Origin of the sequence: Myxococcus hansupus (assembly GCF_000280925.3) — a bacterium.
GTDB lineage: Bacteria > Myxococcota > Myxococcia > Myxococcales > Myxococcaceae > Myxococcus > Myxococcus hansupus.
The window spans coordinates 7,582,789-7,639,834 of sequence record NZ_CP012109.1; the positions used below are offsets into that span (position 1 = coordinate 7,582,789).

Consider the following 57,046-nt stretch of genomic DNA (forward strand, 5'->3'; position numbering starts at 1 on the left):
TGATGTCGTTGGTGGTGGCCACGTCGAACGGCGTCTCCGCCGGCGCCTTGCCGCGCGCCTTCAGCCACGTGTCCGGGAGCTTGTAGGGGACCTTGCCGGTGTGCCGCTCGTACGCGCCGCCAAAGGTGGTGAGCGCGGCCACGGGGCGGCCGTTCTCCTCCCAGCCCTTCACCTGTCCGACGTTGAGGCGGAGCGTGAACGTGGCGTCCGGGTAGCCCGAGGTGCCGTACACCGCGAGGTGCGCCTTGGCGATGCGCTCGCCGTTGCGCTTGAGCACCGCCTCCACGGTGTCCTCGTAGCGCTTGCGCGCCGCGCGGGCCTCCGCGTCCACCTTGCGCGCGAAGAGAATCATCGGGTCCTTGGAGGCCTCCACCGCCGCCTTGCCGCCCTTGAGCAGCGCGGCGCGCACCTTCACGTCGCGCAGCTTCGTGCCCCGCGTCAGCGTCTTCGCCAAGTCCTCGGGGGCCTCGCGACCAAGCACCGCCTGGACGAACGGGTCATCGGCGCCCAGCGTCTCGCGCACGCGGGTGAGGCCGAAGGTGAGCAGCTTCTGGTCCAGCTCGAGCGTCAGCGGCGCGTCGCGCAGCAACTGCTGCTCCAGCGTGGGGAGCTGCGCCTGGGTGTACTCGCGCAGCCGCTCCGCGTTGGGGCGGTCCTTCTCGTCGGCCACGCGCACCAGGTGCCGCGCCATGCGGAAGAGCTCGGAGGGATAGGCATCCCCCGCTTCCTTCATCCGGTACTCCGGCAGCATCCGGCGGTACGCATCGAGCGCCTGCGCAATCTCATCCCACGCGCCCTCGGTGGCGGCCTTCGCCTGCGCGTTGCCCTCCACCTTCTTGCGCAGCGCCGCTTCGTCCTCGCGCTTGCCCGCCAGCAGCGCCGGGTCCGCCAGCGCCTGGAGCCGGCCGCGCAGCGCCTTCAGCCCGTTCTCCACGCCCCGCTGCAGGGAGCGCGTGGTGCGGAAGCGCTCCGCCGAGCCGCCCGCGTACTCGCGCAGCATGCCGCGCATCTCCGCGAGTTGGAGCAGCGTGTACGGCAGGTTGACGTCGCGCTGGAACTCCAGCTCCGCGACGGTGGCCTTGCGCTCGGTGCCGCCGGGGTGGCCGGAGACGAAGACGAGGTCACCCTCCTTCGCGCCCTGCTTCGCCCACGGCAGGAAGTGCGGGCTCTTCGCGGGCGCGTTGTCCTTCCACACGCGCAGGAAGGCCGCGTCGAAGCCGAAGCGCGGGAAGTTGAAGTTGTCCGGGTCGCCACCGAAGGCGGCCATGGAGAACTCGGGCGCGAAGACGAGCCGGACGTCCTGGAAGCGGCGGTACTTGTAGAGGTGGTACTTGCCGCCGTGGAACAGCGTCACCACGTCGCAGCGCACGTCATCGGACGTGGCGCACGCGGCCTCCACCGTGGCCGTCTCCTTCTTCAACGCGGTGTTGAAGGCCGCGCCGGTGAGGCCCTTCGTCGCCGCGTTCATCCGCTCGGTGACGTCGGACATCTCCACGAGCTGGTTCGCCTCCACCTTGGGACAGCGCAGCTCCTGCGCGGCGCTCTTCGCGTAGAAGCCGTTGGCCAGCAGGTCCTTCTTGGGCGAGGACAAGTCCTCGATGCAGCCGCGGATGCAGTGGTGATTGGTCATCACCAGCCCCTCCGGCGACACGAAGCTGGCGGAGCACCCGCCCGCGAGCCGCACGGAGCCGAGCCGCACGTGGTCCAACCACGCCTGCGTGGGCGTGAAGCCGTGGGCCTGGTTCACCGTGTCGGAGGGAAATGCGTCGTAGGTCCACATTCCCTCGTCCGCGGAGGCGGGGAGGGACAGGAGCAGGCCGAGGGCAAGCAGTCTGCGATCCACGTGCGGGCGTCCTTCTGTCGTGACTGTGAGTGAGATTCGCCGGTTCTCCGCTTGACGGCCGGCATGCGTCAACCTCCGAGCGGAGGACGCATTCCCCACCGGTATCATGCGTCGCGTCAGATATGGTGGAGGCAATGTCCGGCAAGCATCGCGTCTACCTCGTCCCCGGGTTTTTCGGCTTCATCAACCTGGGCGAGCTCATCTACTTCGGCCACGCCCTGGACTACCTGAAGGAGGAGCTGGCCCGCCGTGAAGTGGAATCCGAGGTCATCATCGTCCTCTCCCACCCCACGGCCTCCATCCGCACGCGCACCGCGGACCTGTTGAAAGCCGTGCAGGAGACGGCGTCCGGGGACGACGGGCCCATCCACCTCATCGGCCACTCCACGGGCGGCCTGGACTCACGGCTGTTCGTCAGCCCCGGCGCGCAGGTGGCCGAGGGCGTGGACCTGGAGTCCTTCGCGAAGCGCGTGCGCACCGTGACGACGGTGTCCACGCCCCACGCGGGCACGCCCCTGGCCACGTTCTTCATGGGCCTGTTCGGCCAGCGCATCCTCAAGCTGCTGTCGCTCTTCACCGTATACGTGCTGCGCTTCGGGCGGCTGCCGCTGCGCGTGGTGTTCCGCTTCGGACATCTGCTGGCGCGCGCGGATGACAACCTCGGGTGGAAGCCCACGCTGCTGGACCAGCTCTATGACCAGCTCCTGGGAGACTTCTCCTCGGAGCGCCGCGACGCGGTGTCCAAGTTCCTGAGCGACGTGGGCAACGACACCTCGCTGATTCCGCAGCTCACGCCCGAAGGCATCGACCTGTTCAACGCGAGCACGTTGGACCGACCCGGCGTGCGGTATGGCTCGGTGGTGACGCAGGCGCGCCCGCCGTCGCTGCGCACGCGCATGGCGGCGGGGTTGGATCCGTACGCGCAGCTCACGCACACCATCTACGCGCTGACGTACGGGCAGACGCAGCGGATGCCGCTCACGGCGCTGCCGCTGCACACGCCCGCGCAAACCGCCGCGCTGGTGCAGGCCTATGGCGCGATGCCGGGGCCCACCGCGTGTGACGGCATCGTCCCCACGCGCTCGCAGGTCCACGGCCGGGTGCTGACGGCGGTGCGCGCGGACCACCTGGACGCGATTGGCCACTTCGACCAGCCCGCGCACCAGCCGCCGCACGTGGACTGGCTCATCTCCGGCTCCGGCTTCCGCAGGCCCCAGTTCGAGGCCACGTGGAAGACCATCGTCGACTTCCTGCTCGAGGACGAACCGCCCCGCGTCAAGGCGCCGTGACGACCTCGAAGACCTCCGCGTCCGGCAGCGTCAGCACCTCGGCGCCGGCCTCCGCCAGCTTCTCGCGGGGCACGTCGAGGTAGCGCTGGGCGAAGCGCGGCGAGGGGCGGAGCGCCAGGGCTTCGCCCGTGTCGCGGTTGCGGAAGCGCGTGACGACGTCCTCCGGTCCGAGCACCTCCACCAGCGAGAGGTTGAGCTTCCCCACGCTGGCGCCGGTGGCCGCGGCGGCGCCATCCGCGATGCAGGCGTACTGCACCTTCTGCGGCGTGTGGTGGAAGACCTCCAGCGCGAAGCTGCCCACGGGCAGGTCGAGCTGCTTCAGCGCGTACACGCCCATCCGGTAGCCCATGACGGCCCAGGGGCCCGCGCCGCCGTGCACCGCGGCCACGCGCGCCAGCGGGTCGATCTTCGCGGGAGGCGGATGATGCGCGGAGGAACCGGCGCAGCCGGTGCTCAACATCAGGACGAGTGGGAACAGTCGTCGCACGGCCATGGGCGGCTCCCGGCGTCTGTCAGTAGACGCCAATCAGGCGAATCTGCACGCGGGGATTACCAAGGTACTCCTCCAGCCGCCATCGGCTGCGCATGCCATCGTCGCGGATGCCCAACCCACCGCTGGCGTCCGGCGGCGCCGCCGTGCTGGCGAGCGCATCCCTGAGCTGGGACACGGCCCAGGTGTCGAACTTCGGATCCCCGGAGCCCTCGAGCACCTTGAGGTCGAGCAGCTTCCCGTCGCGCGCCTGCCAGACCTCCACGATGGCCGCGAGCGCGAGCACCGGCTCGGTGATGTCCACCATGTACATGTTCGCCGCGCGTCCGGCTTCGACGGCCGCCTGCAAGCGATTGCGCTGCTCCAGCCGCTGGTCCCGAGGCCCCGAGACCACGGGGCTGCCTGTCTTTCCGAACCGGGCAATGGCCTCCACCTGCTCGCGCTTCAGGCGATCGCTCAGGACCGTCAGGTCCGGGGGCGGAGGGTTCACGAGGTTCTTCGCGAAGCCTTCACGCAGCCTCGCGAAGTACGGGTGCGTGGCGCCTGTCGAGGCACGTGCGCTCGCGGCGGCGGTCTGGGCCCAGTCGTCCACGCGCTCGCCGACGACCTCCGCCTCTTGTGCCGCCAGGGCCTTCGCGTTGGGGCCCTCACCAGGGAGGAGCGTCCGCCCCGTCGACGGTGGACCCGCGCGCAGCGGGCCTCCGCCCAGCAGGTCCTTGGGCTCCAGATTGAGCCTGGGCGCCGACGTCGGCAGGTCGCGAGGGACATCCCGCGCCAGTGCGGGCGGCGGCTCGCCGGTGCGCGGTCCTGTGGTGTCGGATGCAGGCGGCTCGTCGGTGCTTGGCTTCGTGGCGTCGGACGCGAGTGACTCGTCGGCACCTGGCCTCGTGGCGTCAGGCGTGGGCGGCTCGCCGGCCTTGGGCCTGGTGACGACAGGGGCGAGTGGCTCACGCGGCGCGGACGCATCAGGCACACGAGGAACCGGCGCGCGAGGACGCTCCGCGAGCCTCGGCGAGTCCTCCTGCTTCGAGGGCGAGCGCTCCTCGGGAGGCGGTGGCTCGGTCGGTGCCAGGGGCGGCGTGGCGTCTTGATAGACGACGTCCATTTCAACGGTACGGGGGCGCGCGCTCCGGCGCCTGGGGTCATTCGTCGGGCCGCCCGACAGCGCCGCGAAGAGCGCGACGTGCAGGAGCCCCGACACCAGGAGCATGAGAATCAGTTGAGCGCGGCGCGACACGGAAACCAGCTTGCCTCGACGCGGCATCACAGTGAAGCAGCGCGGGGACGGAATCTCGGGCGGCGGTCCGTGCCTGCCCGGAGGACGCGGCAATCCGTCTTCCGCGAAGGACGGGCAAGCCGTGGGTTGGCGTCCAGCCCATGCGGCATCGATGAGGGCCCGTCAGTTCCTCCACATGCGCTTCGACGGCGCATGCCCACCTCCCCTGGACCGAAAGACGCCTCGGGTGACTTCGAGCACCCCGCCTACCATCCAAGCCAGCGGACGATGGCCCTCCCGATGTCATCGGGCAGGTCTTCGCTCGCGTGATGACCGGCGACACCCAGCTTCACCACTTCGAGATTCACGGACCGGCCGCGTACCCACTCAATGAGGGCGGGAGCGCCGAGCGGCGTCGGGCTCTCGAAGGTCAACAGCAGCTTGGGCACCTCGGGGGATGCGCCCAACCATGCGACATAGCGCTCCATGACAGCCAAGACATCGGACGGCTGATGCTCGATAGGAATCTCCCGAGGCCACGCCAGCATCGGACGCCGTGATGATGCATCTGGATAGGGCGCGGCATACACGGCGAGCTCGGCCTCGGAGAGGCCACGTTTGACGCCAGCACTCAGCGAACGTGTCAGGAATTGATTCTGCTCCAGCACCAACGCCTCTCCTACGCCCGGAGTCCGCAGGTTCTTGAACAGGGCCGCACCTTGCGGCGGGTAGTCACTCCACAGGAGCGACCGGAAGAACGTCTCGTAGACGACGAGCCCGCGCACCCGGCCGGGATGACGCGCGGCCCAGTCCATGGCCAGGGCGCCGCCCCAGTCGTAGCCCACCAACACGACGTCACGCAGGTCGAGCGCGTCGAACCACGCGTCGAGGTACCGGGAATGGTCCACGAAGCGATAAGCGATGTCCGGCTTGCCGGAGTCCCCCATTCCAATCAAGTCCGGCGCGAGCACGCGGGCGTGTCCAGCCAGATGGGGAATGACCTCGCGCCAGACATAGGACGAGGTCGGGTTTCCATGAAGCAGGACGACGACGGGACCGCGCCCCGACTCGCGATACGCCATCTGGGAATCGAGAACAGGGACGTCCCGCATGACGGTCTCCGGCGGCATGGGTGAGGGATGCGCCCCGCCCCGCACACAGGCAGCAAGCGAGACCCAGAGAAACAGAACCAGCTTTCGCATGGCCTCACCATGGGGCCATCGACCATTTTCCAGCAGTGATGATTCGTGACGGATATCCTCACGGTTCGTGAGCCTTTCCGCCATCGACCTCAACCTGCTCCTGGTGCTCGACACCGTCCTCACCGAGCGCAGCGTGGCGCGTGCCGCACGCCGGCTTCATGTCACGCCGTCCGCCATCAGCAACGCGCTGGCGAGGCTGAGAACCGCCCTCGGCGACCCGCTGTTCGCTCGCAACGGACGCGGCATCGTGCCCACCCCGCGCGCCGCCGAGCTGGCCCCCGTCCTGGCCCGTGCCCTGCGTGACCTGGACCACGCCGTCCATGGGGAAGCCTTCAACCCCGCCACCACCACACGACAGTTTTCGCTGGCCATCGCGGATGCGGGGCAGATGGTGCGGCTGCCGAGCATCGCCACGCGCCTGGCCGCCGAAATGCCCAACGCCAGCCTGCGGGTGGTGGGCATCGACACCCTGCTCGCGGGGGGTGGGCTGGCCGGCGGTGAGGTCGACGTCGCCATCGCCGTCGGAGAGCAGTCCTCCGGCATGCACCTGGAGCCGCTGTACCGGGAGCGCACCGTCCTGGTGGCACGACAAGCGCACCCCCTGGTGGGCGATCGCGTCTCCGCGAAGGTGCTGGCCACCGTGCGTCACGTCGAGGTGCATGTGGCGCCCGGCAAGGGCTACCGCGGCCTCCCCGACGCCTATGCCCGTCTGGGGATTCCACGCGACATCGCGCTGGTCGTGCCGAGCTTCAGCGCCGCCGCCGCGGTCGTCTCCGAGACGGATTGGGTCGCAACCCTGCCCGCCTCACTGGTCGCCCGGCTCGGCCCCCGCCTGGGCATCCGCTCCGTGCAGGGCCCTGTCGCGCCCCTCTCCCTCACCCTCAACCTGTGGTGGCACGAGCGCACCCAGACGAATCCCGCCATGGTCGCTTTCCGCGACCTCATCCGGCGCGCCACGGCCCCCGCGCGGACTCGCTCGCCCTCGAGGCCCCGGAAGCGTTGAGCCACGCCCTCACGCCTTCTTCAACACCGCCAGGAAGCGCGCGTCCGCGATGTGCGTGCCCTCGAAGTCCTCCAGCCGCACCGGGATCCACTCGCGGGCCTTGTCCCCCTTCTGCTGGAGCGCGGCGTCCAGGGTGGTGAACACGTCGGCGGGCGGCTCGCAGATGGCGCGCACGCCGCCCTTGGCCTTCGCGTGGAAGGACACCTGCAGCTCGTTCACCAGCGCCAGGTAGCGGCCGGGAGGGAAGCGGCGGAAGAGCCACAGGCCCATCGTCAGCTCCATCACCGTCACCTGCACGCCCAGGTACACGCTCTTCACGTGGTTGCGCGTGCGCCGCTTCAGCGGCACCGATGCCTGCGCACGAGCATCCGAGGCGTCCTCCACCCGGATGCCCATCACCGCCGACAGCGGGATGATGTTCTTCACCGCCACCGTCAGCAGCGCGTTCGCCGCGCTGGGTGACACCTGGCGAAGCCGTTCCACGAGGTCGAGAGCAAGCATGGCCGCATCGTACCGCGCCAACGCCCGCTTGCCTGCCCTCCAGGCATCAAACGTGGACTGGCAATCCCGAGAGGAATCCCCACCTTCGTTTGACCTTCTGGAGGAGCGACGCACCATGAACTTTTCGAGCCATGTGAATCTCCCCGCCGACGCGCGTGAGGAGCTCATCGATTCCCTCAACACCCTGCTGGCGGACGCCATCGACCTGCACTGGCAAGTCAAGCAAGCGCACTGGAACATCCGCGGCCGGCACTTCTACAGCCGCCACGAACTGTTCGACGACCTGGCCAAGCACGCGCGCAAGCAGGCCGACGAGTTCGCCGAGCGCGCGGGCACGCTGGGCGGCTACGCCGAGGGCACCATCCGCCTGGCGGCCAAGAACAGCGAGCTGCCCGAATACGACCTCAAGGCCGTGGACGGCGACGACCACCTCAAGGCCCTGGTGGACCGCTTCGCCCGCTACGGCGCCAGCATCCGCAACGGCATCCACCGCTCCGACGAGCTGAACGACCCAGTCACCTCCGACCTCCTCACCCAGACGCTGGGCGTGGTCGAGCTGGACCTCTGGTTCCTCGAGAGCCACCTGAACGGCCAGCCCCGGGCGGGCGCCCGCGCGGGCGGCGACGTCCGGGCCGAGGGCCGCTCCCCCAACGCCTGAACGGAGCGTTGACCACCGGAAGGCCCCCGCGCGCCTGCTCAAGAGCAAGCGCGCGGGCGGGCTCCAGCATATAGAAGGCGTCCTCTGAGCCTGGAGGGCGCCTTTTGACTTCACAGCAGACGCGAATGGACGGGAAGGTGTGCCTCATCACCGGGGCCACCGGTGGAATTGGTCTGGAATCGGCCAAGGCGCTCGCGCGCATGGGCGCCACGGTGGTGCTGGTGGGCCGGGACCCCGGCCGCACCGAGGCCGCCGTCGCCACCGTGAAGGAGGCCGCGCCCGGCGCCCAGGTGGACTGGCTCCGCGCGGACCTCACGTCCCTGAAGTCCGTGCGGGCGCTGGCACAGACGTTCCGTGAGCGGTACTCGCGGCTGGACGTGCTGCTGAACAACGCCGGGCTCATCATCGACCAGCGGCAGGTGACCGAGGACGGGCTGGAGGCCACCCTGGCCACCAACCACTTCGCGCCCTTCCTCCTCACGAACCTGCTGCTGGACGTGATGAAGGCCACCGGCCCCGCGCGCATCATCACCGTGTCGTCGGATGCCCACGTCGCCGGCAAGCTCGACTTCAACGACCTGCAGAGTGAGAAGGGCTACTTCGGCTTCCGCGTGTACGGCGCGTCGAAGCTGGCCAACATCCTGTTCACCCGCGCGCTGGCGAAGCGGCTGCAAGGCACGCAGGTGACGGCCAATTGCCTGCACCCGGGCGTGGTGCGCACGGGCTTTGGCCACAACACGCAAGGGTTCTTCCGCCACATCGTCAAACTGGGCGCGGCCTTCATGCTTTCGGCGGAGAAGGGAGCGCGGACGTCCATCTACCTGGCGTCCTCGCCCGAAGTGGAGTCAGTGTCCGGGCAGTACTTCTACAAATGCCGTCCGAGGAAGCCGTCGTCCGCAGCGCGGAACGACGCGGACGCGGAGCGGCTCTGGCAAGTGAGCGAGCAGCTCACGGGAGTGAAGGCATGATCGACCTCTACACGTTCGCGACGCCCAACGGGCAGAAGGTATCCATCGCGCTGGAGGAGCTGGGCCTCCAGTACAAGACACACGTGGTGGACATCACGAAGGGCGAGCAGTTCAAGCCCGAGTTCCTGGCCATCAACCCCAACAACAAGATTCCGGCCATCGTCGACCACGCGACGCAGGACCACCGTCCGCTCACCGTGTTCGAGTCCGGCGCCATCCTCATCTATCTGGCGGAGAAGACGGGCCAGCTCCTGCCGTCCAACCAGCGGGGCCGCGCCGAGGTCATGGAGTGGCTGATGTTCCAGATGGGCGGCGTGGGCCCCATGTTCGGACAGCTCAACCACTTCGCCCGCTTCGCGCCCAAGAAGGTTCCGTACGGCATCGAGCGCTACCACGCCGAGTCCCAGCGACTGGTGGGCGTGCTCAATGGGAAGCTCGGCTCCGGGGACTACGTGGCGGGCCGCTACTCCATCGCGGACATCGCCCTGTACCCGTGGGTGGCGGGCACCCGCTCCTACTTCCCCGAGCTCTTCCAGGGCCACAGCAACGTCGTGCAGTGGCTCCACCGCGTGGGCAGCCGACCCGCCGTGGAGCGCGGCATGAAGGTTCCGCAGCTCAACAAGTAACCCCTCGCCGTTTCCCGGGGGCGCGGTGGCTGGATGGTCGCCGCGCCCTCGCGTGTTCTTCCCTGCCATGGCCACGCTCGAACAGCTCCGCTTCGACAACACCTACGCCCACCTGCCCGCCGGGTTCGGCGCACGCGTCCAGCCCAGTCCCTTCCCGGACGCGAAGCTGGTGAGCGTCAATCCCTCCGCCCTGAAGCTCCTGGACCTGACGCCCGAGGAGGCACTGCGGCCGGAGTTCGTCGCCGCCCTCGGCGGCGCCCAGCCGCTGCCGGGGATGGAGCCCTTCGCCATGGTGTACGCGGGGCATCAGTTCGGCGTGTACGTGCCACGGCTCGGCGATGGCCGCGCCATCCTGCTGGGCGAGGTGCGCAACGCGGCGGGCGCGAAGTGGGACCTGCACCTCAAGGGCGGCGGCCCCACGCCCTTCTCGCGCGGCGGTGACGGGCGCGCGGTGCTGCGCTCCACCATCCGGGAATACCTCTGCGGCGAGGCCATGCACGGCCTGGGCATCCCCACCACGCGGGGCCTGGGCATCCTCGGCAGCCACGCGCCCGTGTACCGCGAGGCGGTGGAGACGGGCGCGATGCTGGTGCGCATGGCGCCGTCGCACGTGCGCTTCGGCACCTTCGAGTTCTTCCATTACACCGAGCAGACCGAGCACGTGGCCACGCTGGCGGACCACGTCATCACCGAGCACTTCCCGCACCTGGCGGGCCAGGAAGGCCGCTTCGCGCGCTTCTACGCGGAGGTGGTGGAGCGCACCGCGCGGCTCATCGCCCAATGGCAGGCGGTGGGCTTCGCGCACGGGGTGATGAACACGGACAACATGTCCATCCTGGGCCTCACGCTGGACTACGGCCCGTTTGGTTTCATGGATGACTTCGAGCCGGGCTTCATCTGCAACCACTCCGACGACCGGGGCCGCTACGCGTTCGACCAGCAGCCGCGCATCGGCCTGTGGAACCTCGCGTGCCTGGGCGAGGCGCTGCTCACCCTCCTCTCCGAGGACGAAGCCCGCGCGACGCTGGGCACCTACCAACCCACCTTCAACGCGCACTTCATGGACGTGATGCGCGCGAAGCTCGGCTTGCGCGAAGCCCAGGACGAGGACCGCGCGCTGGTGAGTGACCTGTTCGCGTGCATGGCCGAGGCCCGCGTGGACTACACGCGCTTCTTCCGCGCGCTGGGCGGGCTCGCCTCGGCGGACGGCGACGGCCCGAGTCCCGTGCGTGACATGTTCACCGCCCCCGAGGGCTTCGACGCGTGGGCCGCGCGCTACCGGGCGCGGCTGGCCGCCGAGGGCAGCGTGGACGCGGAGCGGCGCGCGCGGATGGACCGGGTGAATCCCAAGTACGTGCTGCGCAACTGGGTGGCCCAGGAGGCCATCTCCCGCGCGGAGGCCGGGGACTTCTCCGTCGTGGACCGGCTGCTCGGCGTGCTGGCGGACCCGTTCGCCGAGCACCCCGACGCGGAGGCCTACGCCGCGGCGCCTCCCGTCTGGGGCCGGCACCTCGCGGTGAGCTGCAGCTCCTGACCGTCTCCGCGCCCAAGGGTTGAGGAGGCGAAGCTTTCGCCCGGCGACGGTTGCCGGATGCGAGGGCCGACGCAACCTTTGCTGTCTATGGTGACGGACCTCACCCGGCTGCCCCTGCGAGGGAAACAAGGCGCCTTTCACGTCATCGTCGAGTCTCCCCGTGGGTCCACGGTGAAGCTCAAGTACGACACGGCGATGAAGGCCTTCACCCTCTCCCGGCCGCTGACGCGGGGCCTGCGTTATCCCTTCGACTGGGGCTTCATCCCCTCCACGCAAGGCCCGGATGGGGACCCGCTGGACGCCATGGTGTACTGGGACGACGAGACGTGGCCGGGCGTCGTTCTGCCCTGCCGTGCGCTCGGCGTGCTCCAGGTGGAGCAGAAGGAGAAGGGCGGCGGCCGCGAGCGCAATGACCGCATCCTCGCCGTGCCCATCACGCCGTCCCGCGCGGGACACCTGACGGACATCCATCAGCTTCCCCAGCGCGAGCGGGAGGAACTGGAGCACTTCTTCCTCACCGCCGTGCACTTCGAGGACAAGGACGCACGCATCCTCGGCTGGGAGGGGCCCGAGGCTGTCGAACGCATGCTCCGACAACACGCACGCACGGAGGAATGAATGGCTCAACCCACGCCCATCCGGGGGCTCGGCCCCGACAGCCGTTTGGGAGACGCCGCGCGCCGCATCCTCGCGGGTCGACTCGCGGACGTTCGCAAGCCAGAGGCCGGCTTCCAGGAAGCCGTGGATGACGAGTCCGTCCACGACATGCGCGTGGCCACGCGGCGCCTGCGCGCGGCCCTGAAAATCTTCGGCTCCCTGGGCGGCATGAAGAAGCTGGAGCGCGACGTGAAGCGCATCCAGGACGCGCTCGGCGACGTGCGGGACGTGCACGTCCAATCCGCGTGGCTGGAGGGCATCGCCAAGAAGGCGAGCAAGAAGCCCCAGGTGCGCGCCGGCATCCAGTCGCTGCGCAAGAAGCGGCTGTCCGAGCTGGAGGACCACGAGGGCCGCCTCCACGTGGAGCTGGAGCGCTGGGTGGACAAGACGGTGCCCCGGCTGCTGCGCAAGCTGGACGGGCTCGAGGACCCGCACCGCTTCGCGGGCCGCCGCGTCCGGGACAGCCTGCGCCAACGCTTGAAGCGGGTGCAGAAGCGCATCGACACCTATATCGACGCGGCGGACGCGGCCTCGGCCCACGAGCTGCGCAAGGAGCTGAAGCGGCTCCGCTACGAGTTGGAAATCTTCCAGCCCGCCTTCCGCCGCACGCTGGACGCGCTGCTGGAGGTGCTCATCCCGCTCCAGGACGGCTTGGGGGAGCTGCATGACGCGGACGTGCGGCTGGAGCTCTTCGAACGGCTGGCCGCCGAGTCCGCGCCTCGCGAGCGCAAGTCCGCTCGCGCGCTGCTACCCATCGTCCGGGACGAGCGCACGAAACGCGCGGCGGAGATTGCCCGCGAAGTGCAGCGCTGGCGCACCGAGGAGATTCCCAAACGGCTGCGGCGCATGCTGACGTAACAGCCGCGTCGCGCTTGCACTCGGCGTCTCACAACGGGTGTCGGCTTTTCCCGACGCATCTCGAATCGCATTGCCATGCGCGCGCGGATTGGGTTGTAAGGGCAAAGACTCTCTTTGCCCCCACCTCCGCGCATGACTTCGACACGTACGACACCGCCCCTTGCCCTGATGTTGAGCCTGCTCGCCGCACCTGGGGCCGCACTCGCCTGGACGCCTCCTTCCGTTCCGTGCGCGGCGGCGACGGCGCCGGACCACGAGCAGGACAGTGACTGCGACGGCCTGCCGGACCACATGGAGGACTTGAACCAGAACGGCCGGGTGGACATTGGCGAGACGGACCCGCACAAGCGGGACACCGATGGCGACGGCGCCAGCGACCTGACGGAGTACCTGGCGGGCACGGACGCCAACCGCGACGCGTTCCTCTCCTTCCCGGAGCCCATGGTCTTCGACCTGGTCCGCGGCCTGGACTCGGAGAAGGGCGAGCTGGAGTTCAACACCCTGTTCCGGCTCCGTCCTCGCAGCGAGGGCATGCTGCTCCAATACGCGCCGGAGATTGAGTACGCGTTTGGCGACGGCATGGCGGCGGAGCTCGAGCTGCCCATGGAGAACGAGCGCGTGGCGGCGCTGAAGACGGCCGTGCAGTTCACCTTCCACGTCGACCCCCACCGCCGCTGGGCCCACGGCATCCAGGTGCTGGCCGAGACGAAGCTGCACGAGAAGGAGACCGACGTCGCGCTGCTGCACATCGGCAAGGTGCGCCTGGGCGAGCGCGTGAGCCTGGTCTCCATCTCCGGCGTGCAGGGCGTCCATGTCCGGGAGACGGGCGACCTGCATGCCGCGGCGCTGGTCAACCTGAGCGCCTTCTACGCGGTGGCGCAGCAGGTCATCGTCGGCGTGGAGACGAACATGCGGCTCGACGATGCGATGGCGTTCGACTGGATGGTGATGCCCCAGGCGCACGTGCAGCTCAACCACCACGCGCGGGTGCAGGTGGGCCTGGGCGCCGTGAAGGGCGGCCCCAGCAACGTGGAGCCCATGATGTCCACGCGCTTCATCATCGAGATGTAGCGAAACGACCCGTCCGGCGCCCCGCCTCCGTATGCACCAGGAAGGCCGCGGGCGCTCCCGCGGCCTCCTGATGTGGGAGGTCGCATGCGTCGTCGCTTCGAGTGCAGCATCCTGACCGGGGCCCTGGCCCTCCTGCCCCTGGGTTGTGGAGAGACGCCCCAGGAGCCCCCGCCCCCGCTCCCGCGCGCCCCGGACGCGGAGCTCCTCGAAAGCATCGCCGCCGCGGCCGAGCGCGTTCGGTCGGACACCTGCTTCCGCGAACGGGAGGATGTCTCGACCTGTGCGTGGGTGGCGTCCACCCACGAGCCGGCGCTGGACTTCGCGATGACGGACAGCACCGGTGAGGCCATCCTCATCGCGGATGACTTCCGGTTCGTGTCGCCGCTGATGCTGCGCTACCGCAACCGGCTCCGGGGCGTCCTGCGGACCACGGACGATGGCACCGTGGCCACCACGCAGCTCACCTGGCACGTGCCCCTCCGCTTCCACGAGGTGATGACGTCGTTTTCGGGCCCGGACTTCATCCCCGCCGAGTGGCTGCGCGCCTTGCGCATCCCCGTTGACGAGACCTACGGCGCGCGCCTCGGGAGCGGCGCCACCCACGGCAACTTTGTCTTCGCCCTGTTGGTGGAGGCCAATCCCCAGCAGCCCATCGTGCTCTGGGACGACCACGGCTTCCGGGACGTCCCGCTCGACGCCTTCTGCGACACCACCGGCACACCGGAAGCGCTGGAGCCCCTGCGCGAACATGCCCGGCGCAAGGCCGACTCCCTGCGCGCGTACCTGGACATGTACAACGTGCGCTTCATCAACTACAGCCGGGGGACCACCGTCCACACCCTGCGCGAGCTGTGGGAGCATCGCTGCCAGGCCCCTGCCCCAGCGAACGCGGTCCTGCTGGCGAAGCTGAAGACCGAGGAGCCCGTCCTGGAGGTGCTCTTTGGCTCGCCCGGTGTCTTCGCGGCGCACGCGGCCGGAGATGTGAACAGTCCGGAGGAGTCGCCCTTCGACTTTCCCTCGGAGCGCTTCCCCAACCGACTGCGCATCGGGTTCTTCGCGACCCTGGAGTCCGGCCTGGACGCGATGGGACGAGGCCCTCTCGAAGGACTTCGAGGGTGGCCCGGTCCTCAGGCGGTGGACGTCTACCTCAACAGCGGCGTCGCGCCCGTCCGGCCCTTCGCCTACAGCCCGACGCCGCTGCTCCATGCCAGCGACTTCGGCATGGACGTGATTCCCATCACCCACACGTCGACCTCGTGGATTGCGCCGCTCGGTCTGTCCCGCTTCATCCACCTGCGAGAGAGCCTCCACGGTGGACAGCCACTGACGAACGAGCGCGTCGCGTCCCTCATCGACGCCATGGTGCCCCGCGCGTGCGCGGGGCAGCCCGAGGGCCGCTGCCAGTACCAGGACCCACTGCTGCATGGCCAGACAGAGGCCATGCGCCTGGGCTACCGGCCCGTCGAATACGTGGTGCCCTGAGCCGTCACCTCCGGCGCCTCGGGCCGCGCCGCGTCCACGTCACGAGGCCGGGAGCCCCGCCCGAAACGAAGATACAGCGAGGGGACGAGCAACACGTTCAGCACGGCGGAGGAGAACAGGCCTCCAAGGATGACCACGGCCATGGGGTGCTCGATTTCCTGCCCCGGCTTGAGCCCTCCGGCGACGAGCGGCAACAGCGCCAGCGCCGTGGTCAGTGTCGTCATCGCCATGGGCTGGAGCCGCTCCAGCGTCCCCTGGAGCACCAGCTCCCTTCCGAACGGCACGCCTTCCACTTCCTCCAGGTGACGGTAGTGGCTGACCAGCAGGATGCCGTTGCGCGCGGCCACGCCCAGCACGGTGACGAAGCCCACCAGCGAGCCCAATGACACCACTCCGCCCGTCATCAGGACCCCCACCAGCCCGCCCACGAGCGCGAAGGGCAGCGTCCCCAACGTGAAGGCCACCAGCCGGGGCGACTGGAAGTCCAGATACAGCACCATGGCGATGCCCAACACCGCGAGCAAGGAGAGCACGAACAGCCGGGTGCGCGCCGCCTGCCGCTCGGCGTACTCCCCCAGGACCTCCGCGTAGTGCCCCGCGGGCCAGTCCATTCCAGACACCACGGCCTGGATGTCGCTGACCACCGCGCCCAGCGCACGGCCGCTCGGGTCGCAGGTGATGTCGAGCCGCCGGGAAGCGCCCTCGTGCTGGACGATGTTGGGCACGGAGGCCATCTCCACGCTCGCCACGTCACCCAACCGGACCGGAGCCCCCGAGGCGGACATCAGGCGCAGGTCCTTCACCGCGGCGACGTCCTGGCGGAGGGCGTCGTCGCCCCAGACGACGACGTCGATGGTGCGCTCGTCGATGTAGACTTCCCCCACCTTGGTGCCCTGCAACAGCGTGGCCACCGCGCGCTGCACGTCGCCGGGGGTCAGCCCCAAGCGCCGGCCCGCCTCCGGGCTCAACCGCACCTGAAGCTGCGGCACCAGCACCTGGGGCTCCACCTTGAGGTTCACCACGCCGGGAATCGTCCGGAGCTTCGCCTCCAGCTCCCCCGCCTTGGACCGGAGCGCGTCCAGGTCAGGGCCGTAGGCGCGCACCACGATGGAGCCGCTCGCGCCACTCAAGACCTCCTTGATGCGCTCCTGAAGGTACGTCTGCACATCGCGATAGAGGCCGGGGTAGCCCTCCACCACCTCGTTGATGTGCCGCACCGTGGCGGCGTAGTCATCCACGCCGTCCAGGCTGATCCACAGCTCCGCGAAGTTCGGCCCCACCACCTCGTCCGCCACCTCCGCGCGGCCAATGTGCGCGCCGAAGTGCTTCACGCCCGGAATGGCCCTCAGCTCCTCACTGGCTCGCAGCGCCGTGCGCAGGACCGCGTCTCCCGACGTGCCAGGCTTGGCCACCCAATGCATGAGGAAGTCCGACTCCTGGAAGTGGGGCAGGAAGCCCTCTCCCAGGAGCGCGGCCAACGCGAAGCCCGCCACGAGCACGGCGACGACGCTCCGCAGCGCCATCTTCGGGCGGTCCAGCACCCAGGCCACCCACGGCCCGACGCGGTCGCGCATCCAGCCTCCCAGCCGGGGCGCATGCGTCTCCTTGCGCGTCAGGAACAGCATGCAGAGCACGGGCGTCAAGGTGAGCGCCACCACCATGGACGCGCCCACCGAGAGCACGTACGCCACCGCGAGCGGCCGGAAGAAGGCGCCGCTCACGCCCTCCAGGAAGAACACGGGGAGGAAGACGAGGATGACAATCACCGTGGCGTAGACGACGGCGCTGCGCACCTCCATCGAGGCATCCAGCACCACCTGGAACATGGAGCGTGGACTGCCCAGCGCGCGGTTCTCCTCCAGGCGCCGCTGCACGTTCTCCACGTCGATGATGGCGTCGTCCACCACCTCGCCCAGCGCGAGCACCAGGCCCGCGAGCACCATGGTGTCGATGGTGGCCCCCACCATGCGCAGCGCGACGATGGCGCCCACCAGGGACAGCGGAATGGCGACGATGCTGATGGCCGCCGTGCGCCAGTTCTGGAGGAAGGCGAACAACACGACGATGACCATCACGCAGCCCAGCACCACCGCGTGCTGGAGGTTGCCCAGCGCGGTCTCGATGAAGGTGGCGGGCCGGAAGATGCCGGGGACGATGGTGACGCCCTCCAGCGCGGGCCGGAGCTGTTCGAGCATCGACTCCACCTGCTCGGTGACTTCCAGCGTGTTGCCCCAGGGCTGCTTCTCCACGATGAGCAGGATGCCCGCCGTGTCGTCGACGATGCCTTCGCCAATGGGCGGCGGGTGCCCCTCCTCCACCGTGGCCACGTCCGCGAGCCGGATGGACGCGCCGTTGCGGAAGGCCACTGGGACTTCCTTCAACGCCTCCAGGGACGCCGCGCTCAACAAGCTGACAGCCAGCCGTTGATTGGGCGTGTCCACGAAGCCACCCGTCGTGGGCACGCTCGCGTCTCGCGCCACGCGGAGCACGTCATCCAACGAGACGTTGGCGGCGCGCAGCCGCTCGGGGTCCACCTTCACCTGATACTGACGGTCCCGCTGTCCCCAAATGGCGACGTTCGCCACGCCGGGGATGCCCATCAACCGGGGACGAATCGTCCACCGCGCCATGTCCGACAGCGCCATCCGGTCGAGCGTGTCGGACCGCAGGCCCACCTTGAGCACGCGGCTGGTTGCGGACACCGGTGAGAGCATCACGGGCGGCCGGGCCGCCACGGGCAACGTGGGTGCGATGCGGGCCAGCCGCTCCTGCACCAACTGCCGGGCCCGGAAGAGGTCCGAGCCCCGCTCGAAGATGAGCACGACGGAGGACAACCCCAGCACCGACTTGGAGCGGAGCGTCTGGAGGGCGGGCACCCCCGCGAGCGCGTTCTCCAGGGGCGTGGTGACGAGCTGCTCCACCTCCAGGCTGGAGAGGCCGGGCACCTCCGTCTGGATTTCCACCAGCGGCGGCGCGAACTCCGGGAAGACGTCCACCGGCATCTGGCGGAGGCTCGTGTAGCCCAGGATGAGCAGCAGCACCGAGGCGGCGATGGGGACCAGCCTGAAGTTCAGGCAGGCGGCGATGAGATTGCGCATATCGAGGTCCGTGCTCCGTCAGTGGCCTGCGCCGAATTCCGTGCCAAACAACTCCGCGGCCCCCGCCACCACGACTTGCGTCCCCACGGCGGGGCCCCGCGCGAGCAGCAACTCCGTGCCCTCCTGGCGCAGCACATCGACGCGGCTGCGGACGTAGACGTGCTCCTGCTTGCGCACGTAGAGCCATGCACCGCCCAGTGCGTCGTAGACGACGGAGGACGCGGGCACGGAGAGGACCTCCGCCGGGTCCCCCAACGTCAGCGACACCCCCACGCGCTGGCCCGGCGCGAAGCGCGCGTTCGCGGGCAGCTCGTAGAAGACATCCACCGTGGCCGCCAGCGGGTCCGCCGTGGGCGGTCCGGAGACCGGCAGGGCGTCCACGCCTTCGTCGCGTCCCGTCAGGAGCGCGTGCACACGCACCTGCGCGTCGGCCTTCAAGCGCAGCGCCTCGTCGACGAAGAGCGGCACCCGCACCCAGTTGGCGCTGATGCCCACCACCTCGAACAGCGGCGCCCCCGCGGCAATGGACTGTCCGGGCGCCACCGCCACCTGCCGCAGCACCCCGTCGCGCGGCGCGCGCACCAACATGCTGACGTCGGCCTCCAGGGGCGAACGGCCCACCATGTCCAACCGGGACTGCGCGGCCTGAAGCTCGGCCTGCGCGACGGCGTGGTCCGCGCGCGATTCCTCGACGGAGCGCTCCGTGCCCGCCCCATCCTTCAGCAGCCGCTCGGTGCGGGCGAGCCGTGCCGAAGCCGCCACCTCGCGAGCGCGTGCGGCGTCCACCGCCCGCTGCGCCTGGGCGCGCAAGTCCCGGTCCACCATCGCCAGCGGCACCAGCCGCAGCAGCAGGTCCCCTCGCTTCACGGCGGCGCCGGGCCGCAAGGCGCCTTCATTGCCTGCGGCGGCGACCACGCCCGCCACGGGCGCCGTCACCAGCAAGGCATTGCCAGACGGCACCACCACCTCGCCGCCCAGGATGTGCCGGCGCGCGGCGCTCCGCCTGGCCACGGGCCGCACCTGCAAGTCCAAGCGCTTCTCCGCATCCGGGTGCAGCGTCACCGTCGCCAGGGACGATTCGGCCACGTGCCCGCTCACCTTCGCGGCGGGAGGCGGCGCGGGAGGTTTCTCGGCCTGACATGCCAGGGCGAGGGTGAAGACGCTGGAGAAGAAGATGCGGCGTGGGAGGTTACTCATGGGCGACTCCTTGTTTGCCCAAGCTGCGGTCGAGCTGAGCGAGTGCACGACGCAGGTCCGCCTCGATATCGAGGGCGCGGAGCCGCGCGTCCGCCAGACGCCGAAGGGCATCCAGCACTTGGAGGTAGGGCAAATCCCCCGCGTCGAAGGCCTTCTGCGCGCCCTCGCTCGCGGCGGTGAATGCCGGAAGAATGTCTGACTGAAAGGCTTCGAGGGAGCCGGCGGCCTGGAGCACCTGCGCCCGGGCCATCAACACCTCGTTCGACACCTGCTGACGCAGCAACACATAGCGGGCGGAGGCGCGCAGCAGCTCCGCCTCCGAACGGCCAATGCCTCCCGGGTTCCAGTTGAAGATGGGGACGTCGAGCTGCACGCCGGGAACCCAGAGCGCCTGAGGGGCCCCGCTCGCGGACGTCGACGGCTTGGTGTCCAGCCGCGCGAAGAGCTGGAGGATGCGCGACTTCTCCCAGCCCAGCCGCCCTCCCGCCACCTCGATACCCAGCTCCGCCGCGCGGACATCGGGCCGCGCTGCCTGGGCCAAGGAAATGAGGTCGTCGACCGGGCGCAGGGGACGCTCGTCCCACGGCTCCACGCGCGGCTGTGCCTCCGCGAACAACGGACTCTGGACCACGCCCATCAGCAGCCGCAGCCGCTCGCGGGCCAGCACCACATCCGTCCTCGCGCGGCGGGCGCTGTCCACCGCCGTCTGCGCCTCGGCACGCAGCGCGGCGACTTCCATCTGACTGGCATCACCCGCCGCGAAGCGGGCTTCGACCAGCTCGGCCGTGCGGCCCCACAACGTGGACAGCTCATCACGGGCCTCGCGCCGCTCTTCCGAGAGCACCCATTCGGTGTGAGCGATGCGGACATCGCGCGCGAGGTCCAAGCCGTTCTGCACCAACCCGCGAGCGACCTGCTCCACCTGGAGCTTCGCCGCGGCGACGCGCGACGGGCGCTGCCACAGCGCGAAGAGCGGCGCCAGCAACGAGGTCTCCAGCGTCCGAGGCCCCACCGGCAGCAGCAGCGAGAAGGTGGGATTGGGGAGCGCCCCCGCTTCGGCGAGGTCCGCGCGAGACACGCCCAACTGCGCCATGTCCGACTGGAGCGCGGCGCTGTTCCAGAGCGCGATGGACACCGCCGTCCGTTCATCCAGCAACTGCGTCTCCGGCGTGCCAGGAGGCAGCGAGGCGACCTCAGCCCCCTCCGGTCCCAAGGGCGCGGCGAGCGAAGCGAGTTCTTTCGAGACCCACGCCCGGTCGTACGGGGAGCTGGCACAGCCCGACATCGCCATCAGGCAAGCGAGCGCGGCCACGGGCGGCCTCGCGTTTCGAATCCCTTTCCAGGAAGCCATGCGCCAAACCTGCCAGCCACAGGTGAACGGCGGCTGAACGGGCGGCTGCACCGCGCCAAGAGCCCAAGGCGCCAGTGGTATAGCTCTGGCTCCCCAACGGTTTCCCCGCCATGCACGTCCTTGTCGTCGACGACCATCAAGAACTCCGAGCCCTCGTTACCCAGGCGCTCGAACGCGACGGCCACCTCGTCCGCCAGGCCGCGGACGTGGAGCAGGCCCGGCAGGCCGTCATCGAGGAGCCGGACGTCATCGTGCTCGACGTGGGCCTCCCCGACGGCTCCGGCCTGTCGCTCTGCCGTGAGCTGCGACGGGACGGCATCCACATCCCCATCCTCATCCTCACCGCGCACAACCGCGTGAATGAACGGGTGGAAGGACTGGATGCGGGCGCGGATGACTTCCTGGGCAAGCCCTTCGCCATCGCGGAGCTGCGGGCCCGCGTGCGCGCGCTGGGACGCAGGCGGGAGAAGACGAGCACCGTCCGGGTCGACCTGGGAGACGTGGTGCTCGACTTCGGCAAACGCGAGGCGCTGCGTTCGGGGCAGGCCGTGCCCGTCACGCCGCGCGAGTGGGCCATCCTGGAGACGCTGGCTTCGCGCGGCGAGCGCGTGGTGAGCCGGGACACCTTGCTGGAGTCCATCTGGGGCGAGGCCACCACGGGGGCCGCCAGCAGCCTGGAGGTCCTCATCGGGCGCATCCGGCGGAAGCTCGGCGACGACGTCGTCATCACCCTGCGCGGCGAGGGATACCGGCTTGGAAGCAACTAATCCCTCACGTCCCCGCGACACGCTGGTGCGGAGGCTCTCCCGCGCCATGCTGGGGCTGGCGCTCGTCAGCAGCGCGCTCACGGCCGGTGCCACCGGGCTGCTCGCCTACCAGATGCTGCTCACCGCCGAGGACCGGCGACTGACCGACTTCGCGGTGGACCTGGTCGAGGAAGTCGCGGGACTGGAAGACGCCCGGGCCCGCGAGGAGGCCATCGCCGAGCAGGAGGAGCTGCGGGCGTTTGGCGTCCGCATCAGCTTGTTCGATGGAGACACGCTCCTGGGCGGCGAGCCGAGCATTCCTCCCGTGTCCGGCTGTGAATGGGGCCGTGCTCCGGGCGAGGAGCACGTGCGGCGCTGTGGCGTCGCGGCCCATGGGCGGCTCGCCGTGGCGGAAGAGGTGCTCGAAAGCATCCCGCGCATCCGGACCTGGCTGCCCCTGGCCGTGCTGCTCACCTCCGTGGGCGCCGCGCTCATGAGCCTCGTGCTGAGCCGCCGCGTGGCGCGGTGGGCCGCGCGTCCGCTCACCGAGCTGGGTGAATCCCTGGCCCGAATTCAACCCGGGGCGGACATCCCCGAGCCGCTGCACGCCGAGGCCCGCTACGAAGAGGTGAACACCGTCCGCGCCGCGCTGGTGGATCTGCTCGGGCGCCTCCGCGCCGCGCTGGAGCAATCACGCCGCTTCTCGGCCAACGCCGCCCATGAGCTGCGCACGCCCCTGGCCACCCTCCGGGCCGAGTTGGAGCTCGAGTCCGAGAACCCCCAGCCTCCCGCGACGGCCGCCGCGCTCGCGCGGATGCACCGGACGGTGACGTCTCTGGGCACCCTCGTGGACCGGCTGCTGGTGCTCGCGGAAGGGACGGAGGGCACGTTGGCGCCCGTGGAGACCCTGAGCCTCGCGGACATCGTCGAGGATGTCGTGCGGGCCTTGCCGGAGGATGCACGCGGACGCGTCGACACCGACCTGCAGGCACCCGGACTCATGCAGGGTGACAGCCAGTTGCTGCGACAGCTCGTCGACAACGGGGTGGAGAACGCCCTCAAGTTCTCCGGGAGTGGCCGCGTCACCGTCCTCCTGCGGGAGACGGAAGGAACGACGCTCCTGGACATCCTGGACGAGGGACCGGGCATCGCACGCGAGGACTCGGAGCGCGTCTTCGAGCCGTTCTACCGCACGCCCTCGGCACGCGCCGGAAAGCCCGGGAATGGCATCGGATTGTCCCTGGTCGCCCTGGTGGCACGGGCCCACGGCGCGCACGCGGGATTTCTGCCCACGTCGAAGGGCGCGCACCTGCGGCTGACCTTCCCCGCGACACGGCCGGACGCGCTCGCCAAGGACTGAGGCGCCTGGGGACAACGGCCACCCTGCCCGGCGAGAGGGGCCGAGCAAGGTGGCCGCTTGCGACAAGACGGCTAGTGCTGCGGCACCTGCGGGCAACCCGGGCCCGTGCAGATGGGGCAGTCGGTGCACCAGCCGAACTCGTGGAACTCACAGATGCCGTTGCCACACGTCAGGTACTTGCAGTCGTCCAAGCAGGTCTGCAGCGTCTCGTTGCCGTTGCAGATGCCGTCGCCGCAGTACGCACCCGGCGGGGCGCAGTCAAACGAGCAGGTCACGTGGTTCTCGCCACCGTTGCAGAAGCCGTCGCCACAGTAAGGCAGCGGGGCGCAGTCTTCCGCGCAGGTGTGGATGGATTCACCGTTGGCGCTGTCGCAGAAGCCATCACCGCAGATGAAGGCACACGGGTTGCAATTCCAAGGACCCACGCCACCACAGGGACATTCGACCATCGCCGCTTCGTCTTGCGCCAGCGGCTCGGACTCCGTCTCCACGGGGCCACATGCGGCGAACAGACCGAGCGACAAAGCCGCCATCACAGCCATCAGTTGCGTCTTCACGGGGGACTCCTGGTTGGAGGAACTCCCAGTGATATCACAGCCTGTTTAAGCGGCTAAAACACACCACCCCGCACACCACGCCCAGGTCTGAGCCCGGGCGTGGTGGTTCTCCCTGTGACGGCATGACGTCAAGGGGCAGGAGCCGTCACTACGGCTCAATCACGATCAGGCAATCTGCCTTGCAGTTACTGATCCTCTCCGGGCCATTGCAGACACCATCGCCACAGTAGGTTCCGCAGTCCTGCCAGCAGTCCATGGTCGACTCCCAACCATTGCAGACGCCGTCACCGCACCAGGTCGCCGTGCCGCAGTCCTGGGGACAGCTCTGGGAAGTCTCCCCGCCGTTGCAGGCACCGTCGCCGCACCAGGTCGCCGGACTGCAGTCCTGGGGACAAGTCTGCGATGATTCATTGGGATCGCATACGCCGTTACCACACAGGAGGTAGGCGCAGTCATCTGGACAGTTGGCGGGCGTCTCGAACCTGCTGCAGATGTTGTCGCCACAATACAGGACGGGGGGACAATCCCAGGGACAGCTTTCGTTGGTCTCGCCCCAGGCGGGATTACAGATTCCATCACCGCACCAGCTCATCAGCGCGGCTTCGTCCTGCGCCAACGCCTCGGACTCCATCTCCACGGGGCCACAGGCGGCGAACAGCCCGAGCGACAAACCAGCCATCAACACCATCAGACGTGTCTTCACGGGGACTCCTGGTTAGTGGGACCGCCCGTGATAGCACAACCCGTTCTACCCGTGAAAAGCCCCCCCACTCCGCACACCACGCCCAGGCAGGAGCCCAGGCGTGGCGGGCCTGCGTCTTACGGCCAGGGCTGCGGGTTCGGGTCGATGACGGGGCAGCGCGGCCCGGTGCAGCAGTCGGCGGGGCACGACAGCTCCTCGCCGGGAGCGCAGAGGCCGTCACCGCAGACGTTCAGAATCATGCAGTCCGCCCGGCACGACCGGGGCGTCTCCAGGCCGTTGCACACGCCGTCGCCGCAGAAGGAGCCGCAATCCTCCCAGCAGGAGGCCGTCGTCTCGCCGCCATTGCAGACGCCGTCGCCGCAGAAGGTCGCCGGGCCGCAGTCCTGCGGGCAGGTCTGGGCGGACTCGTTGGCGCCGCAGATGCCGTCGCCGCACCACGAGAGGATGCTGCAGTCCTCAGGGCAGGTCTGGGCCGTCTCGCCGGGGTTGCAGACGCCGTCGCCACAGAAGGTGAGGAAGCCGCAATCCTGCGGGCAGCTCCGGACCGTCTCGCGCCCGTTGCAGATGCCGTCGCCGCAGAACGACAGCACGTTGCAGTCCCACGGACAGTTGTCGCCGTTCTCCCCGTTGCGGGTGTCACAGAAACCGTCGCCACAGAGGAAACGGCCCACCTCGGCCTCGCTCTGACCCAGCGGCTCCGACTCCATGTCCACCGGACCGCAGGCGGCGAGCAGACCCAACGACAAACCCGACAACAGGACAACGAGACGAGACTTCACGTGTACCTCCAAGGGAAGGAGGCGCATGTCATCTCATCCGGATTTAACGGACAACTCCTGTGCTCGAAAAATCCAGTATCAGTCACGACTTTGTTACCAAACCGCGCACCCCGTTGAACAAGGAACCCGGGTCATCAACACACCACTGTAGCGTTTCTTGTTACAAGCCATTGCCGCCCGGACAGCCCACCACGCCCAGGCGGAAGCCCAGGCGTGGCGGACCTGAAGGTCACGGCACGGGCGGCAGCGCCGGGTCGACGACAGGGCAGAACGGCCCGGTGCAGCAGTCCACGAGGCAGGTGTACTGCTCGTCGGGGTGGCAGATGCCATCGCCACAGATGGAGATGAACGGCGAACAATCCTGCGCGCAGTTGCGGCGGTTCTCGAAGCCGTTGCAGACCCCGTCACCACAGTAGGAGCCGCAGTCCTCGTGGCACGTCGCGGTCGACTCGGAGAGGCTGCAGACACCGTCGCCACAGAAGGCGCCCGGGTCGCAATCCGAGGGGCAGCTCATCGGCGTCTCCGAGCCAGTGCAGAGCCCATCACCGCAGACAGGGGCCGGGCCACAGTCCTGCGGGCACGTGTAGGACGTCTCCGCGCCATTGCAGATGCCATCACCACAGATGGGCGCCGGGCCACAGTCCTGCGGGCACGTGTAGGACGTCTCCCCATCGTTGCAGAGACCATCACCGCACCACCCGGCAACGAGGCCGCAATCCTGAGGACAGTTCTGGAGCGTTTCGCCAGGGCCGCAGATGCCGTCACCACAGATGCCGATGAGGCCGCAATCCTGGGGGCAGCTTCGCGGCGTCTCGCGCCCGTTGCAGATGCCATCGCCACAGACCGGCAGGAAACCACAGTCCCAGGGACAGGTGTCGCTGTTCTCCCCATTCCAGACGTCACAGTAGCCGTCGCCGCAGAGGAGACTGTTCAGCTCGGCCTCGCTCTGGCCCAGCGACTCCGCCTCCGGCTCCACGGGACCGCAGGCGGCCAGCAGCCCCAACGACAAACCCGACAGCAGAACAACGAGACGAGACGTCACGCGTACCTCCTGGGAAAGGGGGCACGCATGTCATCCCATCCAAAATGGACAAACAATCCCCGGGTCCGAAAAACCCGTGACGCATCGGGCTACATGTAATTGAACGGCATGGTGACGGCGAGCGTGTGGATGAGCTGCTCCGTCTCCGCATAGGGTCGGCGGGTGAAGACATTCAGGTAGCCCACCTCCACGGAGGAGTGCTCCCCGTACTTCCACCCCGCCCCCACGAACACGCGGTTCATGTCGAAGCCCGCGCTGGGGCCACGCTCCACCGAGTTGAGGTGGTAGAAGACCTCATCCCAGACAATCAATGACAGACGACCCTCGGCCGCCACGGAGTGGGCCCCGCGGAGCATGACACGCGCGCGGTGGGAGATTTCCGTCGTCCCAGGCAGGAAGCGCTGCTCCAGGCGCGCCCGCACCGTCCCGCGCAGGGAGCCCAGCTTGGGGGAGTAGAGGTATTGCTGGAAGAGGCGGCTCTCCCCCTGACGCTGGGCCGGGTCTCCGTCCCAAACCCAGAGCGGAATCCAGCCCTGCCCCAGCCACAGGGACATGTTGTGGGACATCCGCACGCCCGCCGCCGACCGGAAGATGGCGCGCGCGTCGTCCTTGCCGAAGCGCGGCTGCGCCTCCAGGTAATAGAGGAACGTGTCGCCAATGCCGCCCTGCGCCGTGACGGTGTACCAGAGCTGGGCTTCTGCTCGGACGGGCCGGCCCGCCTCCACGGAGCGAAAGGGGATGACGACGAGCAGCAGGCCGATGAGGGGAAGCCACTTCTCCGAGCGCATGGTGTGAATGCATAGACCATGACTCGACCAGCGGCTCAACCGGTCCGTCACACGAATGCGACATCCGCGACGGACCGCGCTTGACCCGGTTCGCGCGCCCGTCCCCCTGGAAAATCCGCCAGGAATAAAAGAAGGACGGACGGCGTTCAGTGTCTCACTGGGTGGGCTGAGCGCCCGGAGTGGATTGACCACTTTCCGGGGCGGCTGGCGCGGTGGGTTGAACCTGCGACGTCGCCTCGATGCGCACCGCCTGCGGCTCGCCGCTCTGCTCATCGGTCCGGTAGGAGGCTCGCACCTGGCTTCCCTCCTGGATGTCCGCCGCGCTCGCCTGACGCCCATCCACCGTCACCTGCGTCTGTGGCGAGAGCTGCAACCGGAGCTGCGGCTCCCCCTGGGAGCTGAGCAGCACCTCCTGGGCATTGGAGCTCAGGACCTCCCCCACGACCTGCTGCTCCGAGCCCTGCTGACCTTGCGGCACCGGCGCGGCGGCCACGGGCTGCTGTGACTGCTGGCGAAGCTGCTCGGACTGCTGGCGAGCCTGCTGGTTCTGCTGCGTCAGCTCCTCGCTCTGCCGCCGCTGGGCGTCCAGCGCGCCCGCCTGGGCCTGCTGCGCCTCCTGCTGGGCCTGCTGCGTCTGCTGCTGCGCGTTCTGCTGGGCCTGCTCCGCTTGCTGGGAAGCGGACTGCGCCTTGGCCTGGGCCTGCTGCAGCTCCTGCTGCCGCTTCTGGAAGTCCTGCTGGGCCTGGGCCGCCTGCTTCTGCTGGTCGCTCGCCTGCTCCTGGGCCTTGCGAGCGGAGTCAAATGCACCCTCGGTGCGCTTCTGTGCCTGGGCCACCTGGTCGCTCACCGACCCCTGCCCGCCCGCCTGCCCCTGGGCGCCGTGGTCGCGCTCCTGGCACGCCGTGCCCAGCGTCAGCGCCGCGGCGCCGGCCAACAACCACCCCGCATGGAATCTCATCTGGCAGCCTCCCTCGTCATTCACGTGACAAGGGAAAGATGGAGAGCGGGCTCCTCGCGCCAACCCACATCCACTCCGGGCGTCCGCCCTCCAGGCCGCCCACCGCCCCTTGTTGGAGCACGAAGGGCTACCCATGGATGAACTTTGGCGATAAGGGGCGCCCCCCCATGCGTGCCTGCGGACTCGATTTCGGAACCAGCAACACCGCCGCGGCCCTGCCTGACGGCACGGTGCTGTCGCTTCAACCCCATACCCAGGAGGCGCGCCTCTTCCGCTCCGTCCTCTTCTTCCCGGACGACGAGCAGGACATCTACGCGGGTGCCGACGCCATCCAGCGGTACATGGAGGACAACACCGGGCGCTTCATCCAGTCCGTGAAGTCCTTCCTCCACTCCAGCTCCTTCCGCGCCACCCAGGTGAAGGGGCGCACGTACACCATCGAGGACCTGGTGGCGGTGCTGCTGCGCCGCGTGCGGGATGCCGCGGCGGACGCCATGGGCGGCGCGCCCGAGGCCGTGGTGCTGGGCCGTCCCGCCGTCTTCACGCCGGACCCGGAGGCGGATGCCCTGGCGCAGCAGCGGCTCCAGCGCGCCGCCGGGCTCGCGGGCTTCCAGCACGTGCAGTTCCTCATCGAGCCCATCGCCGCCGCGCTCGCGTACGAGGCCCAGCTCACGCGCGACGAGCTCGTGCTGGTGGCGGACTTCGGCGCCGGCACCACCGACCTGACGCTCATGCGGCTGGGCCCCAGCCGGAAGGACAACCCGGACCGAAAGCAGGACGTGGTGGGCTCCACGGGTGTGCGCATCGGCGGTGACCGCTTCGACGCGGAAATCATGCGCCACAAGCTGCTGCCCCGCTTCGGCGCCGGCTCCACCTACCGGGTGAAGGGATTCAGCGACAAGCGGATGCCCATTCCCCAGCACATCATGGCCAAGCTGCTCACCTGGCACGAGATGTCCTTCATCCGGGAGAAGTCCACGCAGGACCTGCTGGAGACCATGCTGGACACCAGCGACCGGAAGCCCGAAATCCAGGCGCTGTATGACCTGGTGATGGACAACCTGGGCTACCGCCTCTTCCGCGCCATTGAAGCGGCGAAGGTGCGGCTGTCCAAGGAGGACGTGGCCACGGTGGACTTCGAGGAGGCGCGCATCCACCTCCACGAGCCCATCACCCGCGAGGAGTTCGACACCTTCAGCAAGCCGCTGCTCGACGAGCTGGACGCGTGCACCGCGAGCCTCCTGGAGAAGCACGCGGAGGCGAAGGACATCGACGCGGTGTTCCTCACCGGCGGCTCCTCGCAGATTCCCGCCGTGCGGCAGCTCTACGTGCGCCGCTTCGGCGAGGAGCGCGTGCGCACCGCGGACGCCTTCACGTCCGTGGCGGAGGGACTCGGGCGCGCCTCGGCGCACCTGTCCGCCTGAGCCGCCGGTCCGGGACGGGGCCTACGGGCCCACGTCCACGGTGCGGCTGAGCCACCCCACCCCGCCGCGTCCGTCCCGCGCCACCACCCAGAAGGTGACGCGCCCGGGCGCCGCCGGGGTCTCGTACAGCGACGTCGGGTCCCCCGGCCGGCCCTCCACGGGCTCCTGCGAGCGGAACTCCTTCACCTCGCCGTCACCGGTGGCGAACCAACTGAAGAAGACCTGCTCCACCTGGGGCCCCTCCGCCGTCTCGTAGGTCTCGACGCTGCCCTCGGCCAGCACCGGGGTGAAGGTCACCTCGCTCGCCACGGGCAGCGGGCCCGTCAACGGCGCGCCGTTCCAGAGGACGTCCGCCATCACCGGGTTCTGGTTGGGCGCGGTGGTGGCCCGCAGCGTCACCCGGCGCACGCCCCGCTCCGTGCCTTCGGGGGTCCCGCTGCCATCCGAGGCCTCGTAGCCCACGAAGAGCGGAATGCCCCGCTCCAGCGCCGCGCGCAGCGCCGGGTCCTCCGGGTCCAGCACGCCGCCGCCCCCGCCGCCCGCCTGGAGCGCCTCCAGCAGCACCGTCTGCACGTTCGGGTCCTGGAGCGACAGCTCGCCGTCCGGCAAGGGGACGCCGTTGTCCCCCGGGCAGCGCCCGTCATAGGGATTGCCGGTGAAGCGGCACAGCGCATAGCGCACGGTGACGGGGCGCGCGTCCGGCGTCACCGCCAGCGCGTTGAACGTCATGGGCCCCGGCAGCGTGGCGGCGTCCGGGTCCACCACCAGTTCGGCGGGCTCGGCCTGGATGGCCAGCACGCGCACGCGGCGGATTTCACTCTGCAATTCGAAGTCGGGGCCGCAGCCGGCGAGCAGCAGCACCACGAAAGCGGGAAGGTGGAGACGCATGCTCAGAAGGCCCCCCGGGCGCCGATGATGGGAAGAATGGGCAGTCCCTTGAAGAAGGCGCTCTGGGTGTAGTTGTAGTTGTAGGTGATGCCTTCGACCGCCGGGTTGTTGTAGGCGTTCGTGAGGTCCAGGTAGACGTTCAGGTTCCACTTCTCGAACGCGAAGTTCTTGTCCACGCGGATGTCCAACTGGTTGAAGGATGGCAGCCGGCGCGAGTTCACCGCGGCGTAGAGCGGGATGAAGACATCCGAGCCATCGTCCCGCACCGAGCCCACCACCGGTGTCGTGGGATTGCCAGACGCGAAGCGCATGCGCGCGCCAATCTCCCAGCCCGCCGGCAGCTTGTAGGACGCAATCGCGGTCAGCACGTGCGTCTGGTCATTGTCGAAGAGGCGCCAGCCCACGCCCGGCGAGTCCCTGCGCTCGCTGCGGCTGAGCGTGTACGAAACCCAGCCGAAGAGCCGCTCCGTCAACGCGCGGCGCACCAGCACCTCCAGGCCGTAGATGCGCCCCACGCCGCCGTTGCTCAGGCGCTCGGGGACCTGCTGGCCGTTGCGCACCACCGTGGCGTTGGAGCGGACGATGAGCCCGTCCAAGTCGTTGTAGAAGACCTCGCCGCCAATGAACCACTCCGGCCGGGCCTGCCACTCCGCGCCCACGCTGTACTGGAGCGAGCGCTTCGCGCGCAGGTCCGGGTTGCCAAAGGCCACGCTCGGCTCATCCTGCACCGGGGGCCCGTGGTAGACGCCCGCGCCGCCCTTGAGCGTCAGGGTGTCCGTCAGCCCGTAGCGCACCGCCAGACGCGGGTTGAAGGTGCGGCGGGCCTCCGTCTGGTCGGTGAAGACATAGCTCTCCGCGCGCAGGCCCGGCACCACCAGCAGGCCCGGCACGGGGCGCCAGCGCGCCTCCACCCAGGTGGACGGGAAGTATTGGAGGAAGTCCCCGTCCGCGGTGAGCACGTCGTCGGTGACGGTGGGCGTGGGCGGCTCGCCCTCGCGGGAGAGGCCCTGGATGCGCGCCGTGACGCGGGCGAAGTTGCTCACCACGTCGAGGCCGCCCGCCAGCGTGAGCTGCTCGCCCAAGGCATACTCCACGGTGGAGCGCAGGTTCAGGTCCGTGGAGGCGATGCGCAGGCCGCGGTCACCGATGCCGAACTGCACCAGCGTGTTGCCTACCAGGGCGTGTGTGTCCAACGTGAGCGCGTCCGCGCGGTACTGGTGCCGCAGCCGCAGTTGGTTGAAGCCGGTGGTGACATTCAAGCCGCCGGTGACGGTGGGGTCGTCATCCGCCGGCCGGTCGAAGACGAGCCCCAGCCGGTCTCGCGAGGTGAGGCCTTGCAGCGTGAAGGTGTGACGCGACTTCGGCTTCCACACCAGCTTGAGCTGCGCGTCGTAGTAGCGCGGCGCCACCTGGAGGTTGGGGCCGCTGTCGCCCTGGGGCACCAGGCCCAGCACCAGGTCGATGTACGAACGCCGGCCCGCCACCGCGAAGCTCAGCGTGTCGGTGATGGGCCCCTCCACCACGGCGTTGGACTCAATGAGGCTGACGCCCACGGTGGCGTGGAGGCGGTCGGTGCGCGGCTCGCGGCTGCGCACGTTGATGACGCCGCCGGTGATGTCGCCGTAGTACGCGGAGAAGTTGCCGGGCAGGTACTCCACCGCCTCCAGCAGCTCCGAGTTGTAGACGGAGGTGAGGCCACCGAAGTGGAACAGCAGGGGAATCCGCTGGCCGTCGAGGAAGACGCCGGACTCCTGCGGCCCCGAGCCCCGGATGACGAGCTGCCCACCGTTGAAGGCGGGGCGCGCCACGCCGGGCAGGTTCTGCACCACCTTCAGCGTGTCGCCCTGGGTGCCGGGGACGCGCTGCACCTCGGCGAGTTGGAGCGTGGTCTGCGTCACCTCCTTGCGCTCGCGCTCGCTGCGCACCACCGTCTCGAACGCGCCGAAGATGCGCTTGCGCACGTAGTACGTGGCGCGCGTCTCCTGGCCCTCCGTGAAGGTCTCCTGGGTGCGGAAGCGCTCGTAGCCGCTCTGCACCACCAGCACCTCGTGCGTGCCCAGGGGGACGCCCCGGAAGGAGAAGCGGCCCTCTTCATCCGTGACGGCGGAGCGCTCCAGCGCGGGCAGCACCACCTCCGCGCCGATGAGCACGTCGCGCGTGCCCCGCTCCAGCGCCCGGCCGCTGAAGTTCACCGGGGCCTCGGGCTCCGCGGCGGCGGCCTCGCCCTCGGGCGGCGGCGGCGGACGGAAGACGAACTGGTACGCGTATTCGATGCGCACCGGCGTGGGGACGTCGTCCACCTCCGCGGGCTCGAACTGGAACTGGCGGACGGCGGCCACCGCGGCCTCGTCGAAGCCATGGCCGGCGGGCTGGGACACCTCGACGTTCGAGACGGCGCCCGTCTCCGAGATGTCGACCCACATCACCACCGTGCCCTCGAGCTGCTGGGCGGCGGCTTCCGGCGGGTAGACGGCTTCTACCTGGCGAATCAGCGCGGGAGGCCGGGTCAGTACGCCCTGGGGGGCGGCACCGGCGTCCGCTTCGGGAACGCCCGCGTCCCGCGGCTGGGCGGACACGCTGGCGGCGAGGAGACAAAGGATGGCGGCGAAGATTCTCATGAGGGGCGCGGGACTCCCGCGCCCCTCCTAGTGCGGCGCCTACTTCGGCGCGAGCACGATTTCGATGCGGCGGTTCAGGCTGCGGTTTTCCGCCGAATCGTTGGCCGCGATGGGCTGGTACTGCCCGTAGCCCGCCGCCGAGAGGAACGTCGGGTCCACGCCAGCGTTCTGGAGTGAACGAACCACCGCCATGGCGCGCGCCAGGCTCAGCTCCCAGTTGGACGCGAACTGGCCGCCGCCGGTGGGCACGTCGTCCGTGTGGCCTTCCACGCGGATGATCTTCCCCTGCACCGTCTTGAGCGCGTCGGCGATCTTCGTCAGCGCCTCCTCGCCCTCCTTGCCCACCCGGGCGGAGCCGGAGGCGAAGAGAATCTTGTCCTTGAGCTGGACCGTCATCTTGCCCTTGAGCTCGGACAGTTGAATCTTCCCGTCGGAGATCTCCTGCTTGAGGCTCTGGGCGAGGTTCTCGTACTCGGAGCTGCGCTTCTCCAGCTCCTCCTTCGCCTGCGCCAGCTTCTTGGAGTTGCGCGCCAGCTCGTCATTGAGGGCCGCGAGCTGCGAGTTCTTCTCCTCCAGCGCGCGACGCTCCGCGGCATTGGCCGTGAGGCGCGACTCCGAGGCGTTGAGGCGGGTGTTCAGCGCCTCGCGCTCCTGCTCCACCTCGGCGATCTTCGCCTCCAGCTCCTTCACCTTGGCCTCGGCGGCCTCGCGGGCGCCCTTCTCGTCGTTGAGGCCCTTGGCGAAGTTCTCCGCCTCGAGCGCCTTCGCGTCGAACTTCCCCTGCGAAACACAGCCCGTGGTGGAGAGCGCGACGAGAGCAGCCAGAACCAACCGATTCCGCATATGTACGTGTCCTCCTGACACTGATGAATGAGCCGCCAGCCTACCCCTGGCGATGCTCCGGGTCAGGAAGAACCTCGCACTTATTTTGTGCAGCAACGACTGAACGCCCGGCACACGGCCGAGCGTGCCACTCAGCGCGGAAAAATAGGATGAGAGTCGAGCCACACGGCGAAGAGCGCGTCGGCGAAGGGCTTGCCGGGGATGAAGACACCACCGCTGGCATCGCCACCGACCTCGAGCCCGACGCCGGGGGTGTAGGTGATGACGAGGTCCTCGCCCTTCTGCACGTCCTTCAGCGACGCGAGCATGATGCTCAGGTGGTCGGCCAGTGGGCCCTGACGCAAATCCGGGCTGTGGCCCAAGCCGGAGCGGAAGCTGCCGACGAGCTGGTCCCGGGAGATGTTGCGCAGGAAGCGGAAGTGCAGCCGCTTCACGGAGTTGGACGAGACGGCCTCATGCGTGGAGCGAGGCCGGTCCTCCATGTAGAGGCTCCAGACGTAGACCTTGAAGAAGAGCTGCTTGTGCAGCTCCATGTGGGCCAGCTCGACGGTGCGCCCCTTGAGGCTCATCGACTGCGGCATGTGGACGCCGCCGACCTGCCGCTGCTTCGCCTCCGCCGCGCCCGCGACGAGCATCGCGCTCACCACGAAGCACCTCACCGTCCCAGCCCACGCTCGAGTACCCATGCGCCCGACCCCCGACCCCAAACCCCACTGAATCCGACAGGACATACGCTGCACACGGTCCCCGGCACCGCCAACGGCCCGAAGGGCCAGGGTGTGCGCCAGTGGACGGCGGTACGCCCGGGTGGATCAGCGCGAGGGGCTCACGCCGGCCGCGCGCGCTCCAGCAGGGCCCCGGCCCACGTGAGGCCGCTGCCCACGACGCTCAGCACCACCGCGTCGCCCACGGAGGCATCTTCCCAGTGCTCGCTGAGGACACTGGGTGCGCCAGCCGCGCCGGTGTTGCCCCGGGTGTTCACATTGAAGAAGTGCCGGGCGTCCGGAACCTCACACCTGCGCTGCACCGACTCCAGCATCCGAAGGTTGGCCTGATGGCCAATGAAGGTGACGGCCTCCGCGCCCAGGTGCGGGTGGCGCGCCATGAAGCGCGTCCGCAGGGCCTGGAAGGTCTCTCCCGCGCGGCGGATGGCGAACTTCTGCACTTCGCCGCCGTGCTGCGTGAAGTGGCCCATGCGAGGCACGCGCACCTTGTCCGCGCCCGAGGGGTCTCCGGCCAGCAGCGTCTCGGTGATGTGCCAGCGCCCCGGCACGCGCGGTGACAGGATGGCCGCCGACGCACCGTCGCCCCACAACACGGAGCTGGCACGGTCGGTGTAGTCCACCACGCGCGTGGAATTGTCCATGTTCACCACCAGCACGTAGTCCGGCAGCCGCTCCGGGCGCATGCCCGTCAGGAAGTGGAGCTGCATGCAGAAGGACGAGCAAGCGCTCTGCAGGTCCACCGCTGGCGCGTCGATGTTCAGCAATTGCGCCACCCGGTTGGACTCGGCGGGAATGCACTCATCCGGGCTGCAGCCTCCCGCCACCACGAGCCCGATGTCGGACGGCTTCAGCCCGGCCCGATCCAGCGCCATCAGGGCGGCGCGGCGACCCGTCTCCGCGTTGCTGAAGAGCGCCGCCTCTTGCGCCGCGCGGACGTCGCGGTTGCGCGTCTCGCGCAGGTAATCCAGCGGCAACACCGTGTGACGGGTGTGGATGCCCACACGCTCCACAATCCAGGCGTCGGTGGTCTCGAGGCCCAGCTCCTCGAAGAAGGCGTTGGTCAGAAGGTTGGGCGGATGGAAGTGGCCGAGCGCGTGAAGAAACATTCAGAACCCTCTAACCACCCAGGCTCCCAAATCTTTGTCAGCCCTCTGTCACGCCCCTGCCCTCGCGCAGAGCGGACGACCTGCCAGGCCCGGCGCTAACGCGGGGTGTCAGCGGCGCGGATGCCCGTGCGCAGCCGCATCTCGCCGTCGCCCTTGCCCTGGAACCCATGCTCCACCGCGTCCTCGGTGAGCGCCACCGCCACCGGGCCGGACAGGGTCAGGTCCAACAGCCGAACGCCCTTCGCGAGGACGGTCATCTGTCCCTTCAAGGGAATGGTCGTCACGATGGGCGTGCTCGCGTCCTCGCGTGAAAGCGACATCGACACGTCGAAGACGCCCGCGAGCCCGTGTGACTCCTGGCGAATCTCGACCAGCTTCGCGCGGGCTTCCGTGACGCGGGTGGTCTTCTCGCTGGAATCATCCACCAACTGCCGCGCGAGCGCGTCGGAGAAGCCGTCCAGGGTCGCGCCCACGGCCATGGGCGTCGACGGGAAGGCGGCCGCCATCTCGTCGGGCTTGCCCAGCTTCGGCAGGGACTTCTTCACCTCCGCCTGCTCCCCCTCCGGGACGGGCTTCCCCGAGGCCTGGGTGATGGTGAGGCCCTCCTTCCGCAGCTCCGCCACGTAGGTCTTCCCACTCACCGGGCTCACCTTTCGCTGGGATTCGCCCTGCTGCTGGGACACCTCGACCACGTCATCGAAGGCCACCCGCACCTTGTGGGCGACCTGGCCCTTCGCCGCCAGGACGGTCGTGGTGTAGCGCTGGGTCGACGACGCCGACACAGCCACCTTCAGCGGCTCCGCCATGTCCTTGGCACGGAGGTCCAGGGCCAGCCGCAGGTCCACGGCGTTCTCCGTGACGTTCGCGCTGCCCACCCGCAAGTCCCCCCGCTTGAACTGAATCGTGGGCGCCTGGGCGCGAGCGGCGAGCGGCGCGAGCAACAACCCCATGGAAACGACAAACGGAATCACGCGATGCATGGACAGTCTCCTCACGGTGCGGCGCATCCTTTCATGAGCCCTTTCGCGCGCGCCGTTGAAATCGTGCAGCCCGCAAGGAAGCCCTTCGTCTGAACCCAGACGGATGGTGACGCCGCACGCACCACGCGCCGCGTCCCCGAGCCAATGGCCACAAGCCGCGCGCTACAGTTTCCGCGCATGAGCGCCTCCGCCTCGCCCCAGGTCCACTACCGCACCTGCAACCTCTGCGAGGCCATGTGTGGCCTGCGCATCGAGCTGGACGCCGGACGCATCACCTCCATCCGCGGCGATGCATCGGACCCCTTCAGCCGGGGCCACCTGTGTCCCAAGGCGCTGGCCCTCCAGGACTTGCACGAAGACCCGGACCGGCTGCGCACGCCCCTGCGGCGGACCGCCACCGGCTGGGAGCCCGTCTCGTGGGAGGTGGCGCTGGAGGAGACCGCCCGCCGCCTGCACGCCATCCAGCAGGAGCACGGCCGGGACGCGGTGGGCTCGTACCTGGGCAATCCCAACGTCCACAACCTGGGCAACATGATGTTCGTCCCGGAGCTGCTGCGCACGCTGCGCTCGCGCAACCGCTTCTCCGCGACGTCCGTGGACCAGCTCCCCCACCAGCTCGCCGCGTTCCTCATGTTCGGTCACCAGTTGATGGTGCCCATCCCCGACATCGACCACACCCAATACATGCTGGTGCTGGGCGCCAATCCCCTGGCGTCCAATGGCAGCCTGATGACGGCGCCCGACGTACGCACGCGCCTGCGTGGCATCCAGCAGCGCGGCGGCCGGGTGGTGGTGATGGACCCGCGCCGCACGGAGACGGCGGCCATCGCGGACACCCACGTCTTCATCCGCCCGGGCACCGACGCGCTCGCGCTGCTCGCCCTGCTGCACGTGGCGGTGGTGGAGCACGCCCCGCGCCTGGGTCCGCTCGACGCCATCACGGACGGACTGGAGGCCGTGTGCGCGCACGTCCGGGACTTCGCTCCGGAGAAGGTCGCGCCCCACACCGGCGTGCCAGCGAAGACGCTGCGCCGCATCGCCCGGGACTTCCTCTCCGCGCGCTCCGCCGTCTGCTACGGGCGCGTGGGGCTGTCTACCCAGGCGTTCGGCGCGTTGTGCCAATGGCTCATCAACGTCCTCAACGTGGTGAGCGGCAACCTCGACCGGCAAGGGGGCGCCATGTTCACCCTGCCCGCCTTCGACATCATCGGAGGGCCGCGCGCCCTCGCCATGAGCCGCGGCGGCTTCGGCCGCTGGAAGAGCCGCGTGCGTGGCCTGCCGGAGTTCTCGGGGGAGCTGCCCTCGGTCGCGATGGCGGAGGAGATGCTCACCCCGGGCACGGGCCGGGTCCGCGCGCTGCTCACCGTCGCGGGCAACCCCGTGCTGTCCACGCCCAACGGCGCGCGGTTGGAGGAGGCGCTCGCCGGCCTGGACTTCATGGTGAGCATCGACCCGTACCTCAACGAGACGACGCGCCACGCGCACTTCATCCTCCCGCCCGTCTCTCCGCTGGAGCGCGGCCACTACGACATCGCCTTTCACGCGCTGGCGGTGCGCAACACCGCGAAGTACTCCCCACCGCTCTTCGAGCCGGGACCGGAGGGTCGTCAGGACTGGCAGGTGTTGCTCGCGCTCCAGCACCGGTTGGAGACGCTGCGCAAGGGCCGTCCCTCGCTGCGCGCCACGCTCAAGTATCAGGCCCTGTCCCGGATGGGGCCCGAGCGGTTGCTGGATTTGGGCCTGCGCATGGGCCCCTACGGCGCGCGCACGACCCATGGGAATCACGGCCTCAGCCTGGCGAAGTTGAAAGCGTCACCCCACGGCATCGACCTGGGCCCGCTCCAACCCTGCCTGCCCCGGCGGCTCCAGACGAAGGAGCGCCGCATCCACCTGGCGCCCGAGCCGCTGCTGGCCGACTTGCGGCGTTTGCGAGAGGCCTTCCCCGACACGGCCGCCAGGCCCGTGAACACCGGTGAGCTGCTGCTCATCGGCCGGCGGCACCTGCGTGACAACAACTCGTGGATGCACAACATCCCGGGTCTGTTGAAGGGCAAGCCGCGCTGCACGTTGCTGATGCACCCTGAGGACGCGGCGTGCCGCGGCTTGAACGACGGCATGGAGGCCACCGTCACCTCCCGCGTGGGCACGGTGACGGTGCCCGTCCACGTGACGGACGAGATGATGCCCGGCGTGGTGAGCCTGCCCCACGGCTACGGCCACGCGCGCGCGGGCACCCGCCTGCCCGTGGCCACCGCGCACGCGGGCGCCAGCCACAACGACCTCACGGACGAGCAGGCCGTGGACGCGCTCTGTGGCACGGCCGCCTTCAGCGGCACGCCGGTGCGGGTGCTACGGGCAGCGGCGCCCGGACCCGCCACACCAGCGGGATGAGCGCGCCAATCACCACGAACAGGAGCTGCACCAGGTGGCCCAGCAGCGCCACCGACATGGCCCGCGCGGCCGTGGTGTCCAACACCCCCGCGGCCAGGGCGAAGGCGCCGTCGCTCACCCCCACCTGACCCGGCACCAGCGACCCCACCGCCAGGGCGCACAGGTAGAGGCCCTGGGCGAAGAACGCCTGCACCAGCGACGTGTCGATGCCCACCGCGTACGTCAGCACCCCGTACTGCGCCACCTGGAACAGGCGGCTGCACAGGAACGCCCGCATGGGAGACCAGGGCAACAGCGCGCCACACCGCGCGGAGGCCCGGAACTGCTCCGCGTGGGGCGCCCAGCGGCTGAAGCGGCAGATGAGCCAGTCCCCAGGCCGCTTCGCGCGCATGCACGCGCGCACGCCCAGCGACAGCAACACCAGCAGGACACCGTGGGCCAGCATCAGCACCGTGAAGAGCGACATGCCCGTCAGCAGGTAGGAGGCCAACGCGCACGGAAAGGAGATGAAACCTCCCGCCGCCAGGGACGCGGACTGGGACGTCGCCGCCGCGGCCGTGGCGGTGCCCCCACCCATGTAGGGACTGAGCAGCGCCGCCTTGGTCGCCTCCGCCGCCGCGCGGCCCGCCGGCGCCATGCTGGACACCGCGGTGCCAATGAGCTGCGCGCGCGCCAGCATCCGCAACGGGACGCGCCCCGCGCCCTCGCCATAGGAGCGCCGCGTGGCCAGTCCGTCCATGCACTGACGGCCCAGCTCCAGCAGCACCACCCACGGCAACCAGGGCGCCGCGCTCGTCAACACCGCCCCCAGCTCCCGAGCGCCCGCCTTGTGAATCAGGAGCGCCAGCGTGCCGACGCCCAACACCGCGAAGACGGGCCTCAGCCCCGCCACCAGCCACCGCTTCAGGACCCGCTGTGGCGCCACCCGTCCCGCGACGCCAACTGGCGGGGACAGGGACAACTCCCCGTGCGCGTTGCTCACCATCGACCTCCTCGCCGCCCCGTTGCCTTCAGCCGAAGGTGGACAGCACACACGCTGCTGACGAGTCCCGTCTGTCCGCCTGTACCCGTCCACGAAGCGTGGGCGTCCTGCGGTGGACAGGTGGCGCCCCAGCATCCACCCCCGAAAGGTGGGGCATGCGCTCGGCCCGGCCCTCGAAGGCCGCTAGGGTGCGCCCCGGACTTCCCCGTGGGATTTGGAGCGACGCATGAAAGCAGTGCGGTTCTCGGCCTTTGGACAGCCCCTGGACGTGGTGGAACTGGTGGAGGAGCCCGACGCGGCGCTGAAGCCGGGTGAGGCCCGGCTGGAGGTGCTGGCCACGCCCATCAACCCCTCCGACGTCCTCACCCTCTCCGGCCAATATGGACAGCTCCCGAAGCTGCCCGCGGTGCCCGGCAACGAAGGCGTGGGCCGCGTGGTGGAGGTCCAGGACTCCAGCGCCGTGAAGGTGGGGGACCTGGTGTTCCTCCCGCTGGGCGCGGGCACCTGGCGCACACACCTGGTCGCGGACGCCGCGTCGCTGATGCGCGTGCCCGCCGGCACCGACGTGCGGCAGGCCGCCATGCTGTTCGTCAACCCGCCCACCGCGGAGCTGCTGCTGCGGGAGTTCGTCGCGCTCCAGCCCGGCGAGTGGGTGCTGCAGAACGCCGCCAACTCGGCCGTGGGCCGCTACATCATCACCCTGGCGAAGCAGGCGGGCTACAAGACGGTGAACGTCGTTCGGCGCGAATCCCTGGCGGCGGAGCTCACCGCGCTGGGCGCCGACGCCGTGCTGCTGGACGCGGACGACCTGCCGGAGCGCGTGCGCGAGGTGACGGGCGGCGCCAAGGTGCGGCTGGGCATCGACGCGGTGGGCGGCGAGTCCACCCGCCGCCTGGGTGACGCGCTCGCGCGCGGGGGCACGGTGGTGAACTACGGCGTCATGAGCGGCAAGGGCCCGCGGCTGTCGGCGGCGGCCACCATCTTCAAGGACATCACCCTGCGCGGCTTCTGGCTGGTGTCGTGGCTGAAGAAGACGCCCCGCGAGGAGCAGGGCGCACTCTTCGCACGGCTGGCGAAGCACGTGGCGGACGGCACGCTCCAGGTGCCGGTGGATGGCACCTTCCGCCTGGAGGACATCCGCGAGGCCCTCACGCGCGCGATGGAGGGCGAGCGCGGCGGAAAGGTGCTGCTCACGCCCAACGGCCTCCCCTGAGCGCGCCGGGCCTCAAGCCCAGTGCCCCAGGAACAGCGCCGAGAACCGCAGCGCCAGGTCCTGGCGCCGCGACATCAGCGTGCCCCAGGAGTTCGCCTCCAACGCCCAGTCGGAGGGTGACAGGCCCTGCGCCTCGAACAACGCCAGCGCGTCGGTGCTGTTCTCGCCGAGCGTCTTCACCAGCCGCGCGTAGTCCACCAACGTGCGCAGCCGGGCCTCGGGGAAGCAGACCTCCTGGTCCAACGGATGCGCCGGCCCCTGGGGGCTGAGCAACGCCGGCGCGGCGCGGGGCGGCTCCGGCGCCCGCTGGAGGGACGCGGCCACCCGCCGGAGCGCTTCCGCCTCGCGCTCCGCGTCGTCCCGCCGCTGCCGAGCCTGACGCTCCAGGTCCCGCCGCCGCGACTCCGCTTCGTCCTGCCGCTGCCCAGCCTGACATTCCAGGTCCCGCCGCCGCGACTCCGCTTCGTCCTGCCGCTGCCGGGCTTCCTGTTCCAGGTCTCGCTGTCGCGACTCCGCTTCGTCCTGCCGCTGCCGGGCTTCCTGTTCCAGGTCTCGCTGTCGCGACTCCGCTTCGTCCTGCCGCTGCCGCGCCTGCCGCTCCAGGTCGCGCCGCCGGGACTCGTCCACCCGCCGCCGCAGCTCCGCTTCCCGGGCTTCCTCCTCCTGTTCGCGCAGCCGCTCGAGGTGCTCTCGCATCAACCGCGCGTCGACCTCGATGTCGGCCAGGAAGTCGCGGGAGTAGCGCTCCTCCCTCACCGACGCCGGCGCGGCGCGGACGCGGTCCATGAGGTTCTGGAACCCGGACAGGAACCGCTCCGCCTCGGGCACGAGCGCTTCATGCCCCTGCCGGAGGGCCCCGGATAGCGCCGCCGCCGCATACGACACCGCGAGCGACGTGGCGCGAGGCCACGCATCCACCCGGGCCTCCACCGCCGTCCAGACAGGGTCCAGACGCCGGGACAGGTCCTCCGGCGGAGCATCCCGGACCAGCGCCTCCACTCGCTCCGGAAAGAGCGCCGGGTCATCCACGGGCCACCACGTCTGGAAACACACGACCGGATCGGGCTCATCGGCACGCTGCCGCTCCCAGAGCGCCCCGCGCCAGGGCGCGAAAGCCGTCAGTAGCGCCGAGCGCTCCTCCGGCTGCCGCTGAAAGCGCTGCCACACAGCGCCAAGGAACGCCTCCTCCTGGCTGCTGCCATTCCAGGCCCGCACGGCCTTGGCCAGCGGCGTCACCAGACGCCCGAGGTCCGCCCCTTCCCAGATGTCCATCAACAACCGCGCGCATTGTCCGCGAGCCTCCGCATCGCTCCGCCGCGACCGGGAAGGCAGCGACATCAAGGCCTCCAGGAGGGGCGCGGCGCAGCCCTCCTCACGGGCCCACGCGCGCAACGGACGCGCATGTTCTTCATCCGCGAGCGAGAGGAAGCAGGAGAAGGCCGTGTCCTGGAAGCGCTCCGCGCGCAACGACGCCGGCTCCCGCGAAAGTGTTTCGACCACGGCGGACATGAAGGCACGTGCCTCGGGAAGCGGCGCCGCGTTCGATGCGGCGGCCCATGACAGGAAGCGCAGGGCATCCGTCGAGGAGAGCTGCCCCAGACGCACGCGCGCCCATTCCGCCCACAGCCTTCGTTCCTCGGGAGGCCACTCCACGAAGGGGCGCGTGCGGGCCCACGAATGCAGCGCCTCCGCCAGTCCCCCTTCCACCCGGCTGGACACGGAGAACAGCGCGCGCAGGGCGCCCGGCGTCGTCTGGGTGGGCAGCCGCTTCAACACGTCGAGGGCGAACGCCTTGTCGCCGTACGACTCCATGCGCGCCAACAGCCGCGCCGAACTCATCGCGGCCAGCACCCGCCGGGCCTCGGCCCCGCGCGCCGCATCCGAGCCCTCCACCGCCATCAGCAGGACATCCTCGTCCTGAAGGCAGAGCGCGCATTCGAAGCGCACGGCCTCCGACGGATGATTCAAGCCCTCGCGCAGCGCGAGCAACAAGTCCTCGTCCGGCGCCCGGTCCGTGGCCCGCACCCACGCCGCCGCGGCAAGCGCGCCCCGAGAGGGGAACCGCGCGAAGGCCGCACGCGCGAGCTGCGCGATGCGGCCGGTGGGCACCCGTGACAGCCGCACGCTTCGCCACACGTGCCACCGGGTCAACGCCAACGCCGCCTCGTATCCGAAGAGGCCATCCTCCGTCAGGCACTCCTCGATGACGATGGCGAGCGCCGCGTGGGAGGGCTGCCCCTGGTGGACCTCCCCCAGTGCGGCGAGCCACGCCAACTCACGCTCGGGACCTCCTCGTGCAGCCCCTCCTCCACGACATCGGAGGCGGCCGCCTCGGGAACCTTCCACGGAAACCGCTGGGCCCACCGGTCCTCGACCTCTTCACCGAAGCCGCTCAACACCAACGCCGCCTCCAGGCGGTTGACCTCCAGGAGCAAGCGCCGCACCCGGGCCCACAGCCTGGCGTAGCGGGCCTCCAGGTGTTCCGCCATCGTCGTGGGCAGCAGCAGCACCCGCTCCGCCAGCGAGTAACGGTCCACCCCCGCGTGGACGAGCATGCGCGCCACGCCATACCGCTCCGGCGGAATCGGACCGCAGTCGCACCGGACACACATGACGTCGGGCGCGCTGAACCGCAGACACGCGGGACAGCGGACCTGAACACCTCTGCGGGCACTGTTCTCCAACGGCTGATGCATCCAACCCTTCTACATCGGAAGCGGTCCCCGCCGCCCCGGCGCTCGACCGTCTCGCCATAAATATACGACGCAGACACACGGTGCATTGCAGCGTCCGCGACGCCATGGCGCGAATAGAACGAGGCGTGTTTCAATTCCTCTCCAACCTCGCCTTCAACGGATGGAGGCAGGCTTCAGGGGTGGTCCGAAATGATTTCGTTGAAGCACGCGGCGCTCTTCGCACTGACGACAGGATTCATCGCGTGTGGCCCCATGGAAACGCAGGAGCAAGAGCAGGAACTACCCCAGGCCGAGAACGCCTTGCAGACGTGTGAACGGTTCGAGGCGGTGTCCCACAACTCTCAAGAAGATGCCTGCGACATGGCGCGCATCCAGGGCGCCGAGTTCTGTGAGAGCCGGGGTGGCGTCAGCAGCTACTGGCCCTGTCTTCGGTCCGCCTTCGGCCCCCCTTGGCGAGGCGGCCTCCGCGTCTGCTGCAACCAGTAACCCCTCGCAAAGGAGAACCCTGTCATGAAGCAATCCCTTGGAATTCTCGCGGCCATCCTCGTCTCCGCCCTGACGGCCTGTGGCGCGCCCCCGCCCAACGAAACGCCCGAGCCGCTCGGAGAGGAGTCGAGCGCCCTCGTCTCCTGTTCCACGGAATGTCCGTCAGGCCCGTCCCTCTCGTGTTGGGGCAACGCGTGCTCCGCGGCCAACAACGCCTACGTCCAGTGTGACGGCGTCTATCAATACTGCGCCACCACCCCGCCGCCGCTCGACTGCAGCTACTCGCAGGAGGCGTGCCTGAGCGTCCTGGGGACGTCGTGTTCGCCTCCGGGCTCCCGGCGCAAGTGCTGCATCCAGAACGAGCCCATCGGCAACTGCCAGTGCACCACCCGCAACGTGTGGACGTGCACCGTGCCGCACGAGGACCCGTAGACCGCGCTTCCCCTCTGGGAGTGGGCCCGCCCGCTCCCGGAGTTCCCAGCGGTGGCACCCCACGCACGTCACGGGTTGAGCACACGCCCGACACATGAAGCACGCATCAGGTAGCGAATCCGCCAAATACGTAAAAATCCGGTTATCCATTGACACGATGTGTATTGTCCGATATCTGTCATTCGCCACGAATGGGGGACCATCACGAGCACCCGAGTGGGTGCTCAGCGGCGTGGCTGCCCAGAACCCACACATCGTCGTCACCGCGCTGGAGTCACCTCCACGAACAGCGGCCCCCAGCTTCCGGGTCGCCGGTCAGGATTCGTCCGTTCGCATCCACGGCCCACGGGGTGTGGAGACGGTGGGATGCGTCCGTCCGGTGGACGGGAGTGCCCGCCTGCGCGCGCATGGAAGCCACCGTCATGGACCTGACCACCACTGCCTTGCCCGAAAAGAACCGCGACCTCGCCGTCGGCTCCGCCCGGCTCCAGGAAGTCCAGAAGGCGGTCCACTACTACGTGGACAACCACCATTGTGACGTCATTGGACGGGTGTTTCACGGCATGCCCGGCCGCGAAGCCCGCGTCAGCTTCAGCCCGACGCGGCGGGATGCGCTGCTCGACTCGGAGGGGCCCCGGGACGTCCTCCACTTCGGCTCGTACAACTACTCCGGACTGAACGGACACCCGCGCGTGGTGGCCGCCGCCGAGGCCGCGCTGCGCCGCTACGGGACGACGGTCAGCGGCGTGCGCCTGCTCAACGGCACCTGCGAGCTGCACCTGGAGCTGGAGCGCGCGCTGGCGGAGTTCCTGGGCTTCGAGGACTGCGTCACCTACAGCAGCGGCTACGCGGCGAACCTGTCGGTGCTGTCCGCCCTGTGCGGCGAGGGGGACGTGGTGCTGTCGGACATGCTCAACCACCAGTCCATCATCGACGGGTTGAAGCTGTCCGGCGCGGACATCCGCACCTACCGGCACAAGAGCCTGCGCAGCATCGAGGCCACCCTCAAGAAGCTGCCGCGCGAGCAGCGCAAGTTCATCATCACCGACGGCGTCTTCAGCATGGACGGCGACGTGGCGGACCTGCCGGGTCTGGTGGCGCTGGCGGAGAGCTACAACGCGTTCGTCATCGTGGATGACGCGCACGCCACCGCCGCCATGGGCCCCAACGGCCGCGGCACGCCGGCCTACTTCGGGCTCCAGTCCCAGGTGGACGTGCTCACCGGCAGCCTCAGCAAGGGCCTGCCGGGCATCGGCGGGTTCGCCGCCGGCTCCAAGGCCACCATCGACCTGCTGCGCTTCGGCTCCAACGGCTACATCTTCTCCGCCTCGCTGCCGCCGCCCATCGCCGCCGGCCTGCTGGAGGGCATCCGCATCCTCCAGGAGCAGCCCGAGCTCCAGGAGCGGCTGCACCACAACGAGAACTACCTGCGCAATGGCATCCGCGCCATGGGCCTGGACTGCATGAACAGCGAGTCCCCCATCATCCCCATCCTGATGCCCGCGTATGAGAAGACGTTCGAGCTGACGCGGCTGCTCCACCTGGAGGGCATCTACGTCAACCCGGTGGGCTACCCGGCGGTGAGCAAGAACCGCACGCGCCTGCGCATCAACGTCAGCGCCAACCTCACCCAGCCGGACCTGGACCGCTTCCTGGACGCGCTGGACCGCTGCACCCGCAAGCTCGGGCTCCAGGACGCGCCCGCGCTCCAGCAGACCGGCACCTGAGCCGCCCCAGCCCCACCTCCGCCCCTGGACGAACCGCCATGGACCTCAAGGAACAGCTTCTCTACGGCCTGCCCGCGTTCCTCGCTCCCATCCTCATCGAGCTGGTGGTGGGGCTCGTGCGCCGCAAGCCGGCCTACCGGCTCCATGACGCGCTCACCAACGTGACGATGAGCCTGCTCACCGTGCTGGGCAGCGTGGTCATCGCGGGGGCCACCTTCGTCTTCTACGGCTACGTCTACAAACACCACGCGCTCTTCGACCTGGCGAAGGCGTCGCCGTGGACGTGGGTGGTGGCCTTCCTCGCGTACGACTTCTTCTATTACTGGGCGCACCGGATGCACCACACCATGGCGTGGATGTGGGGCGTCCACGTGGCCCACCACTCCGGCGAGGACATGAACTTCGGCCTCGCCGTGCGGCAGAGCGCGCTGGGCGAGCTGACCACGTGGCCCTTCTTCGTGCCCATGGCGCTGCTGGGTATCGCGCCCGAGGTGTTCCTGGGCATCACCGGCATCCAGCTCATCTTCCAGTACGCCATCCACAACACCTACGTGCCGCCGCTGGGCTGGCTGGAGTACGTGCTGGTCACGCCCTCCCAGCACCGCGTCCACCACAGCCGCAACACGCCGTACATCGACAAGAACTACGGCAACATCCTCGTCGTCTGGGACTTGCTGTTCCGCACCTACCAGCCGGAGCTGAAGGACCAGCCGTGTGTCTACGGCCTGCGCAGCAGCCTGCGCACGTGGAACCCCCTCACCGCGCACTTCCACTACTTCGTGGAGCTGTTCCAGAAGTCCGCCGCGTGCGCGCGGCTGTCCGACAAGGTGCTGTGCTTCCTCAAGGGCCCGGACTGGAACCCGCCCTCGCTGCGCCCGGAGCGCTTCAGCGGCCACCCGGATGACGGGCCGTCCGCCACGTTCAAGAAGTACGACCCGAAGCTGCCCCTGCCCGTCTCCGCCTACTGCGTGACGCAGTTCTTCAGCCTTTCGGCCAGCATCCTGCTGCTGGCGTGGTACCTGGACGTGCTCAGCCCCACGGTCCGCGTCGCCGCGCTCGGGTGCGTCCTCTTCAGCACCTGGAGCCTGGGCGCGATGATGGACGCGCGCGCCTTCGCGTGGCGGCAGGAATGGGCGCGGCTGGCGGGCATCGCCCTGCTGGGGCCCGCGCTGGCGTTGATGGAGGGCGCGCCGCTGATGAACGCGCTCCCCATCCTGCTCCACCCCGTGCTCAGCGCGGCGTGGCTGCTGCGGTTCCGGTCCGCCTTCCAGGAAGGCGCCTACACCCCCACCGGAGGCCCGGGCGCCCTGGCCGCATGAGCCGCCCGCCTCCGCTTCGACGTCTCCACCCCGCAAGAGAAACATGACCGCGACAGCACCCGTCACCGGAAGCGCTCCCGCCTTCCACACCTTCCCGCGCCCCTTCGACGTGCGCTGGGTGGGCTCCATCCACGACATCGGCCGGGAGACCTGGCACACCTGCTTCCCCACCACGGACGTGATGCAGTCCTTCGAGCTGCATCAGGCCACCGAGGCCGCCAGCATCGCGGACGTGCAGTTCCACTACCTGGTCCTCGAGAGCGGCAGCGAGACGGTGGCCGTCGTCCCCTGCTTCCGCTTCCGGATGTCGTTGACTGTCATCGCCCCGGAGCGCGTCAACCAGGTGGTGTCCAAGGTCCGCCGCGCGTTCCCGGACTTCCTCTTCCTCAACGCGTTCGTCATCGGCACGCCCATCGCCATCTGCAAGGACCTGCTGGGCATCCGTCCGGACCTGCCGCGCGCCGCGCGTGACGAGGTGCTGGGCGTCGTCTCTCGCGAGGTGATTGCCCGGGCCAAGCAGCTCAAGCTGGGCCTGGTCTTCATGAAGGAGCTCACCACCCAGAAGCTGCCCGAGGTGAAGGACGTGTTGTCCCGGCACTTCTCCTTCGTAGAGAGCGCGGCCACCACCTACCTCTACCTGGGCGAGCCGGGGAAGAGCACCTTCAAGGACCGGCTGCGCAAGAAGTACCGCTCCCTGATGAACAACCGCATGGCGCGCCTCACCGAGGCGGGCATGCGCTGGGAGATGACGCAGGACTTCTCCCGCCACGCGGCGCAGATGCACCCGCTGTACCTCCAGGTGCTCGGCCGCTCCAAAATCCGCTTCGAGACGCTCAGCGTGGACTTCTTCGCGCAGCTCTCCGAGCGCCTGGGCGACCGCGTCTTCGCGCTCCTGTGCTTCCAGGGCGAGCGGCTGGTGTCCTTCGAGCTGTTCCTCAAGGACGCCGAGTGGATTCACCCCATCTACCTGGGCCTGGACTACAGCCTGCGCGACGAGGGCGCGCTGTACTTCAACAGCATCTACAAAATCGTCGAGGTGCTGGAGGCCCACGGCAAGTCGGTGGTGCAGCTCGGGCAGACGAGCTACGCCGTGAAGGCCAGCATCGGCGCGGTGGTGGACCGGCTCTACCTGGCCGTGCACCACACGAACCCGGTGCTCCACCAACTGCTGAAGCGCTTTGGCACGGAGCTGTTCCCGCCCACGCCGCTGCCGCGCTCGCAGCGCGTGTTCCGGGACATGCAGGAGAACGACGATGGCCTCGCGCGCCACGGCATCCGCTTCGAGCGGCTGGACGACGGGGGCGACGAATGAGCGCCACGGCGAGCCTCACCACCCGAATCCACCCCCGCATCCAGGACGTCCCCCGCGCGCTCTGGGATGAGAAGGTGGCGCAGGGGCATCCCTTCAAGAGCGCCGCGTTCCTCTCCTGCCTGGAGGATTCCTTCCCGGACCGGAAGTTCGGCTACGTCGTCATGTCCCAGGGCGAGGACGTCGTCGGGCTGGCCGTCATCACCGAGGAGCGGTTGGACCTGAGCCTGCTGTTGCCCCAGCAGGTGGGCACGCTGGCGCAGGGGGTGCGCAAGGTGCTGCCCGGGTTCCTCTCCCTGGGCCTGGGCATGGTGGGCACCTTCGAAACGGCGGAGCGGCACTGGTGGTACGACGCGCGGCGCGTGTCCGAGCACGACTTCGCGAAGGCCCTGCTGGCCGCCTGCGATGAAGTGTGTGGGAAGTCCGCGCTGCTGCTGGTGCGCGACTTCATGGAGACGCTGCCCGAGGACGTGCGCCTGGAGTCGTGGTTCCTCCAGCGGGGTTTCAAGCAGGTGGCCAACCACCCCATGGCCAAAATCGCGCTCGAGGGCCTGAGCAGCGAGGGCCACTTCCAGCGACTGAAGAAGAAGTCGCGGCAGAACCTGCGCAAGAAGCTGAAGGACGCGGAGGCGCTGGGCTTCCAGGTGGAGCGGGTGCGCGACTTCCGGCCCCTCATCGACGAGTGCTACCCGCTCTACCTCCAGGTCCACGAGGGCGCCTCGGAGTTCAAGCGCGCGCCCTTCCCGCGCGCCTTCTTTGAAACCATCGCGGAGCGGATGCCCGCCACCAGCAGCTTCCTCACGCTGCGGGACGCGGAGGGGCAGCTCATCGCCTTCATCCTCACGGGCACCGGGGGCGGCATCAACAACCCGTTCTGCATCGGCATGGACTACGCGCGGACGGAAGGCACGCCGGCCTACTACCTGATGATGTGGAAGGAAATCGAGTACGCGGCGCAGCACGGCTGCCACCTGGTGGACCTGGGCCTCACCAGCTACTTCGTGAAGCAGACGGTGGGCGCGGAGCTGGAGGGCATGACGATGGCCGCCCGCATCCAGTCCGCGTGGCTGCGCCCGCTGCTCAACCCGCTCCTGCCCACGCTGCTGAGCGAGAAGCAGCCCCAGGAGCGGCGGCGCTTCCGCGTCTCCACCCACGACGACACCTCTCCCCCTTCGGAACAGGCGGCCTGACGATGATTCGCTTCGCGTACGGCTGCACCCCGTCCGTCATGTCCCTCTACTTCGCCAACACCCTGGTGCGGCGAGCGGGGCTGACGCCGTCCTGCATCGTGTTGTCCTCGGGCGGGCTGCACTTCCAGAAGAAGCGCTACACCCCGGCCCAGGTGCTGCCCCTCTTCCTGAAGCAGTTCGGCGCGCGCTTCACCGGCTACAACGTGCTCGCGGGGCTCAGCGGCGCGCTGCCCTTCCGCCTCCCGAAGTCAGGGCTGATGGGCTTCCAGGCGCTCTCCCAGACGTATGGCATTCCGCTGGTGCTCAGTGATGACTTCTCCGGAGAGGCCACCGTGGCGGAGCTGCGGCGGCGGGAGGTGGAGCTGTTCGTCACGTGCATGTGTGACCAGCTCATCCGCGAGCCCCTGCTCAGCCTGCCGCGCCATGGCTGCGTGAACATCCACCCCTCGCTGCTGCCGGAGTTCCGGGGCGTGGATTCCATCTTCCAGGCCATGCTGCACGGTCAGCGGGAGATTGGGACGACGCTCCACCGCACCGCCGCGCGCATCGACGCGGGCGACGTGCTCGCCCAGTCCACGCTGCCTCGCGCGGACACGGACACGCACATGCTGCTGACGGTGAAGTCGACCTCGGCGGGCATCGGGCTGCTGAAGCAGCACCTGGCGTTGCTGGAGCGCGGGCAGCCCCCCTCTGCCCGGCCCATCGACGTGAACACGGCCCGGCATCCCTACCGCTCGTGGCCGGAGCGCGCCGAGCTGCACCGTTTCCAGGCGCAGGGCAACGTCTTCTGGCGTGCGTCGGACTTCCGCCGGGTCCTCGGCTTCGAGGACCTGAACGCCGGGTAGGGACGCACGCCCCACCCGGCGACGGCGAACCGCGAACTACCGCTTGGCCGGGGTGATGGCCTCGCCCAGCACGGTGAACTCGCTGGCGGCGGCGCGCACCTCGATGGAGGAGAAGCTGGTGTACGGGTAGTGACCGTTACCAACCTCTTCCACGAGCTCGATCTCATCGCCGCTGATGCGACGGCCGTTCACGTCGATGGAGAACGCCTGCGGACCACCGCGGAGGCTCCAGACGCAAGCGCCCTGGCTGATGGGGTCGTTGTAGCCAAGCGACAGGTGGTTGCGGAAGCCGATGCGGATCGGCCACCAGTACCAGTAGAAGTCCCACCACCACGGGTTGAGGAACCGGTCGTAGTTCATCACGTTGGTCGTGCCCTGCAGGTGGCCGCCCGAGTAGATGTACGCGCGGTACTGCGAGCCGCCCGGCGTGCCGGTGAAGCTCGGCGCGAGCTGCATCTGGTCGCGCTCGCCGCCCAGACCGATGGTCAGCGTGCTGACCACCTGGTTGCCATCACGCGCCGCCAGGGCCAGGCCCTGGCCCGTGTCACCCAGACCGCCGATGGCCGCGTCCATGGACCACGTGGAGGCGCGCGGGAAGGTGCTGGCGATACCGTCCGACTTCACGCTCTTCAGGCCGGAGACGGCGATGCCCTTCTCCGACTTGCTGAGCTGCGCGTTACCCGTCGCGCAGTTGCGGATGCCATTGAAGCCCTCGATACACTGCGCCTTCGAGGCCGCTTCCTGGGTCGAAACCGAGTCACCCTGGGACGGCTCCTCGCCCTGGCAGCCCACGGCGGCCAGGCTCAGGAGCGCGGCCGCCAGAAAGCGGCCCGTCTGCTTGATGTTCATGGATGTGATTCCTCTTGTTGGGGGATGACGTCTTCGGGTCTGAGGCAGACCCGGCCGCGAGGCAATGCACCCAGCGAGCCAGCAACGCCGCCCCATGCGTCTTCGAGAGGAAACCCCGTCCGCGAGCCGCTTCGGCGGGTGGCTGTCGTAACGCCGGATGACACAGGCTCCGGTGTTTCGTAGCGCTCGACGCCACAGCGGCGCGCAAACCCATCAGTTTGCGCCTACGCGCAAAGCCCCCACCATCCGTCCCAGGAACGGGTCCAAGGCGACACCCCGCTTTGAACAAAAGCGGATGGCCATACGGGTCCCATGATTTCGTCACAACCCGGTATATCCCCTATGCTGAGCCTCAGTCCCCCGGGAACCTGGCCGGTTACCTCCCGGAGAAGGCTGGACGATGAACAGCGCAAGCGTGAATGAATCTCCTCAGGATCGACGCCGGTTTCCGCGGCTCGAGGCTCCGCTCTATGCGCGCCCCGCGAGGTTGCGGCGCGTCGACAAGCAGCAGGTGCTGGACGCCAGCCTGGGAGGCATCCGCATCTATTCGGATGAGCAATACACCCAGGACACCGAGCTGGAGCTGGACCTGTTCCTGCGGGACGGCACCTCGCTGGAGTGCAAGGCGCGCGTGGCCTGGACCCGGAAGCTGGCGAAGGACGCGGTGGCCCGCTTCGAGGTCGGCCTGGCGTTCACGGACGTGCCGCCGCTGGCCATGGAGCGCCTCAAGTCCGTGCTCGTGGCCGACGACGAAGCCGCCTCGGGCAGCATGTAGGCATCGGCGTCCACGGAAGGCCCCCGGAGCCGGCGTTGTACTCCGGGCCCGACTGCCGCAGGCTCCGGCCCGTGAGGGAGCCCGCTCAGACGATATCCGAAGAGCCCCCGCGACGTGCCGGGCTGGCGAGGCTGGCCTTCGAGCGCGCCGGGACGCGAACCATTGTGCGCAACGCGTTGGCGCACAGCCCGCTGCGCCTGCTCACGCCTCGCAACCACGGCCACGCGGCCTGGGCGTACACCAGCTCCTTCGGAGGGGGCCTGGTGGATGGTGACCACCTCTCGCTCGACGTGGATGTAGCGGCCGGCGCTACAGCGCTCGTGGCCAGTCAGGGCGCCAACCGCGTCTACCGCTCCCCCCGGGGCTGCAGGACGGACGTGGTGGCCCGCGTGGAGGAAGGCGCGCTGCTGGCCTGGGTGCCGGACCCCACCGTGTGTTTCGCCGAGGCCCGGTATGCCCAGACGCTGGACGTGCGGCTCGCGCCGGGCGCTTCGCTGGTGCTCGCGGACGTCATCACCTCGGGGCGCAGCGCCCGGGGCGAGCGCTGGGCCTTCTCCCGCTTCGAGTCCACCCTGCGCGTCTCCGTGGCGGGGCGCCCGCTCGTGGATGAGCGGTGGTTGCTGGACCCACGGCACGGCAACCTGCCGGAGCGCCTGGGCCGCTTCGACGCGCTGGCCTCCGTGCTGCTGGTGGGCCCCGCGCTCGCGGAGGCCCGCGCTTCACTGTCCGCCCGACTCGCCGCGCTGCCAATGACAGCACGCGCCGGACTGGTGCCCTCCATCAGCCCCCTGGGCAGCGACGGCGTGCTCCTCCGGGCCGCGGCGGTCTCCGTCGAGACGCTGTTGCACACCACACACGAATGGCTGTCGTTCCTCCCCGGCCTGTTGGGTGACGACCCCTGGGCCCGCCGCGTCTGAGGGGCCCACCTTGGAAGTCGTTGACGCAGCGCGCTAGTCTGGCGCGGTGCACCTCTCCCCTCGCGACGTCGACAAGCTGCTGCTGCACCAGGCGGGCTTCCTCGCTCAAAAGCGCCTCGCGCGCGGGGTGAGGCTGAACTACCCGGAGACGGTGGCGCTCATCGCCACCCAGCTCCTCGAATTCATCCGCGACGGCAAGGGCGTGGCCGAGCTGATGGACCTGGGGCGTCAGTTGCTGGGGCGCGCGCAGGTGATGGACGGCGTGCCGGAGATGCTGGCGGAGGTGCAGGTGGAGGGCACCTTCCCGGACGGCTCCAAGCTGGTGACGGTGCACCACCCGGTGGTGGCCGAGCACGGCGACCTGGCGCTGGCGCTGTACGGCAGCTTCCTGCCCGTGCCCCCGCTGGAGCGCTTCGCCGCCGCCTCCGCACCGCCGCCCGAAGGCCGTCCCGGCGAGGTGCGCGTGCAGCCGGGCGAGGTGGTCCTCAACGACGGGCGCGACACCGTCACCATCCGCGTCACCCACCGGGGCGACAGGCCCATCCAGGTGGGCAGCCACTACCCCTTCTTCGAAACCAACCGCGCGTTGGTGTTCGACCGCGCGCGGGCCTACGGCCGCCGCCTGAACATCCCCGCGGGCACGGCGGTGCGCTTCGAGCCGGGTGAGCAGAAGACGGTGCAGCTCGTCGCCATCGCCGGTGACGCGGTGGTGCGCGGCGGCAACGCGCTGGGCAGCGGGAAGGTGACGCCGGAGGGCCGCGAGCGCGCGCTGGAAGCGGTGCGCGCCCAGGGCTTCGGTCACGAGGAGGAGCGCTCATGAGCCGGAAGATGGACCGCCGCCACTACGCGGACATGTTCGGCCCCACCACGGGTGACCGGGTGCGGCTGGGTGACACGGGGCTCTGGGCGGAGGTGGAGCGCGACGCCACCGTCTACGGCGACGAGTGCAAGTTCGGCGGCGGCAAGGTGCTGCGCGAAGGCATGGGGCAGCAGGCGGGCGTGGGCGACGACGACGCGCTCGACTGCGTCATCACCAACGCGCTCATCCTCGACTGGACGGGCATCTACAAGGCGGACATCGGCATCAAGGGCGGCCGCATCGCCGGCATTGGCAAGGCGGGCAACCCGGACGTCATGGCCGGGGTGACGCCGGGCATGGTGGTGGGCGTCACCACCGAGGCCATCGCGGGCGAGGGCCTCATCGTCACCGCGGGCGGGCTGGACACGCACATCCACTTCATCTGCCCGCAGCAGGCGGACGAGGCGCTGGCCAGCGGCGTGACGACCTGGGTGGGCGGCGGCACCGGGCCCGCCACGGGCACCAAGGCCACCACCTGCACCCCGGGCGCGTGGAACCTCCACCGGATGCTGGAGGCCACCGACACGATTCCGCTCAACATCGGCCTCACCGGCAAGGGCAACACGTCCCTGCCGCAGGGATTGGTGGAGCAGATTCGCGCGGGCGCCATTGGCCTGAAGCTGCACGAGGACTGGGGCACCACGCCCGCCGCCATCGACACCTGCCTCACGCTGGCGGAGGGCGAGGACGTCCAGGTCACCATCCACACGGATACGCTCAACGAGTCGGGTTATGTGGATGACTCGCTGGCCGCGTTCAAGGGCCGCACCATCCACACGTATCACTCCGAGGGCGCGGGCGGCGGACACGCCCCGGACATCATCCGCGTGTGTGGCGAGCCCAACGTGCTGCCCAGCTCGACGAACCCCACGCGCCCGTACACGGTGAACACGCTGGACGAGCACCTGGACATGCTCATGGTGTGTCACCACCTGGACCGGGAGATTCCCGAGGACGTGGCCTTCGCGGAGAGCCGCATCCGCGGGGAGACCATCGCCGCGGAGGACATCCTTCATGACCTGGGCGCCATCAGCATCATGGCGTCGGACAGTCAGGCCATGGGCCGCGTGGGCGAGGTCATCTGCCGCACGTGGCAGACGGCCCACAAGATGCGCGAGCAGCGCGGCCGGCTGCCGGAGGAGCGCGGCGACAACGACAACCTCCGCATCCGGCGCTACCTGGCGAAGTACACCATCAACCCCGCCATCGCCCACGGCATGTCCCACGAGGTGGGCTCCGTGGAGGTGGGCAAGCTGGCGGACCTGGTGCTGTGGAACCCGGCCTTCTTCGGCATCAAGCCGGAGCTGGTGGTGAAGGGCGGCTTCATCGCCTGGGCGCAGATGGGAGACGCCAACGCCTCCATCCCCACGCCGCAGCCCTACATGATGCGGCCCATGTTCGGCGCCCGGGGCCGCGCGCTGGGCGCCACCAGCGTGGCCTTCATCTCCGGCCGCGCCTACGCGGAGGGCACGGTGAAGGCGCTGGGCCTCACCAAGCGGCTGGTCGCCGTGAGCCACTGCCGCGACCTGGGCAAGAAGGACATGAAGCTCAACGACGCGATGCCCGCCATCACCGTGGACCCGGAGACGTACGAGGTCCGCGCGGACGGCGAGCTGCTGCGCTGCGAGCCCGCGAAGCGTCTCCCCCTGGCCCAGCTCTACTCGCTGTTCTGAGGACACGCGGCATGGGCTCACCGTGGCGGGTGCTGCAACTGGCGGACTCGGGCTTTCCCACCGGAGGCTTCGCGCACTCCGGAGGGCTGGAGGCCGCGGTGCAACAGGGCGAGGTGCGGGGCGCCGGGGAGCTGCGGCGCTTCGTCCGGGACTTGATGTGGCAGACGGGCCATGGCGCGCTGCCGCTGCTGAGCGCCGCGCACCGCGAGCCCTCGTCGCTGCCCACGCTGGACGCCCGCGCGGAGGCCTTCCTCTCCAGCCACGTGGCCAACCGCGCCAGCCGGACACAGGGCCGCGCCTTCCTGGACACCTGCGCACGCATCTTCCCCGGGCCCGTGGCGCCCGTGCGTGAAGCGGCCCGCGCCGCGGGACTGCGCTTCCACCACGCGCCCCTGTTCGGCGCGGTGCTGCACGCGCTGGACGTCTCGCTGGACGACGCACAGCAGCTCTTCCTGTCCCTCACCTTGAGGGGCGCGCTGTCCGCGGCGGTGCGGCTGGGCGTCGCGGGCACGCATGAATCCCATCAACTCCAGCATCAGGCCTCGGCCCTGCTGGATGACGTGCTGGCGCGGTGCTCGGAGCTGGGCCCCGAGGACCTGGCACAGCCCTCTCCCCTGCTGGACCTGCTCGGATCCACGCACGACCGGCTCTATTCGCGACTCTTTCAGTCCTGAGGTGAAGCGCACATGCACGACGACCACCGCGGCCACGGACACGATGACGACCATGACCACGAGCACGAGGAGTGGGACCACCCGGGCCACTACCACGAGCGCGAGGAGCCCCAGCGGCGCGACTACAAAGCGCGCGCTTTCACCATTG

General features: G+C 69.4%; 52 protein-coding genes (2 of these 52 running past the window's edge). 28 read left to right on the top strand and 24 right to left on the bottom strand.

Translation table 11 applies throughout. The features are described from left to right. A protein-coding gene (locus A176_RS29600) for a S46 family peptidase (RefSeq protein WP_002635624.1) crosses the window boundary here: on the bottom strand, window positions 1–1,843 show its 5' portion. It extends 236 nt beyond the left edge of the window; only the first 1,843 of its 2,079 coding nucleotides appear in the window; the start codon lies at window positions 1,841–1,843; its stop codon lies beyond the left edge, outside the window. 134 nt (window positions 1,844–1,977) lie between these two features. Here A176_RS29600 and A176_RS29605 point away from each other — a divergent pair, with 134 nt between their 5' ends. Further along, window positions 1,978–3,132 carry an esterase/lipase family protein gene (locus A176_RS29605; RefSeq protein WP_044889274.1) on the top strand — a complete coding sequence of 385 codons (1,155 nt, stop codon included), beginning with the start codon at window positions 1,978–1,980 and terminating at the stop codon, window positions 3,130–3,132. Here the strand turns inward: A176_RS29605 and A176_RS29610 are convergent. The 3 genes from A176_RS29610 to A176_RS29620 form a co-directional block, all read right to left on the bottom strand. Beyond that, window positions 3,119–3,625, bottom strand: a complete 507-nt coding sequence (locus A176_RS29610) for an FmdE family protein (protein WP_002635622.1) — start codon at window positions 3,623–3,625, stop codon at window positions 3,119–3,121. The genes A176_RS29605 and A176_RS29610 overlap by 14 nt on opposite strands. A 19-nt stretch (window positions 3,626–3,644) precedes the next feature. Beyond that, a complete protein-coding gene (locus A176_RS29615; RefSeq protein WP_002635621.1) occupies window positions 3,645–4,859 on the bottom strand; it encodes a hypothetical protein in 1,215 nt (404 codons plus the stop codon). A gap of 245 nt (window positions 4,860–5,104) precedes the next feature. Next, the gene (locus A176_RS29620) at window positions 5,105–5,950 is read right to left on the bottom strand and encodes a haloalkane dehalogenase (protein WP_021780982.1); all 846 of its coding nucleotides are present in this window, start codon (window positions 5,948–5,950) and stop codon (window positions 5,105–5,107) included. Window positions 5,951–6,107: 157 nt separating this feature from the next. Here A176_RS29620 and A176_RS29625 point away from each other — a divergent pair, with 157 nt between their 5' ends. Next, window positions 6,108–7,043, top strand: a complete 936-nt coding sequence (locus tag A176_RS29625) for a LysR family transcriptional regulator (RefSeq protein WP_002635619.1) — start codon at window positions 6,108–6,110, stop codon at window positions 7,041–7,043. Window positions 7,044–7,052: 9 nt separating this feature from the next. Here the strand turns inward: A176_RS29625 and A176_RS29630 are convergent, their stop codons facing one another. Continuing rightward, window positions 7,053–7,544: a DUF4442 domain-containing protein gene (locus A176_RS29630; RefSeq protein ID WP_021780981.1), complete on the bottom strand. Its 492-nt coding sequence runs from the start codon at window positions 7,542–7,544 to the stop codon at window positions 7,053–7,055. Between the two features lie 115 nt (window positions 7,545–7,659). Between A176_RS29630 and dps the strand changes: the two genes are divergently transcribed. The 8 genes from dps (at window position 7,660) to A176_RS29670 (ending at window position 15,398) form a co-directional block, all read left to right on the top strand. Then, window positions 7,660–8,202: a DNA starvation/stationary phase protection protein Dps gene (dps, locus tag A176_RS29635; protein ID WP_002635617.1), complete on the top strand. Its 543-nt coding sequence runs from the start codon at window positions 7,660–7,662 to the stop codon at window positions 8,200–8,202. Window positions 8,203–8,327: 125 nt separating this feature from the next. Continuing rightward, entirely contained in the window at window positions 8,328–9,170 is an 843-nt protein-coding gene (locus A176_RS29640) for an SDR family oxidoreductase (protein WP_044889273.1), read from the top strand. Continuing rightward, complete coding sequence (locus tag A176_RS29645) at window positions 9,167–9,796, top strand: glutathione S-transferase family protein (protein ID WP_002635615.1); 630 nt, start codon at window positions 9,167–9,169, stop codon at window positions 9,794–9,796. Before A176_RS29640 ends, A176_RS29645 begins: the two co-directional genes overlap by 4 nt. Before the next feature lie 67 nt (window positions 9,797–9,863). Further along, the gene (locus A176_RS29650; RefSeq protein ID WP_044889272.1) at window positions 9,864–11,330 is read left to right on the top strand and encodes a protein adenylyltransferase SelO; all 1,467 of its coding nucleotides are present in this window, start codon (window positions 9,864–9,866) and stop codon (window positions 11,328–11,330) included. A gap of 87 nt (window positions 11,331–11,417) precedes the next feature. Then, window positions 11,418–11,948: an inorganic diphosphatase gene (locus A176_RS29655; RefSeq protein ID WP_002635613.1), complete on the top strand. Its 531-nt coding sequence runs from the start codon at window positions 11,418–11,420 to the stop codon at window positions 11,946–11,948. After that, complete coding sequence (locus A176_RS29660; RefSeq protein ID WP_002635612.1) at window positions 11,949–12,845, top strand: CHAD domain-containing protein; 897 nt, start codon at window positions 11,949–11,951, stop codon at window positions 12,843–12,845. It begins immediately after the preceding gene. Between the two features lie 132 nt (window positions 12,846–12,977). Beyond that, on the top strand, window positions 12,978–13,916 hold the full coding sequence (locus A176_RS29665) for a hypothetical protein (RefSeq protein ID WP_144429638.1): 939 nt from the start codon (window positions 12,978–12,980) through the stop codon (window positions 13,914–13,916). An 84-nt stretch (window positions 13,917–14,000) separates the two neighbouring features. Continuing rightward, window positions 14,001–15,398, top strand: coding sequence for a hypothetical protein (locus A176_RS29670; RefSeq protein ID WP_002635610.1), 1,398 nt, complete (start codon window positions 14,001–14,003; stop codon window positions 15,396–15,398). On the opposite strand, the gene A176_RS29675 is transcribed toward A176_RS29670, so the two are convergent. The 3 genes from A176_RS29675 to A176_RS29685 are packed head-to-tail and all read right to left on the bottom strand — an operon-like array spanning window position 15,368 to window position 21,005. Beyond that, window positions 15,368–18,496: an efflux RND transporter permease subunit gene (locus tag A176_RS29675; RefSeq protein WP_002635609.1), complete on the bottom strand. Its 3,129-nt coding sequence runs from the start codon at window positions 18,494–18,496 to the stop codon at window positions 15,368–15,370. The genes A176_RS29670 and A176_RS29675 overlap by 31 nt on opposite strands. A gap of 18 nt (window positions 18,497–18,514) precedes the next feature. Then, the gene (locus tag A176_RS29680) at window positions 18,515–19,693 is read right to left on the bottom strand and encodes an efflux RND transporter periplasmic adaptor subunit (RefSeq protein ID WP_002635608.1); all 1,179 of its coding nucleotides are present in this window, start codon (window positions 19,691–19,693) and stop codon (window positions 18,515–18,517) included. Continuing rightward, window positions 19,686–21,005 (bottom strand): TolC family protein, encoded by a 1,320-nt coding sequence (locus A176_RS29685; RefSeq protein ID WP_002635607.1) that lies wholly within the window; start codon window positions 21,003–21,005, stop codon window positions 19,686–19,688. Before A176_RS29685 ends, A176_RS29680 begins: the two co-directional genes overlap by 8 nt. Window positions 21,006–21,154: 149 nt before the next feature. Between A176_RS29685 and A176_RS29690 the strand changes: the two genes are divergently transcribed. Together A176_RS29690 and A176_RS29695 are read left to right on the top strand one after the other, a co-directional pair. After that, window positions 21,155–21,811 (top strand): response regulator transcription factor, encoded by a 657-nt coding sequence (locus A176_RS29690; RefSeq protein WP_002635606.1) that lies wholly within the window; start codon window positions 21,155–21,157, stop codon window positions 21,809–21,811. Next, a complete protein-coding gene (locus A176_RS29695; protein WP_144429641.1) occupies window positions 21,798–23,150 on the top strand; it encodes a sensor histidine kinase in 1,353 nt (450 codons plus the stop codon). The genes A176_RS29690 and A176_RS29695 overlap by 14 nt, the downstream gene beginning before the upstream one ends. Before the next feature lie 71 nt (window positions 23,151–23,221). Here the strand turns inward: A176_RS29695 and A176_RS29700 are convergent, their stop codons facing one another. The 6 genes from A176_RS29700 to A176_RS29720 all read right to left on the bottom strand — a co-directional run bounded on the left by A176_RS29700 (window position 23,222) and on the right by A176_RS29720 (window position 27,977). Further along, complete coding sequence (locus A176_RS29700; RefSeq protein WP_002635604.1) at window positions 23,222–23,707, bottom strand: hypothetical protein; 486 nt, start codon at window positions 23,705–23,707, stop codon at window positions 23,222–23,224. Between the two features lie 148 nt (window positions 23,708–23,855). After that, on the bottom strand, window positions 23,856–24,410 hold the full coding sequence (locus A176_RS38355; RefSeq protein ID WP_144429642.1) for a hypothetical protein: 555 nt from the start codon (window positions 24,408–24,410) through the stop codon (window positions 23,856–23,858). A 116-nt stretch (window positions 24,411–24,526) separates the two neighbouring features. Beyond that, window positions 24,527–25,189, bottom strand: coding sequence for a hypothetical protein (locus A176_RS29705; protein WP_002635603.1), 663 nt, complete (start codon window positions 25,187–25,189; stop codon window positions 24,527–24,529). Window positions 25,190–25,418: 229 nt separating this feature from the next. Beyond that, entirely contained in the window at window positions 25,419–26,231 is an 813-nt protein-coding gene (locus A176_RS29710) for a hypothetical protein (RefSeq protein WP_002635602.1), read from the bottom strand. A gap of 89 nt (window positions 26,232–26,320) precedes the next feature. Continuing rightward, window positions 26,321–27,019 carry a DUF2490 domain-containing protein gene (locus A176_RS29715; protein ID WP_021780980.1) on the bottom strand — a complete coding sequence of 233 codons (699 nt, stop codon included), beginning with the start codon at window positions 27,017–27,019 and terminating at the stop codon, window positions 26,321–26,323. A gap of 154 nt (window positions 27,020–27,173) precedes the next feature. After that, on the bottom strand, window positions 27,174–27,977 hold the full coding sequence (locus tag A176_RS29720; RefSeq protein WP_002635600.1) for a hypothetical protein: 804 nt from the start codon (window positions 27,975–27,977) through the stop codon (window positions 27,174–27,176). Between the two features lie 167 nt (window positions 27,978–28,144). On the opposite strand from A176_RS29720, the gene A176_RS29725 reads away from it, so the two are divergent. Beyond that, a complete protein-coding gene (locus tag A176_RS29725; protein ID WP_002635599.1) occupies window positions 28,145–29,401 on the top strand; it encodes an Hsp70 family protein in 1,257 nt (418 codons plus the stop codon). Window positions 29,402–29,422: 21 nt separating this feature from the next. Here the strand turns inward: A176_RS29725 and A176_RS29730 are convergent, their stop codons facing one another. The 6 genes from A176_RS29730 to A176_RS29755 form a co-directional block, all read right to left on the bottom strand. Further along, window positions 29,423–30,289 carry a hypothetical protein gene (locus A176_RS29730; protein ID WP_002635598.1) on the bottom strand — a complete coding sequence of 289 codons (867 nt, stop codon included), beginning with the start codon at window positions 30,287–30,289 and terminating at the stop codon, window positions 29,423–29,425. A gap of 2 nt (window positions 30,290–30,291) precedes the next feature. Beyond that, window positions 30,292–32,907 (bottom strand): TonB-dependent receptor domain-containing protein, encoded by a 2,616-nt coding sequence (locus tag A176_RS29735; RefSeq protein WP_002635597.1) that lies wholly within the window; start codon window positions 32,905–32,907, stop codon window positions 30,292–30,294. 39 nt (window positions 32,908–32,946) lie between these two features. Beyond that, entirely contained in the window at window positions 32,947–33,750 is an 804-nt protein-coding gene (locus tag A176_RS29740; protein ID WP_002635596.1) for an OmpA/MotB family protein, read from the bottom strand. Window positions 33,751–33,881: 131 nt separating this feature from the next. Beyond that, complete coding sequence (locus A176_RS29745; RefSeq protein ID WP_044889271.1) at window positions 33,882–34,436, bottom strand: chalcone isomerase family protein; 555 nt, start codon at window positions 34,434–34,436, stop codon at window positions 33,882–33,884. 140 nt (window positions 34,437–34,576) lie between these two features. Beyond that, entirely contained in the window at window positions 34,577–35,581 is a 1,005-nt protein-coding gene (locus tag A176_RS29750; RefSeq protein ID WP_002635594.1) for a 3-oxoacyl-ACP synthase III family protein, read from the bottom strand. A 95-nt stretch (window positions 35,582–35,676) separates the two neighbouring features. Continuing rightward, on the bottom strand, window positions 35,677–36,561 hold the full coding sequence (locus A176_RS29755; protein WP_002635593.1) for a hypothetical protein: 885 nt from the start codon (window positions 36,559–36,561) through the stop codon (window positions 35,677–35,679). A 177-nt stretch (window positions 36,562–36,738) separates the two neighbouring features. On the opposite strand from A176_RS29755, the gene A176_RS29760 reads away from it, so the two are divergent. Then, complete coding sequence (locus A176_RS29760; RefSeq protein WP_002635592.1) at window positions 36,739–38,952, top strand: molybdopterin oxidoreductase family protein; 2,214 nt, start codon at window positions 36,739–36,741, stop codon at window positions 38,950–38,952. Here A176_RS29760 and A176_RS29765 read toward each other — a convergent pair. Next, window positions 38,888–39,937 (bottom strand): lysylphosphatidylglycerol synthase domain-containing protein, encoded by a 1,050-nt coding sequence (locus A176_RS29765; protein ID WP_226994020.1) that lies wholly within the window; start codon window positions 39,935–39,937, stop codon window positions 38,888–38,890. The genes A176_RS29760 and A176_RS29765 overlap by 65 nt on opposite strands. A gap of 223 nt (window positions 39,938–40,160) precedes the next feature. On the opposite strand from A176_RS29765, the gene A176_RS29770 reads away from it, so the two are divergent. Beyond that, a complete protein-coding gene (locus A176_RS29770) occupies window positions 40,161–41,147 on the top strand; it encodes a zinc-dependent alcohol dehydrogenase family protein (protein WP_002635591.1) in 987 nt (328 codons plus the stop codon). A gap of 12 nt (window positions 41,148–41,159) precedes the next feature. Here the strand turns inward: A176_RS29770 and A176_RS29775 are convergent, their stop codons facing one another. Then, window positions 41,160–43,421 (bottom strand): hypothetical protein, encoded by a 2,262-nt coding sequence (locus A176_RS29775; protein WP_049872405.1) that lies wholly within the window; start codon window positions 43,419–43,421, stop codon window positions 41,160–41,162. After that, entirely contained in the window at window positions 43,337–43,843 is a 507-nt protein-coding gene (locus tag A176_RS40290) for a hypothetical protein (protein ID WP_049872406.1), read from the bottom strand. Before A176_RS40290 ends, A176_RS29775 begins: the two co-directional genes overlap by 85 nt. A 189-nt stretch (window positions 43,844–44,032) precedes the next feature. Here A176_RS40290 and A176_RS29785 point away from each other — a divergent pair, with 189 nt between their 5' ends. The 7 genes from A176_RS29785 to A176_RS29815 all read left to right on the top strand — a co-directional run bounded on the left by A176_RS29785 (window position 44,033) and on the right by A176_RS29815 (window position 51,151). Continuing rightward, on the top strand, window positions 44,033–44,329 hold the full coding sequence (locus A176_RS29785) for a hypothetical protein (protein ID WP_002635589.1): 297 nt from the start codon (window positions 44,033–44,035) through the stop codon (window positions 44,327–44,329). A gap of 24 nt (window positions 44,330–44,353) precedes the next feature. Next, window positions 44,354–44,761 carry a hypothetical protein gene (locus A176_RS29790; protein ID WP_002635588.1) on the top strand — a complete coding sequence of 136 codons (408 nt, stop codon included), beginning with the start codon at window positions 44,354–44,356 and terminating at the stop codon, window positions 44,759–44,761. A gap of 422 nt (window positions 44,762–45,183) precedes the next feature. Then, on the top strand, window positions 45,184–46,488 hold the full coding sequence (locus A176_RS29795; protein WP_044889434.1) for an aminotransferase class I/II-fold pyridoxal phosphate-dependent enzyme: 1,305 nt from the start codon (window positions 45,184–45,186) through the stop codon (window positions 46,486–46,488). 38 nt (window positions 46,489–46,526) lie between these two features. Continuing rightward, window positions 46,527–47,807, top strand: a complete 1,281-nt coding sequence (locus A176_RS29800) for a sterol desaturase family protein (RefSeq protein ID WP_002635586.1) — start codon at window positions 46,527–46,529, stop codon at window positions 47,805–47,807. 43 nt (window positions 47,808–47,850) lie between these two features. Then, on the top strand, window positions 47,851–49,119 hold the full coding sequence (locus tag A176_RS29805) for a GNAT family N-acetyltransferase (RefSeq protein WP_021780977.1): 1,269 nt from the start codon (window positions 47,851–47,853) through the stop codon (window positions 49,117–49,119). Continuing rightward, window positions 49,116–50,306: a GNAT family N-acetyltransferase gene (locus A176_RS29810; protein ID WP_002635585.1), complete on the top strand. Its 1,191-nt coding sequence runs from the start codon at window positions 49,116–49,118 to the stop codon at window positions 50,304–50,306. The genes A176_RS29805 and A176_RS29810 overlap by 4 nt, the downstream gene beginning before the upstream one ends. Before the next feature lie 2 nt (window positions 50,307–50,308). Then, window positions 50,309–51,151 carry a formyltransferase family protein gene (locus A176_RS29815; RefSeq protein ID WP_002635584.1) on the top strand — a complete coding sequence of 281 codons (843 nt, stop codon included), beginning with the start codon at window positions 50,309–50,311 and terminating at the stop codon, window positions 51,149–51,151. A gap of 36 nt (window positions 51,152–51,187) precedes the next feature. Here A176_RS29815 and A176_RS29820 read toward each other — a convergent pair whose 3' ends face one another. Further along, window positions 51,188–52,000, bottom strand: coding sequence for a hypothetical protein (locus A176_RS29820; protein ID WP_002635583.1), 813 nt, complete (start codon window positions 51,998–52,000; stop codon window positions 51,188–51,190). A gap of 400 nt (window positions 52,001–52,400) precedes the next feature. On the opposite strand from A176_RS29820, the gene A176_RS29825 reads away from it, so the two are divergent. The 6 genes from A176_RS29825 to ureG form a co-directional block, all read left to right on the top strand. Further along, window positions 52,401–52,775, top strand: coding sequence for a PilZ domain-containing protein (locus A176_RS29825; RefSeq protein WP_044889270.1), 375 nt, complete (start codon window positions 52,401–52,403; stop codon window positions 52,773–52,775). Between the two features lie 164 nt (window positions 52,776–52,939). Next, window positions 52,940–53,692, top strand: coding sequence for an urease accessory protein UreD (locus A176_RS29830; protein ID WP_002635581.1), 753 nt, complete (start codon window positions 52,940–52,942; stop codon window positions 53,690–53,692). 46 nt (window positions 53,693–53,738) lie between these two features. Next, window positions 53,739–54,512: an urease subunit gamma gene (ureA, locus tag A176_RS29835; protein WP_002635580.1), complete on the top strand. Its 774-nt coding sequence runs from the start codon at window positions 53,739–53,741 to the stop codon at window positions 54,510–54,512. Further along, window positions 54,509–56,224, top strand: coding sequence for an urease subunit alpha (gene ureC, locus A176_RS29840; protein WP_002635579.1), 1,716 nt, complete (start codon window positions 54,509–54,511; stop codon window positions 56,222–56,224). The genes ureA and ureC overlap by 4 nt, the downstream gene beginning before the upstream one ends. An 11-nt stretch (window positions 56,225–56,235) precedes the next feature. Continuing rightward, on the top strand, window positions 56,236–56,898 hold the full coding sequence (locus A176_RS29845; protein ID WP_002635578.1) for an urease accessory protein UreF: 663 nt from the start codon (window positions 56,236–56,238) through the stop codon (window positions 56,896–56,898). A 12-nt stretch (window positions 56,899–56,910) separates the two neighbouring features. Beyond that, window positions 56,911–57,046, top strand: the start of a protein-coding gene (gene ureG, locus A176_RS29850) for an urease accessory protein UreG (RefSeq protein ID WP_002635577.1). 599 nt of this gene lie beyond the right edge of the window; 136 of the gene's 735 nt are visible here — the first part of the coding sequence; it begins with the start codon at window positions 56,911–56,913; its stop codon lies off the right edge, out of view.

Excerpts from the sequence above, each read along its gene's own strand:
- A176_RS29630 (WP_021780981.1), bottom strand. The coding sequence starts at position 7,544 with ATGCTTGCTCTCGACCTCGTGGAACGGCTTCGCCAGGTGTCACCCAGC.
- dps (WP_002635617.1), top strand. The coding sequence starts at position 7,660 with ATGAACTTTTCGAGCCATGTGAATCTCCCCGCCGACGCGCGTGAGGAG.
- A176_RS29790 (WP_002635588.1), top strand. The coding sequence starts at position 44,354 with ATGAAGCAATCCCTTGGAATTCTCGCGGCCATCCTCGTCTCCGCCCTG.
- A176_RS29820 (WP_002635583.1), bottom strand. The coding sequence starts at position 52,000 with ATGAACATCAAGCAGACGGGCCGCTTTCTGGCGGCCGCGCTCCTGAGC.
- A176_RS29645 (WP_002635615.1), top strand. The coding sequence starts at position 9,167 with ATGATCGACCTCTACACGTTCGCGACGCCCAACGGGCAGAAGGTATCC.
- A176_RS29845 (WP_002635578.1), top strand. The coding sequence starts at position 56,236 with ATGGGCTCACCGTGGCGGGTGCTGCAACTGGCGGACTCGGGCTTTCCC.
- A176_RS29605 (WP_044889274.1), top strand. The coding sequence starts at position 1,978 with ATGTCCGGCAAGCATCGCGTCTACCTCGTCCCCGGGTTTTTCGGCTTC.
- A176_RS29650 (WP_044889272.1), top strand. The coding sequence starts at position 9,864 with ATGGCCACGCTCGAACAGCTCCGCTTCGACAACACCTACGCCCACCTG.
- A176_RS29725 (WP_002635599.1), top strand. The coding sequence starts at position 28,145 with ATGCGTGCCTGCGGACTCGATTTCGGAACCAGCAACACCGCCGCGGCC.
- A176_RS29740 (WP_002635596.1), bottom strand. The coding sequence starts at position 33,750 with ATGCGGAATCGGTTGGTTCTGGCTGCTCTCGTCGCGCTCTCCACCACG.
- A176_RS29680 (WP_002635608.1), bottom strand. The coding sequence starts at position 19,693 with ATGAGTAACCTCCCACGCCGCATCTTCTTCTCCAGCGTCTTCACCCTC.
- A176_RS29735 (WP_002635597.1), bottom strand. The coding sequence starts at position 32,907 with ATGAGAATCTTCGCCGCCATCCTTTGTCTCCTCGCCGCCAGCGTGTCC.
- A176_RS29620 (WP_021780982.1), bottom strand. The coding sequence starts at position 5,950 with ATGCGGGACGTCCCTGTTCTCGATTCCCAGATGGCGTATCGCGAGTCG.
- A176_RS29750 (WP_002635594.1), bottom strand. The coding sequence starts at position 35,581 with ATGTTTCTTCACGCGCTCGGCCACTTCCATCCGCCCAACCTTCTGACC.
- A176_RS29815 (WP_002635584.1), top strand. The coding sequence starts at position 50,309 with ATGATTCGCTTCGCGTACGGCTGCACCCCGTCCGTCATGTCCCTCTAC.
- A176_RS29655 (WP_002635613.1), top strand. The coding sequence starts at position 11,418 with ATGGTGACGGACCTCACCCGGCTGCCCCTGCGAGGGAAACAAGGCGCC.
- A176_RS29720 (WP_002635600.1), bottom strand. The coding sequence starts at position 27,977 with ATGAGATTCCATGCGGGGTGGTTGTTGGCCGGCGCCGCGGCGCTGACG.
- A176_RS29690 (WP_002635606.1), top strand. The coding sequence starts at position 21,155 with ATGCACGTCCTTGTCGTCGACGACCATCAAGAACTCCGAGCCCTCGTT.
- A176_RS29755 (WP_002635593.1), bottom strand. The coding sequence starts at position 36,561 with ATGCATCGCGTGATTCCGTTTGTCGTTTCCATGGGGTTGTTGCTCGCG.
- A176_RS29800 (WP_002635586.1), top strand. The coding sequence starts at position 46,527 with ATGGACCTCAAGGAACAGCTTCTCTACGGCCTGCCCGCGTTCCTCGCT.
- A176_RS29610 (WP_002635622.1), bottom strand. The coding sequence starts at position 3,625 with ATGGCCGTGCGACGACTGTTCCCACTCGTCCTGATGTTGAGCACCGGC.
- A176_RS29715 (WP_021780980.1), bottom strand. The coding sequence starts at position 27,019 with ATGCGCTCGGAGAAGTGGCTTCCCCTCATCGGCCTGCTGCTCGTCGTC.
- ureC (WP_002635579.1), top strand. The coding sequence starts at position 54,509 with ATGAGCCGGAAGATGGACCGCCGCCACTACGCGGACATGTTCGGCCCC.
- A176_RS29805 (WP_021780977.1), top strand. The coding sequence starts at position 47,851 with ATGACCGCGACAGCACCCGTCACCGGAAGCGCTCCCGCCTTCCACACC.
- A176_RS29745 (WP_044889271.1), bottom strand. The coding sequence starts at position 34,436 with ATGGGTACTCGAGCGTGGGCTGGGACGGTGAGGTGCTTCGTGGTGAGC.
- A176_RS29640 (WP_044889273.1), top strand. The coding sequence starts at position 8,328 with ATGGACGGGAAGGTGTGCCTCATCACCGGGGCCACCGGTGGAATTGGT.
- A176_RS29795 (WP_044889434.1), top strand. The coding sequence starts at position 45,184 with ATGGACCTGACCACCACTGCCTTGCCCGAAAAGAACCGCGACCTCGCC.
- A176_RS29660 (WP_002635612.1), top strand. The coding sequence starts at position 11,949 with ATGGCTCAACCCACGCCCATCCGGGGGCTCGGCCCCGACAGCCGTTTG.
- A176_RS29785 (WP_002635589.1), top strand. The coding sequence starts at position 44,033 with ATGATTTCGTTGAAGCACGCGGCGCTCTTCGCACTGACGACAGGATTC.
- A176_RS29825 (WP_044889270.1), top strand. The coding sequence starts at position 52,401 with ATGAACAGCGCAAGCGTGAATGAATCTCCTCAGGATCGACGCCGGTTT.
- A176_RS40290 (WP_049872406.1), bottom strand. The coding sequence starts at position 43,843 with ATGCATCAGCCGTTGGAGAACAGTGCCCGCAGAGGTGTTCAGGTCCGC.
- A176_RS29810 (WP_002635585.1), top strand. The coding sequence starts at position 49,116 with ATGAGCGCCACGGCGAGCCTCACCACCCGAATCCACCCCCGCATCCAG.
- A176_RS29770 (WP_002635591.1), top strand. The coding sequence starts at position 40,161 with ATGAAAGCAGTGCGGTTCTCGGCCTTTGGACAGCCCCTGGACGTGGTG.
- A176_RS29730 (WP_002635598.1), bottom strand. The coding sequence starts at position 30,289 with ATGCGTCTCCACCTTCCCGCTTTCGTGGTGCTGCTGCTCGCCGGCTGC.
- A176_RS29765 (WP_226994020.1), bottom strand. The coding sequence starts at position 39,937 with ATGGTGAGCAACGCGCACGGGGAGTTGTCCCTGTCCCCGCCAGTTGGC.
- A176_RS29670 (WP_002635610.1), top strand. The coding sequence starts at position 14,001 with ATGCGTCGTCGCTTCGAGTGCAGCATCCTGACCGGGGCCCTGGCCCTC.
- A176_RS29665 (WP_144429638.1), top strand. The coding sequence starts at position 12,978 with ATGACTTCGACACGTACGACACCGCCCCTTGCCCTGATGTTGAGCCTG.
- A176_RS29760 (WP_002635592.1), top strand. The coding sequence starts at position 36,739 with ATGAGCGCCTCCGCCTCGCCCCAGGTCCACTACCGCACCTGCAACCTC.
- A176_RS29675 (WP_002635609.1), bottom strand. The coding sequence starts at position 18,496 with ATGCGCAATCTCATCGCCGCCTGCCTGAACTTCAGGCTGGTCCCCATC.